Source organism: Rhizobium sp. IY2, from assembly GCF_047532935.1.
GTDB classification, from domain to species: Bacteria; Pseudomonadota; Alphaproteobacteria; order Rhizobiales; family Rhizobiaceae; genus Rhizobium; species Rhizobium anhuiense.
On record NZ_JBLKNU010000018.1, the window covers coordinates 1 to 54,854 of the forward strand.

Below are 54,854 nucleotides of genomic sequence, written 5' to 3' on the forward strand. Positions count from 1 at the left end.
CAAGTGCAAGTGGATCTCCGATCTGCTGCTCGACAATTGCGGCGTCTACGTCCAGCCGATCAACTACCCCACGGTGCCGAAGAAGACCGAGCGGCTGCGCATCACGCCGACCCCGCTGCATTCCGATGCCGATATCGCCCATCTGGTCGAGGCGCTGCATTCGCTCTGGTCGCGCTGTGCACTCGCAAGGCACGTAGCCTGATCTTTCGATGATCGTTCGGCCGTAACGCGGCGCCTCCATTGGAGGCGCTGACAGCGGCCTGTTTCGGCGATCATCAGGCGCAGCAACAAACCTGTCTTCGCAAGGACAGGGCGATCCAGCTCCATCGCATTTCCTCCAACCCTTACATCATCCGGCAATCCGGCCCCGCCGATGCGCGCCCGGTCTTGCTCGCGCCATCCCTATTATTCCGCCACTGCACTTGCTGACTGGACGCTCGGCGGGAAAGAGAAAACCTTTTCTCACTTGACATGCGAGTTGGTAAAAGCTTTTCTCAGCTCACTTCAGAAGGAGGAAGGTCTGAACATATCGGGAGGAAAAAGGGGCAGGATTACCATCCACGAGGTGGCGGCGGCTGCCGCGGTGAGCATCTCGACGGCGTCGAAAGCGCTCAACGATACCGGCCGGATGGGGTCGGAAACGCGTGAACGGGTGAAGCGGATCGCCGCCGAAATCGGCTACCGGCCGAATGCGCTGGCAAGAGGTCTTCTCAGCAAGCGCAGTTTCACCGTCGGGCTGCTGACGAACGATACCTACGGCCGTTTCACGCTGCCTGTCATGGCGGGTATTTCGGACGCGCTCGTCGATCACGGCGTTTCGGTCTTCCTGTGCGCCATCGAAGACGATCCGGCCCTTGCGCAGATCCATGTCGATGCGATGTTGGACAAACAGGTCGACGGCATCATCGCGACGGGGAAGCGCCTGGATCGGCGCCTGCCCGTCGATCTGTCGAATTTGCATGTGCCTGTTGTCTACGCCTTCACGGAGGGGACGCAGAACAGCGTTACCTTCCGGTCGGACGACGAGCAGGGTGCGCGGCTGGCGGTGGAATGGCTCGTGAAGATCGGGCGGCGGCGGATTGCCCATATCACCGGGCCGGAGGACTTCTTCTCGGTGCGGGAACGCGCCGGCGCCTATCACGAGGTGGCCGGTCACCGCGAACCGGTGCTCTACGGCGTCTGGTCGGAAAGCTGGGGCCATGACGCGGTCGAACAGCTGTGGAAGAGGCCGGGAGAAAAACCGGATGCGCTCTTCTGCGGCAATGACCAGATCGCCCGCGGCGCTGTGGATGCGTTGCGCGAGCGCGGCGTCAAGGTGCCGCAGGACGTCTCGGTCATCGGCTTCGACAATTGGGAGATTGTCGCGGCCCAGACGCGGCCGCCGCTGACGACGGTGGACATGGAATTGAAGGAACTCGGACGGCAGGCCGGATTGACGGTGCTGGCGCTCGCGGAAGGACGGCCTGTCGAGCCGGGCGTGAGGAAATTGCCCTGCCGGCTGATCGTCCGGCAGTCATGCGGGAGCAAAGCTTCCACGGAATGAGAACAAGGGAATGAGCAAAGGCGCAGGGAGATGCGCCATATCGGGAGGAGTGTCATGATCAAGCGTTTATTGGTGGCGACCAGCATCGCTACCCTATGTCTGGTATCGGCCGCGTCGGCTGCCGAAAATGTCGAGATGTGGGTTCGCTCGGGGATCGGCGATGCCTTCAAGAAGGTCGTCGAAGCCTATAATTCCGGTCACGAGAACAAGGTCGTGATGACCGAGGTGCCGTTCTCCGAGTTGGTGCAGAAATATGCGACGGCGATCGCCGGCGGACAGGCGCCGGACGCCCTGTCGATGGATCTGATTTATAACCCTGCCTTTGCCGCGGCCGGCCAGCTGGAAGACCTGACGGACTGGGCGAAGTCGCTTCCCTATTTCAATTCGCTTTCGCCGTCGCATGTTCGCCTCGGCACCTATCAGGATCGGATCTACGGCCTGCCGCTTTCGGTCGAAACCTCGGTCTTTGCCTGGAACAAGGACCTCTACAAGAAGGCCGGTCTCGACCCGGAGAAAGCACCGGTGAATTGGGACGAAATCACCGCCAATGCCGAGAAGATCCGGGCGCTGGGTGACGATACCTACGGCTTCTATTTCTCCGGCGGCGGCTGCGGCGGCTGCATGATCTTCACCTTCACGCCGCTGGTCTGGGGCGCCGGCGTCGATATCCTGTCGGCCGACAGCAAGACGGCGACGCTGGATACGCCTCAGATGCGCAAGGCGGTCGATATCTACCGCAACATGGTCAAGAAGGACCTCGTGCCGGCGGGTGCTGCCAGCGACAACGGCGCCAACTTCCTGACCTTCACCAACGGCAAGATCGGACAGCAAAGCCTCGGCGCCTTTGCCATCGGCACGCTGGTGACCGAACATCCCGATATCAACTTCGGCGTGACCCTCATTCCCGGTGTCGACGGCAAGCCTTCGTCCTTTGCCGGCGGCGACAATTTCGTCATCACCAAGGGCACGAAGAAGATCGATGCGGTGAAGGAGTTCCTCGAATACGTCTATTCGATGGACGGCCAGAAGATCATGGCGAAATATGGCAGCCTGCCGACGCGCGGTGATATCGCCGACAAGGTGCTGGAGGGTCTCGACCCGCGCATGCAGGTTGGCTTGAAGGCGATCGCCGTCGCCAAGACGCCCTATACGCTGCAGTTCAACGATCTGATCAACAGCGCCAACGGGCCTTGGGCAAGCTTCACCAACGCCGCGATCTTCGGCGAGGACGTCGACGGCGCGTTTTCGAGCGCCCAGTCGGAAATGCAATCGATCATCGATAGCGGCCAATAACTCTCCCTCGGCCGCGGCCGGGGAGCGGTGGCAGCTTCCCGGCCAATTTCAATTGACAGATGCGGAGCGTTTGATGACCGGTTTCGGTTCGGAGATCCTGTTGCCTCGACGCAGACGACGGCGCAAATCGAACTGGCGCGGCCTCGTCTACATCGCGCCTGCTATGGCGCTGGTCATCGTCTTCTTCATCATGCCGGTTCTCTTCACTGGATGGATGAGCCTTCACAACTGGCCGCTGATGGGGGCGTCGCGCTGGATCGGCTTCAACAATTACGTTCGCATGGCCAACGACAGCCGCTTCATGACGGCGCTGAATTTCACGGCCTATTATACGGTGATCGTCACTGTCGCGATCTTCGCGATCGCCTTTCCGCTGGCGATCTTCGTCGAAAAGGAACGGCAGTTCGTCAGCGCCTACCGCACGATCATCTTCCTGCCCGTCGTGGTCGGCCTTGCCACGGCCTCGCTGCTTTGGGTCTGGCTTGCCAATGTCGATAGCGGCTTCATCGGTCCCGCCTTGAAGGCGCTCGGTCTTCTGGAAAAGAGCCCCAATCTTCTCGCGACCTTCGACACCGCCTTTCTGACTGTTGTGGTGATGGTCGTCTGGAAGATCGCGGGCTTCACCATGATCATTCTTCTAACCGGGCTCCAGGCCATTCCGTCCGAGCTGACGGAGGCCGCCCGCATCGACGGCGCCGGCCGCTGGCAGCGGTTCAGGCATCTGACCTTGCCGCTGATGCGCAAGACGATCGCGCTGGCGCTGATCGTCTCCGTCACCGGTTCGATCCTCGCCTTCGACCAGTTCTACATCATGACCGCAGGCGGACCGCAGAACAAGATGATCTCGGTGGTCTACTACATCTTCAATCAGTCCTTCGTGTCGTTCAATCTCGGTTATGGCGCAGCACTCTCGATCGTGCTTCTCGCCATCCTGGTGGCGATCAGCATCGTGCAGCTCTGGCTGCTTCGCGTCGGGGAGGAGCGTCCATGACCACCTCAAAAGAGCGCCGCACGCGCAAGGCGATCCGGACGAAATCGGTCTATCACCTGACCGGCATCGCCATATCGATCTTCTTTCTCGCCCCTTTCGCGATCACGCTCTTGTCGTCCTTCCGACATGGCACGGAGGCCAGCCTGCCGCCCTTGCCGCCGTGGCCGACCTCCGGCGTCAGCATCGATTCCTATGCGCTGCTCGATACGTTCGGCGCCGGCATATGGCGGCACATGATCAATTCGCTGTTCGTTTCGGTCGCCACCGTGGTGCTCACCGTCGCCGTCAGCCTGCTCGCCGGCTACGGCTTCTCGCGCTACCGGTTCCCGATGAAGAATGCGCTCTTCGTGTTGATCATCGCGACGCTGATGATCCCGTTCCAATCGATCTTGACGCCGCTCTTCATCATCCTGGCAAAGCTCGGCCTCAACAATTCGCTGCTTGGGCTGACGCTCGTCTATGTGACGCTGCAACTGCCCTTCTCGGTCTTCATGATGCGCAACGCCTTCGACGCCGTGCCGAAGGAGATCGAAGAGGCGGCGCGCATCGACGGCGCACGCGACCTCAGGCTCTTGGTCCGGGTTCTTCTGCCGCTGGTGCTTCCCGGTGTGGCGACGGTCGCGATCTTTGCTTTCCTCAACGCCTGGAACGAGTTTCTCGCGGCGCTCGTGCTGCTCTCCAGCAATGAGAAATACACCCTGCCGGTGCTGATGACGGCGGTTCGCGCCGGACGGCTCGGCGCCATCAACTGGGGAGCGGTCCAAGCCGGTGTCGTCGTCATGACGATCCCCTGCCTGATCGTCTTCCTGCTTTTGCAACGCTACTACATGCGCGGGCTGATGGCCGGCGCGGTGAAATGATTTGAGAGAAAGTGGAGCCATGACCAAAGCAAGCAACGATCGCCAGTTTCGTCCCGTCGCCGTTCCCGATGTCGAGCTCGGCGGCTTCTGGGGCAAATGGCAGGACGCCGTCTGCAATTCCACCGCCGAGACCCTGCTCGACCGCTGCGTCGAGGCCGGCATGCTCAAGGCGATCGATGTCAGCCAGCCGAGCCCCGGGGTCGTCATTCCCATTCAGCCTTGGGGCGGGACGACGCAGATGTTCTGGGATTCCGACCTCGGCAAGTCGATCGAGACCATCGCCTATTCGCTTTATCGCCGGCCGAACCCGAAGCTCGAGGCGCGCGCCGACGAAATCATCGACATGTATGAGAAACTGCAGGACGAGGACGGTTATCTGAACGCCTGGTTCCAGCGCGTCGAACCGAACCGCCGCTGGACCAATCTGCGCGACCATCATGAGCTCTATTGCGCCGGCCATCTCATGGAAGCCGCGGTCGCCTATTACCAGGCGACCGGCAAACGCAAGCTGCTCGACATCATGTGCCGCTATGCCGATTACATGATCAAGATTTTTGGCCACGGCGAAGGCCAGATATCAGGCTATTGCGGCCATGAGGAAGTCGAGCTGGCACTGGTCAAGCTCGCCCGCGTGACCGGCGAGAAGAAATATCTCGACCTGTCGAAATATTTCATCGACGAACGCGGCACCGAGCCGCATTTCTTCACCGCCGAGGCAAGCCGCGACGGCCGCAATGTCTCCGAATACCACCAGAAGACCTATGAATATGCGCAGGCGCACCAGCCGGTGCGTGCGCAGACGAAGGTCGTCGGCCATGCGGTGCGCGCCATGTACCTCTATTCGGGCATGGCCGACATCGCCACCGAATACAAGGACGACAGCCTGACGGCGGCGCTGGAAACGCTCTGGGACGATCTGACCACCAAGCAGATGTACATTACCGGCGGCATCGGCCCGGCAGCCTCCAACGAAGGCTTCACCGACTATTACGACCTGCCCAATGCCACCGCCTATGCCGAGACCTGCGCTTCGGTCGGCCTGGTGTTCTGGGCAAGCCGAATGCTCGGCCGCGGTCCGGATCGGCGCTATGCCGATATCATGGAGCAGGCGCTTTACAACGGCGCGCTGCCGGGGCTTTCGACCGACGGCAAGACGTTCTTCTATGACAATCCGCTCGAAAGTGCCGGCAAGCACCACCGCTGGAAGTGGCACCATTGCCCCTGCTGCCCGCCCAACATTGCCCGGCTGGTGACCTCGATCGGCTCCTATATGTACGCCGTTGCCGACAACGAGATCGCCGTGCATCTCTATGGCGAGAGCACCGCGCGGCTGAAGCTTGCCAACGGCGCCAACGTGGAGCTCGAGCAGGTGACCAACTACCCGTGGGAGGGCGCGGTCGCCTTTACCACCCGGCTGGAGAGGCCGGCGCGCTTCGCGCTGTCGCTGCGCATCCCGGACTGGGCGGAGGGCGCCACCCTCAGCATCAACGGAACGATGCTCGATCTCAACGCCAATATGCAGGACGGATATATCAGGATCGATCGTGAATGGGCCGACGGCGATCGTGTCGCCCTCTACCTGCCGCTTTCGCTTCGCCCGCAATATGCCAATCCGAAGGTGCGTCAGGATGCCGGCCGGGTCGCATTGATGCGCGGCCCGCTCGTCTATTGCGTCGAAACCACAGACAATGGCGAAGACCTCAACGCCATCGTTCTGCCCCGCGAGCTTCCGGCCGCCGAAACCGTGGTGCTGAAGGATCTCAACGATGCCGTCGCCCTCGATCTCCAGGTCGAGCGCGAGGAAACATCGAATTGGGGAACGCCGCTCTACCGCAAAGCGCCGGCCGAAAGGCAGGTCGCCACCGCGCGTTTCGTGCCCTATCATCTCTGGGACAACCGCGCGCCCGGAGAGATGCTCGTCTGGGTCCAGTCGGACAAATAGGCCGTTTGGGGATGACGAAGGATATGGGTAACAAGAGCGTCGTGCTCCAGGACGTGCGAAAAAGCTATGGCAGTCTGCAGGTGGTTCACGGCATCGACCTGACGATCGCCGAGGGCGAATTCGTCGTCTTCGTCGGGCCGTCCGGCTGCGGAAAATCGACGCTTCTTCGCATGATCGCCGGCTTGGAAGACGTGACCGACGGGGAGGTCGAAATCAAGGGACGTGTTGTCACCGATCTCGATCCATCCGAGCGCGGCATCGCCATGGTCTTCCAGTCCTACGCGCTCTATCCGCATATGAGCGTGCGGGAGAATCTGGCCTTCGGCTTGAAGATGGCGCGCACGCAAGCCGCCGAGATAGAGACGCGTGTCAAGGCCGCGTCCGCGATCCTGAAGATCGATCATCTTCTCGACCGGCGGCCGGGACAGCTTTCCGGCGGTCAGCGGCAGCGCGTGGCGATCGGCCGTGCGATCGTGCGCAAGCCCGATGTCTTCCTGTTCGACGAACCGCTGTCCAATCTCGATGCGGAACTGCGCGTTTCGATGCGCATCGAGATCGCCCGCCTTCACCGCGAACTCGGCAACACGATGATCTATGTCACGCACGACCAGACCGAGGCGATGACGCTCGCCGACAAGATCGTCGTGCTGCGCGATGGCCGTGTCGAACAGGCCGGGACGCCCCGGGAAATCTACGAAAATCCCTCGAATACCTTCGTCGCGGGCTTCATCGGCTCGCCTCGGATGAACCTTTTGAACGCCCGCTGGGGTGAGGGTGGTCTGGTCGAAGTCGCAGGCCGGCGCATCGGCAGCGGCTTGCCGCCGGCAGACAGGCCGGTTGGCGCCGCGGTGACGCTCGGCCTGCGGCCGGAGCATCTGAAGGTGGCATCCGACCTTTCGGGCAGCCTGACGGCCAGGGTCGATTTTTCGGAGTATCTCGGCGGAACGCAATATCTCTATTGCCAGCTTGCCGATGGCCAGTCGCTCACCGTCGAGCATCGGTCACCGGTCAGCATCGCAGCGGGTGAGCAGGTGAGCCTGCTGTTCGAACCGTCGGATTGCAGATTGTTCGACGAGGGCGGCAACCGGTTGCGGTAATGGCGGCCGCCAGGGATAAGCGGGCGGCCTCTCGGCGAACGGCCCGTGGGCATTTCACACGGCGATCGCCGGTGTCATGAGCTCCGCCGCTCTCTGCCGGGCCTGCCTGTCGGCGGCGAAGACATCGTCCATGCCGGCAGCCGGCGGCAGGCCGGCGAGATCGTCCATGACCCTCTCGGTGATCTCGGCCATGGCAAGGAAGGGCAGCCGCCCCTCGATGAAGGCTTCAAGCGCCACTTCCTTGGCGCCGTTCAGCACCGCACCCTGAACGCCGCCGCGCGTCATCGCCAGGCGCGCCAGCCGCAACGCGGGAAACCGCACCTCATCCGGCGCCTCGAAATCCAGCCTGGCGAGCTTGGCGAAATCCAGCCGCTCGATCGGCAGGTTCGGCCGGCGCGGAAAGGACAGGGCATAACCGATGGCGGTGCGCATATCCGGTGCGCCGAGTTGCGCCAGCACCGACCCATCCGTATAGCCGACCATGGAATGGATGATCGATTGCGGATGGAGGATGACTTCGATCTGTTCGGGCCTGAGACCGAAAAGGTGTCGAGCTTCGATCATCTCCAGCGCCTTGTTGAACATCGAGGCGCTGTCGATCGAGATCTTCAACCCCATCGACCAGTTCGGGTGGGCGCGCGCGCTTTCCACCGTCACATCGGCCATCTGCCGCAGCGAGGCGGTGCGGAAGGGACCACCCGACGCCGTCAGGATGACGCGCTCGACCGCGTGGCGCTGGGTTTCCTCCAACACCTGGAAGATGGCATTGTGCTCGCTGTCGACAGGAAGCAGCCTGCCGCCGCCCTGGCGAACGGCTGCGATAAAGAGATCGCCCGCCGATACCAGGCATTCCTTGTTGGCAAGGGCGATATCGGCGCCGCGGCGCGCAGCTGCAAGCGTCGGCGCCAGGCCTGCGGTGCCGACGATTGCCGCCATCACCCAGTCGGCTTCGCGCTCAGCCGCTTCCATCAGGCCGGATTTTCCCGAGGCGACGGCGATGCCGCTGCCGGAAAGTTCGCTTTTCAGTGATTCGTAGTGCCGGTCGTTTGCCGTTACCGCCAGCCGCGCGCCGGATGATTTCGCCTGTCGGGCCAGCAATTCTATATTGCCGTTGCCGGTCAGCACGGAGATTTCGAAATTCTCCCGTCCGCCCAGGTGCTCGACGACATTGAGTGTATTCTGGCCGATCGAACCCGTCGAACCGAAGATGCTGAGGCGCCGCGGCGCGCTTTTGCCGGTCATCATGTGAAATTTCGCGAAAATTTCTCTCGTAGGCTCAGGCTCTACTAGGGTTTGGAAGGGGCGGCAAGTGTGCGGTGCAGCAGATTTCAGCCCATAAGGGGTTTACAGAGCCGCAGGTAGATGTGATCCTTCTAACATTGCTGGCGGAATCGCGATTCCGCTGCGGCCGGTCACGGTCGCATGGCAATTCGGGGCGCTGCGGCGTCCATCGAAGAACTGGCACGCGTGCCGCCGGCCTTTTCGGCCAACATTAAATCGAGGATGAAACCGGGATGGACGGCTTGCCGTGATCCCCCATCGCGTTCGGCTGCGAGCGCTTCATGTCCGCTGTTGCGTCGGTTTCGGCACGGCGGCCCCGTGTCAGGTCAAAACGTTCTTAACTTCATGACGACATTCAAAATAGCATGCATTCTTTTCGCCATCCTGCTCTCGCTCACCGTTGCAGCGAGAGCTGATGATCTGGTGATCTGGTCGCCGGCCAAGCTTTCGGACCGGTCCTACAAGGCGACCTTGGGTTTTCGCCTGCCGGCGGAATGGGAAACGAGCGCCGGCGCCGACATAGCCCTTGCCTCGACCAAAGGCGGCGCGCCGCTGCCCGATTCCGAACAGGCAATGCTCTGGGGCAGGATCGTAAAGACGGCCGTCACGCCAGCGGGCCAATCGCAGCAGGGCGCGAAGGTCAGCGTCGATACGCTGCGCGGCAGCGGCGCGCTGACGCTGAGCCGCTCGCGCAGCTGGATCCTGTCCGATTCGCTCGATATGCAATCGAGCCGGTCCATCAGCGTTCAATTTGATGCGGTCGATATCAGGCAGGCCTCGGTGACGGCATCGCAGGCGCTGAAACTGATCCATCCCTGGACGGGAACGTCGCTTTCGGCGGGCACAGGCGTCAGCAATGCCAGCGGCGACTTCTCGAGCACGGTGGCGGTCAACCAGGCCATCCTGCCGAACCTCAATCTCGATGCCTCGGTGAACAATCCGTTTTCGGGAGGTGAGACCGGCAGCATCAATCTCCGCTATCGCGTGCAGTGGTAGCGGCGCTGAAACCAACTCCGTCGAACGGCGTTTGCTAAGCAGGTTTCACGGAGGAATGGATCATGGTTTTCAAGGAGCAGACATTTCACGGGCTCGAGCCCGAGATGGAAGCGGAAATCGCCAATCGTGCATCTGTTGAGGCGGATGTCGCCAATGCGCTGGCGATTGCCGGCGGGATCGATGCGTCTGATGTCGAGGTGACGATGGAAAACGACCACATCGTGCTCACCGGCACTGTCGGCACGGTCGGCGAGATCGAACGGGCAACCGTGGTCGCCAAGGCGGTCGAGGGCGTGCATTCGGTGCAGAACCGAATCCTGCTTGGCGGCCCGCTTGGTGGATTGTCACTTGACGGCACGCATTAAACCGAAAGCCCGCTCCGGGGCCAAACATCCCGGACGAGGACTATCACGTCGTCACCGGTAGGGCCGCGCTCAGCTGGTCAACCGGCGAAGCGTTCGACGAGGAAGGACGAGCCGGCCAGACGATCCGTCTTCTGCATGGCGCCCGACCCCTGCGGCTGGTAGGCGATGGCCAGCAGCACGGCGCTGACGGCGACATAGGCGATGGCCAAAAGAATCATCTTGATACGCATGATGAACACTCCCGTTTCGCAATAAACGCGGCTGATATTGCGAAAGTTCCTCATCTGCGAGATCGAGGCGAGATCAGATGAAAAGCCCGGCTGCGAAGATCAGCCGGGCTTTCCCGTAGGGATTTGCCTTATCGGCAGATTCGGGTTTCCTTGACGACCGTGTGGCCGTGACGGCGGATTTTTTCCGTCTTGGTGAAGCAATCCTGGGAGACGTGGCGCGGCCTCATGTGATGGCGGTAATAGGGCCGTTCCGCATGGCGGTAAGTGGGACGCGCGTCGTCCGTGGTGATGGTCACACTTGCCGCCTGGGACGGCATTGCGGAAAAGATAGATGCAGCAGTGAGCGTGCAGGCAAGGATAATCTGTTTCATGACGAGCCTTTCTTTCTGAGTTGGTCATTCTGGGTTGGTCAGGGCATCAACTCGCCGGAAGCGTCGCCGGTTCAATCACATAGCGTTACCGATTGTGTCGAAGGCAGAAACCTTTACGGCCGCGGATCGTTAGCGCAGGGGACAGCCGGAGGCATCGATCATGGGTCCGATTGCAAGAATCTTCGCTATTGTCGCCGGGCTTGCCGGCGGCACGGTGTTTTCGCAGGCGCCGGAATTTGCGCAGCAATACCGCCAGCGGATCGGCGGGGCGATCGACGAATTGCGCGTCATCGTCGAGGATTTCAATGCCCAGGCGGCCGAGCATCACCTCGATCGCCAGCAGGCGCTGAACGCCTATGCACAATCGCCCGACGATTTCCTGCGCGACCGCGGCGTCTCGATGCGCAGCACGATCACGCGCTACGAAACGCTGCTGTCGCAGCAGCTCCACCTCGGCACCGCTCCACCCGTCGCCAAGCCCTTCGTGCTGCTGGGCAATGCCGATGACGTCGTCTTCGCCAATACCTGGCGCGATTTCGTGCCCGGCGTGCCGGTCAGTTTTGCCGGGCTTGTCTGGGGCGCGATCGGTTTTATCGGTGGCTGGATCGTGGCGGCGCTGCTGGGATTAGGCGCGCGGCAGGCGGTGAGGACGCGGCGGGTCCATCGTGAGGTGCGGTAACCAACGACGGCGAAAGCGGCTTGGTGCGAGCTTGTCTCGAGGAGGAAATTAAGAATTTTGCGAGCGGGCTGGGCTTTGCGCTCGAATTCCCCCGCCAAATGTCGGCGGGGGGATCGTTGATATCGATCGAAACAGGCTCGTCCCGTTGCCTGCTTGATGATCGGGCCGGAGAACCTTGTTACGCGGAAGCGGCCGCTTCCTTGGCGACGCCGCCGGACAGCAAGCGCCAGATACCGAACGCTACCGCGCCCATCGCCAGGAAGATCAAAAAGATCAGGAAGTTGTAGTAGATCATCGCCGCCAGCGCGACGAGGGCAAGCCCAAGGGCAATGGCCGGGACAACGGGATAGCCCCATGCCTTGAACGGCCGGGCAAGCTCGGGCTCGGTCCGACGCAGTTTGAACAGCGATGCCATGGAGACGATGTACATGATGATCGCGCCGAACACCGACATCGTGACGATATTGGCAGTCAGCGGCAAGCCGCCGATCTGGATCAGGTTGTCGGAGAAGATCGCGGCAATGCCGACAACGCCGCCTGCGAGGATAGCAAGGTAGGGCGTGCGGAATTTCGGGTGAATCTTCGCGAGAACTTCCGGCAGGTAGCCTGCGCGACCCAGCGCAAAGATCTGCCTGGAATAGCCCATGATGATGCCATGGAACGATGCGATCAGGCCGAACAGGCCGATCCAGACGAGCATGTGCAGCCAGCCGGAGGATTCTCCGACGACAGCCTTCATCGCCTGCGGCAGCGGATCGTTGATGTTGGACAGCGTACGCCAGTCGCCAACACCTCCCGCGAAGATCATCGTGCCGAAAGCCAGGAATACGAGAGTGAGAATCCCTGCGATATAGGCGATCGGCACGGTGCGGGTGGGGTTTTTGGTTTCCTCTGCAGCCATGGCCGCGCCTTCGATCGCCAGGAAGAACCAGATGGCGAACGGAATGGCGGCAAAGATGCCTCCAATGGCACCGACCGAGAATTCAGGGGCGCCAGCCCAGCCATTGGCCACGAAGTTGGCGACGGAGAAGCCGGGCAGAACGACACCCATAAAGACCAGGAGTTCAATAATGGCGAGGATGGTAATGAAGAGCTCGAATGTCGCGGCGATGGTGACGCCAACGATATTGAGCGCCATGAAGATGAGATAGGCGCCGACGGCCGCCAGTTTCGGATCGAGCCCCGGGAACTGCACATTGAGATAGGCGCCGATCGCAAGCGCGATGGCCGGAGGGGCGAAGACGAATTCCACCAGTGTTGCAAAGCCCGCAACGAAGCCGCCGAGCGGGCCGAAGGCCCTGAGCGCATAGGCAAATGGCCCGCCGGCATGCGGAATAGCCGTCGTCAACTCCGTGAAGGAGAAAATGAAGGTGGTGTACATGACGGCGATCAGAATCGTGGTGACCAAGAAGCCGAGTGTGCCGGCCGCTGCCCAGCCATAGCTCCAGCCGAAATATTCGCCGGAGATGACGAGGCCGACTGCAAGTCCCCATAAGTGCAGCCCGGTCAGGCTCTTGGCGAGCGTCGGTTGAGAATTTGACATGATTGTTCCCCTGTTTTGTAGATTGAACTTTATGCTTCTTGGTGTGGCAGCGCTTCTATGGCGCCTTCGGCATTTTCCTTGAGATCGACACCGGTCAGTTGCAGTCGCAGCGCCTCCCGGACGATCCAAACGATCTTGTCGGCCGCGACCTCGTAGCTGAGCCCGTCGGCATGGATATTGGAAATACAGTTGCGCTCGCTGTCACGCCGTCCCGATTGCGGTCGGAAGGTGATGTAGGCGCCGAGGCTGTCAGGGACGCTTAGTCCCGGCCTCTCGCCGATCAGCACGATGGCAACTTCCGCGCCAAACGCCGCCGCTGCCTCATCGCCAAATGCCACCCGGGCCTGCTCGCCCAATATCACCGGGGCGACGCTGAAGGCCCCGAGACGCTTCATGCATGCGTTAAACAGCGGCACCGCGTGGTGCTCGACCGCCGAGGCCGAAAGTCCGTCGGCAATGATGAAGGCGATCTCATAACGATCGCCTGGGCTCGGGAGATCGGCTGCGTTGGTCTGACGGCCGAGATCCGGGCGCGCCAGATAGATCGTCCGGTCTTTGGCGCGAGACCGAATCCGGATCGTCGGCACGGGAGCAAGCTGCTTGGCAAGGGCGACAAAATCCACTTGCCCATGCACGGCATCCCGTGCCCGGGCATGGGCAAGCTGGAAGTCGAGAATTGCCGATGTCGGCAAGGCGTCGCCTGCTCTGCCAAGCCCAATGCGGGCGCGTGTGGCGTTGCGGAACCGTGCAAACGGATCTCGTTCGAAGGGAGTCATGCCGATGCCCTGTAGCTCAAGAGATTGCGGGAGAAGGCGCCCGAGGCGCTGGCAGGCGCAAGACGACCCGTGTGATCAAGCATGCCCATGCGATGAAGCCAGGCTTCGAACTCCGGAGCCGGCGGACGATTGAACTGGTGCCTGAGGCCGACAATATCGTGGTAGGAAAGGCTCTGATAATTGAGCATGACGTCGTCGGCGCCGGGCACCGCGATCAGAAAGCTGACACCCGCGACAGTCAGCAACACCATCAGATTGTCCATATCGTCCTGGTCGGCTTCCGCATGGTTCGTGTAGCAAACGTCGACCCCCATCGGCACGCCAAGCAGTTTGCCGCAGAAATGGTCTTCGAGCCCGGCGCGGATAATTTGCTTGGCGTCGAAAAGGTATTCGGGGCCAATGAAGCCGACCACCGTATTGACGAGCAACGGATCGAGCTCACGTGCAACGGCATAGGCCCGCGCCTCCACCGTCTGTTCGTCGACACCATGATGGGCGTCGGCCGAGAGCGCGCTGCCCTGGCCGGTCTCCAGATACATGACATTGCTGCCGACCGTGCCGCGCTTCATGGAAAGTGCCGCCTGCTGGCCTTCCCTCAGGAGGGCGAGGTCGACGCCGAAACCCCTGTTGGCGGCTTCCGAGCCGGCGATTGACTGGAACACCAGATCTAGCGGCGCTCCAGCCTCGATCGCCTTGATTGACGTGGTGACATGGGTCAACACGCAGGATTGGGTCGGGATATCGAACCGTTCGCGCAGCCGGTCGAAAAGAACCATCAATCTTGTGCATGCCTCGAGATTGTCGGTAGCCGGGTTGATGCCGATCACCGCATCGCCGATCCCATAAAGAAGTCCGTCGAGCGTCGAGCCGGCGACACCTTCAGGATCATCGGTGGGATGATTGGGCTGAAGACGGCTCGACAGCCGGCCGGGCAGACCGATCGTGGAACGAAAGGCCGTGACCACCCTGCATTTGCCGGCGACGGTGATCAGATCATGGTTGCGCATGATCTTGGAGACCGCCGCGACCATCTCGGGGGTGAGGCCCGGTGCAATGGCAAGCAGTCTTTCGGCGGTCGCGTCATAGGAGAGAAGCCAATCGCGAAACTCGCCGACCGTCATATGAGATATCGGCGCGAATGCCGTCCAATCATGGCGGTCGACGATCAGTCGGCTGACCTCGTCGATCTCGTATGGGATGACGAGATCCTCCAGGAAGGTTTTGAGAGGCATATCCGCAAGCAGATAGCGGGCGGCCACCCGCCGCTCGTTGCTTGACGCGGCGATCCCGGCCAGCACGTCACCTGATTTCAATGGCGAAGCGCAAGCCAATACCGATTTCAGATCCTGAAAGACATGGCGTTCGCGTCCTAGAACGATCGAATATGTTGTCATCTGCTCCGGGCCGTCGACCGGCCTATTCCAAATGCCCGAGAACTCATCCACCTTTCGGTTGTGGGAATTCACGGGCTTCCGCCGAGTATGCTCGGCACTACGCCAAACAACGCAAGAAGCGTGCCATTCTTTACGGGCTGGGATGCCGAGGCAGCCGTGCCAAGGACTTCGCATGGCTGACCATCAGGGCCGACGCTGCGCGCGGTTATCGCGGAGACTGTTTTCAATTTAGGACGGCTAATTCGCTAGCGTGGTTGTATCCACTTTGCGATAGCATGCTCCGATGTGCGCAGATTTGCCACCGGCTCAACACTGATTGCAAATATATTCGTTGATCGTCCTGATCCAGCGGTTCTAGCCGGAGTGTTTTTTCGATGGGGCAGTCTGTGCTGAGACGCGATCGTCCATTTTGAGCTGACTGACCGTAGATCGACGCCGATGTCGAAAAACTAGCCAATTGAACGAATCCAATCGATCGCCAATTTCTGCATCCGAAGAGTTCGGTCGTGCGGTTTCAGCGCGACACTTGGCCTGGCTATTACCGATCAAAGGCCGGTTTCTCATGACATCATTATTGCGTTCTTGCATGTCCGCAGGAACGTGCGTTCTTTCAAGGGAGATAAGCATCTGATTGACTGGTGATCCCGGCGCGATTCGAACGCGCGACCCCCAGATTAGGAATCTGGTGCTCTATCCTGCTGAGCTACGGGACCACTTGCATGCCATGCATACAAAAGGCTTGGCGGGAAGCCAAGCCTTAATTGTTGCTAGGCGCCGAGGCGTTGTTCGGCGAGGCGGACCCAATAGGAGATGCCGTGGGCGATGGCTTCGTCGTTGAAGTCGTAGGCCGGGTTGTGGAGGCCGGCGCTGTCGCCATTGCCGATGAAGATGAAGGCGCCGGGGCGGGCGTTCAGCATATAGGAGAAATCCTCGCCGCCCATCATCGGATCGATCTCGGCGTTGACATTGCCTTCACCGGCGATGGCACTGGCGGTGGCGACCGCATGCTCGGTCTCGTCGGGATGATTGACAGTAACCGGATAATTGCGGTGGAAGCTGATGTCGGCCTCGGCGCCGTGGGCTGCGACCAGGCCCTCGACGATCTGCCGGAACCGTGTCTCTGCGAGTGTGCGCACCTCGGGGTCGAGGGTGCGGACCGTCCCGGCGAAGGTGGCATCGTTCGGAATGACGTTATGGGCAAAACCGGCGTTGAACTTGGTCACCGAGACGACCACCGAGCGCAGTGGATCGGCGCTGCGTGAGGCGATCATCTGCAGGTTGGCGACGATCTGGGCGCCGATGGCGATCGGGTCGATCGTCCGGTGCGGCTGGGCGGCGTGGCCGCCGCGGCCTTTGATGGTGACGGTGAATTCGTCGGTCGCCGCCATGATCGCGCCCTTGCGGATGGCGAACTGGCCGACGGGCAGGCCCGGCAGATTGTGCATGCCATAGACCTCTTCGATCGCGAAGCGCTCCATCATGCCGTCCTTGACCATCAGATTGCCGCCGCCGCCGCCTTCTTCGGCGGGCTGGAAGATGACGGCGACATTGCCGTTGAAGTTGCGCGTCTCGGCCAGGTATTTCGCAGCGCCGAGCAGCATGGCGGTGTGGCCGTCATGGCCGCAGGCATGCATCTTGCCCGGCGTCTTCGAGGCCCAGGGTTTTCCGGTGATCTCGGTCAGCGGCAAGGCGTCCATGTCGGCGCGCAGGCCGACCGTGCGGCGGCCTTCACCCTTGCCCTTGATCAGGCCGACGACGCCGGTGCGGCCGATGCCGGTGACGATCTCGTCGACGCCGAATTCCTTGAGCTTTTCGGCGACGAAGGCGGCCGTGTTTTCCACCGCGAAGAGGAGTTCGGGCCGGGCGTGGATGTGGCGGCGCCATTCGGCGACTTCGTCCTGCAACTCCGCGGCTCTGTTCAAAATCGGCATATTCGCGTTCCTGTTATGAATTCCCGACAATCATTCATCGCATCACAAGGGTGTGAAGCTGGGGTGTGAGGCTTTTGGAAATTACTTAGTCAATGACCTTTGCCATGTCATAGCCATATAGGCTAAATAGGGGAAGGTTTCGAGATTTTCCTGATATCCGAAGGACGAACTGTGTCGACGAGCCACTTCCGTTTGTTTGCAGCGCTGCGACCGTTGAGCTTCATCGTCGCTGCGACAACTAGTTTTCTTGCCTTCGTTCCGCTTGCCCAGGCCAATCCGCATATTCTCGTCGACGTGCAGACCGGCCGCGTGCTCGAGCATGAAGAAGCCTTCCGCAAGTGGTATCCGGCCTCGCTGACCAAGCTGATGACCGTCTATACCGTGTTCGACGCGATCCGCGCCGGTCAGATCAGCCTCGATACGCCGATCGTCATGAGCAAGCGCGCCGCCGCGCAGCCGGCTGCCAAGATGTATTTCAAGCCGGGCCAGAAGCTGACGCTCGATAGCGCGCTGAAGATCCTGATGGTGAAATCGGCCAACGACATCGCCGTGGCGGTCGCGGAAGCCATCGGCGGTACGCAGGAAGGCTTCGTGACGCGGATGAACGGCGAGGCGCTGAAGCTCGGCATGACGGATTCGCATTTCGTCAATCCGAACGGCCTGCCCGGCAAGGGGCAATATACGACGGCGCGCGACCTCGCGGTGCTGACGGTGGCGTTGCGCCGCGATTTTCCGCAATATGCCGGTTATTTCTCGCTGGAGGGCTTCACCACCGGCCAGCAGAATGTACCGAGCCTCAACATGCTGATTGGCCGCTTCGCCGGCGCCGATGGCATGAAGACCGGCTTCATCTGCGCCTCGGGCTTCAACCAGATCGGTTCGGCGACGCGTAACGGCCGCACTCTCGTCTCCGTCGTGCTCGGCACCGACAGTCTTGCGGCGCGCGCCGATGCGACGGCGAACCTTTTGCAGAAGGGATTCACCGCGCAGTTTCCCGGCAATGACACGCTGGGTTCGCTGCGGCCCTACGGCCCGGGACAGGACCAGGTGACCGACATCACAGCCGATATCTGCAGCGCCAAGGGCGCCAAGGTGCGCAGCGAAACGCGCGACGAGGTCGGCCGGATGAGGGTGCAGTCGCCCTATATCCTGGAAATGGACCACGATCCGCGATTCGTCTTCGCCGGCCTCATTCCGGGCCAGGCCCCTCAGCCGGCCGCGCAGCCGGAAAAGATGGCGCGGGGCGATACCGCAAGCGCGATCGCCAACGTGCCGGTGCCGATGCCGCGCCCGACATCCTTTTAAGCTTCAAGGTAAAATGACATGAGCGCGCTCAACGACAGGATTCCGGTCACCATCCTGACCGGCTTTCTCGGCGCCGGCAAATCGACGCTGCTCAACCGTATCCTCAAAGACCCGGTGATGAAGGATGCGGCCGTCATCATCAACGAATTCGGCGATGTCGGTATCGACCATCTCCTGGTCGAAAGCTCCGGCGATTCGATCATCGAACTGTCCGATGGCTGCCTGTGCTGCACCGTGCGCGGCGAGCTGGTGGATACGCTGGCGAACCTGATGGACGCCGTGCAGACGGGCCGCGTCAAGCCGGTGAAACGCGTCGTCATCGAGACGACGGGCCTTGCCGATCCCGCACCCGTCATGCAGGCGATCATGGGAAATCCGGTCATCGCTACAAATTTCGAACTCGATGGCGTCGTGACCGTCGTGGATGCCGTGAATGGCCTGCAGACGCTCGACAATCATGAGGAAGCGCGCAAGCAGGCAGCGGTCGCCGACCGGCTGATCGTCTCGAAAAAGGCGATGGCCGAGGCAACCGCCGGGCTGGAAAAGCGCCTGCGGGCGCTCAATCCTCGGGCGGCGATGATGGATGCCGACAGTACCGAGGCGGGCAGTGCCGCAGTGCTGGTGAACGGGCTTTACGATCCGGCGACGAAGATCGCCGATGTCGGCCGCTGGCTGCAGGACGAGGATGCGCATGAGGCGCATCATCATCACAATCACGATGACAATCGTGATGGCGATCAGGATCATGATGGCGATCACCATGGGCACCACCACCATCATCATCACGGGCATGCGGATCAGGACCCGCACGACGTCAATCGTCACGATGCCTCGATCCGCTCTTTCTCGATCATCGAGGAGAAGCCGATCGATCCGATGGCGCTCGACATGTTCATCGATCTCCTGCGTTCGGCCCATGGCGAGAAGCTTCTGAGGATGAAGGCGATCGTGTCGGTCTCCGACCGGCCGGATCGGCCGCTGGTGCTGCATGGGGTGCAGAGCATCTTCCATCCGCCGGTGCGGCTGCCTGCCTGGCCGGGAGAAGACCGGCGCACGCGCATGGTGCTGATCACCCGGGATCTGCCGGAAGCCTTCGTGAAGGACCTCTTCGACGCCTTCCTCGGCAAGCCGCGCATCGACATGCCCGACCGCGTGGCGCTGTCCGACAATCCGCTCGCTATCCCCGGCATGCGAATTTAGAGCATGTCGCGCAAAACTGGGCAGCGGTGTTGCGATAACGACGCGCTTTAGCGCTTGCGGATCAGGAAGCGGTGGCCGCTTTCGGTCTTTTCCGTCTCGACCAGCTCGTGGCCTTCCTCATTGCAGAAATGCGGCATGTCGATCACGGCAAGCGGATCTGTCGTGTCGACGCGAATGAGTGCACCACTTGCCATGGCGGCAAGCTTCTTGCGTGTCTTGATCACGGGGAATGGGCATTTCAGGCCGCGAAGATCGTAGAGAACGGGGTTCAAGCCGTTCAGTTCCTCGCCCAGAATTTCCAGAACGGCTTCTTTGCCGCGGCGTCTGCCGTTTCTTGCGGTTCGGGCGCGGTAAAGGCCAACGGATTCTGCATCGGCACCGGCACGACCGCCGGTGTGGCGGCAGCGACGGCCGTTTCCTGCGGCTGGGCGGAGATTGCCTGCGGCCCGGCAGGCGCTGCCGGCGTGGCGCCCGGCGCGCTCTTGGCGGCAAGGCCCTGCGCGGTGCGCTTGGCCATCAGGTCTTCGAGTTCGGCGACCTTGACCATGCGGCCGGCTTCCAGCGAGGTGCCGGTCGGGGCGTAAGCGAGTTCGCGGCCCTTACGCAGCTTGGCGACCACGGCCTTGCGCTCGGCTTCCGTGGGATCGTACCAGGCCATGCCGTCATATTTGCTCATCGCCTTGGCATAGTCGGCATCATAGGTCTTGCCGTAGGAGGCAAGGGCCGCCGTCAGCGCCGGCGGTGTCGACATAGCAGGGCACTTGCCGGCGGCATTGAAGGCGCTGCCGTCGGTTGCCTGCTGATTGAAGACGTATTTCTTCTCGCAGACGTTCACCTCAGGCGGGCGCTTGGTGACTTCGAAATTGTCGTAGCCGACCTTCAGCATCTTCCAGAAGTCGTAATTGCTGTCGAGGCGATGCTTGACCATGTTTTCCGCGGTCATGCGGAAGGGGAAGGCCTGCAGTTGCACCGTTGCCTGGCCGCCCTTGAAGGCGTCGCGGGCGAAGGCGTAGATCTCCAGCACCTGCTGGTCGGTCATCGAATAGCAGCCGGAGGACGAGCAGGCGCCGTGGATCATCAGATCGGAGCCGCTGCGGCCGTTCGCCGCGTCGTAGCGGTTCGGGAAGCCGGTGTTGATAGCCAGATAATATTTCGAATTGGGGTTCAGGTTGGCGCGCGTCAGCTCGTAGAAACCTTCCGGCGCCTGCCGGTCGCCGGTCTTTACCTTCGGGCCGAGACGGCCGGACCAGGCGCAGATCTTGTAATCGGCGACCTTGTCGAAACGGTTGTCGGTCTTCGCCTTCCAGATCTCCATGGCACCTTCTTCCTTGAAGATGCGGATCATGATCGGCGAATTGCGGTCCATGCCCTTGGCGGCCATGGCGGTGAGGATATGTGGGGGAAGCGGCTGCTCCACCTTGTTCTTGACCTTGGAAAGATCGACCTGCGCGGTTTCCAACGCGTCATTGCAGCCGGACAGAGCCAGCGCCATGAGGGAAATATAGGCAAAATGACGTATGCGCATCCAAACTAGCCCATAAAGATAGTGCGATCCGGTCCCGCCTATGGAGTCCGGGCATTGGAAGGAATCATAGGCGGCTTATACTTTATAAATCCCTACCAGCCTATGACTTGCCACGAACATCCCCGCAAGCGCGAAAGTTACAGATAACATCAATGTGGCCAAGATTTGGCCCCAATCGGTGAAGAGCCGAAGTTGAGTTAGAGATTGCGGCCCATGGCGAGGAATTTCTGGCGACGATCGTTGCGCAACTGCTCGCCGGAGCGCGACGCCATTTCGGCCAGAGCATTGGCGATCACATCGCCGGTCGCGGCAATGACGCTGTCGGGATCACGATGCGCGCCGCCGAGCGGCTCGGAAATGATGCCGTCGATGACGCCGAGCGATTTCAGGTCCTCGGCGGTGATCTTCATGTTGGTCGCCGCTTCCCGGGCGCGGGTGGAATCGCGCCAGAGGATGGAGGCGGCGCCTTCCGGCGAGATGACGCTGTAGATCGAATGCTCGAGCATATAGACGCGGTTGCCGGTGGCGATGGCAATCGCGCCGCCCGAGCCGCCTTCGCCGATGACGACGGAAACGAGCGGAACCTTGACGCCGAGGCACATTTCCGTCGAGCGGGCGATCGCCTCGGCCTGGCCGCGTTCTTCGGCGCCGACGCCGGGATAGGCGCCTGCCGTATCCACCAGCGAAATCACCGGCAGGCCGAAACGATCGGCCATTTCAAGGATGCGGATCGCCTTGCGGTAGCCTTCCGGACGGGGGCTGCCGAAATTGTGCTTGATGCGGCTCTTGGTGTCGTTGCCCTTTTCCTGGCCGATGACGGCGACCGGCTGGCCGCGGAAACGGGCAAGGCCCGCCTGGATCGCGGCATCTTCGGAAAACTTGCGGTCGCCGGCAAGCGGTGTGAATTCCTGGAACAGCGTCTTGGCATAATCGACGAAATGCGGGCGCTGCGGATGGCGGGCAACCTGGGTCTTCTGCCAGGCGTTGAGCTTGGAGTAGATTTCGACGATCGCCTCACGGACGCGAACCTCCAGCCTGCCGATTTCATCGGTGGTGTCGATGCTCTCGTCTTCCGTTGCGAGCTTCTTCAGCTCGATGATCTTGCCTTCGAGGTCGGAGATCGGCTTTTCGAAGTCGAGATAATTGTGCATGAGGTGCGTTTCCGTTCCTTGTGCCCGGGGCGTTTTCCTGGCTCCGCCCCATGTCGCCGGTCCTATTCGTGCTTTTTCGCCTGTTTGGCAAGGGGGTGATGCGTCTGGACGAGCTGCTGCAGCCTCTCTTCCAGGACATGTGTGTAGATCTGCGTGGTCGAAATGTCCGAATGGCCGAGCAGTTCCTGCACGACGCGCAGATCGGCGCCGTTGGCCAGCAGGTGGCTGGCAAAGGCGTGGCGCATGACATGCGGCGAGATCAGTGACGGCGTCAGGCCGGCGCGGATCGCCAGGTTCTTGAGGTCGCGGGCGAAAACCTGGCGCGGCAGGTATCCCTCCTTCGAGGCGGCGGGAAACAGCCAGGCGCTTTCCTGCGGCTCCTTTGCCGCGGCGTTTTCGGTCGCCAACAGGCGCCCATAGGATTTCAAGGCTGTGATTGCCGATTGCGACAGCGGCACCAGCCGCTCCTTGTTGCCCTTGCCGCGGATCATCAGGAACCGGCCTTCCTGATCGAGCACGCGGGCAGGAAGCGAAACGAGTTCGCTGACGCGCATGCCGGTGGCATAGAGAAGCTCCAGCAGCGCCAGCATGCGCAGGCGCTGCAGCTGGCCCGGAGCCGGATCTTGCGCCTCGGTCTCGGCCTGGGAAAGCAGCCTGCCGACCTCCTCGACGCCCATCGTCTTCGGCAGCGGACGGCCTTTCTTCGGCGCGTCGAGAATGCCGGTAGGGTCGTCGGTCCTCAGGCCCTCGGCATAGAGAAACTTGTAGAATTGCCGCATGGCGGCAAGCCGGCGCGCCTGGGAAGAGGGCTTGAAGCCCTTTTGGGCGAGCGAGGAGAGATAGGCGGCGAGATCGGCGGAGGCGGCTTCGGTCAGCCGCACGCTGCGGCCGTTCAGGAAGGAGCTGACGTCATCGAGGTCGCGCTCATAGGATTGCAGCGTATTGGCGGCGGCACCCCGCTCGGCGCTCATCATCTCCAGGAAGGATTCCACGTGGACGCGGCCGAGATCCACCATGCCGGTCACTTCCTGGGCGTGTCGATGGCGCCCGTGGCGGGCGGATTGACCCGCTCGGACGGTATGCGGATCGTCACGTCGCGCTGCTGCGGCTCCACGAAGGTCACAAGCGCCAGCATCGCTCCGTAGACCGTCCCGGCGAGGATCGCGCAGACGAACAGGAAACGGAACAGGGTCGGCATCCGGCAACTCCTTCATGCTCTGCTTCTGTTATAGGAAGCCTGTCTGCAAGTGCAAGAAGCGGTATTCAAGCCATGATTCCCTTGTCCGCGACTTGACGCTCCATCTGCATTTGTCGATACCGTTTGCAAACAAAGTGTGAATGGACCGATGAGTGAACCACTGCTGACCGTTGCTGACAGCCTGAAAGACAGAGCTCGCGCCGCGCTCGGTTCACGTAATCTGATCCTTGTCGGGCTGATGGGCGCCGGCAAATCCGCCGTCGGGCGCATCGTCGCCAGCCAGCTGGCCATTCCCTTCGTCGACAGCGACCTCGAGATCGAGCGTGTGTCGCGGATGACGATCCCCGAACTTTTCGCGGCCTATGGCGAGGAAGAGTTCCGGGCGCTGGAAACGCGGGTGATGAAGCGGCTGCTGAAAAGCGGGCCGCGTGTCGTCTCTACCGGCGGCGGCGCCTTCATTAACGAGCGGACGCGCAAACATATCAAGAAGGGCGGCCTATCGGTCTGGCTGAAGGCGGATCTCGACGTGTTGTGGGAGCGGGTCAACAAACGCGACACGCGGCCGCTGCTGAAGACCGAAAATCCCAAGCAGACGCTCGAAAACCTGATGAATGCGCGTTATCCGATCTACGCGCAGGCAGATATCACCGTGCTTTCGCGCGACGTGCGCAAGGAAATCATGGCCGACGAGGTGCTGAAGGCCATGATCGAAGCTCAGAAGGAAAGTGCAGCGTCATGAATGCGATACCCTCCGCCTCCACGATCCGAACGGTGCATGTGCCGCTCGGCGAGCGCGCCTACGACATCCTGATCGGGCCGGGGCTGATTGCACGGGCAGGCGCCGAGATCGCCTCTCGCCTCAAGGGCCGCAAGGCGGCTGTCGTCACTGACGAAAATGTCGCTCCGCTCTATCTCGAGGCTCTCGTCGCAAGCCTGAATCAAGCGGGCATCGTGTCGGCTGAGGTCGTCCTGCCAGCCGGCGAGAAGACCAAGAGCTTCGAACATCTCATCACGGCCTGCGACAAGGTGCTGGAGGCTCGCGTCGAACGTAACGATTGCGTCATCGCGCTCGGCGGCGGCGTCATCGGCGATCTCTCGGGATTTGCCGCCGGCATCGTCCGGCGCGGCGTGCGCTTCGTCCAGGTGCCGACCTCGCTGCTGTCGCAGGTCGATTCCTCGGTCGGCGGCAAGACCGGCATCAATTCCCGCCATGGCAAGAATCTGATCGGGGTCTTCCACCAGCCGGATCTGGTGCTGGCCGATACCGATGTGCTGAATACGCTGAGCGAGCGCGAATTCCGCGCAGGTTACGCCGAAGTGGCGAAATACGGGCTGATCGACAAGCCGGATTTCTTCGCCTGGCTGGAAGCGAACTGGACGTCGGTTTTTACAGGCGGCCCCGCGCGTATCGAGGCGATTGCCAAGAGCTGCCAGGCGAAGGCCGATGTCGTCGTTGCCGACGAGCGCGAGAACGGTCAGCGGGCGCTGCTCAATCTCGGCCATACTTTCGGCCATGCGCTCGAAGCGGCGACCGCCTATGACAGCTCGCGCCTCGTGCACGGCGAGGGTGTTTCGATCGGCATGGTGCTGGCGCACGAATTCTCCGCACGCATGAACCTTGCAAGCCCGGACGACGCCCGGCGCGTCGAACGGCATCTGAAGGAGGTCGGCTTGCCGACCCGCATGTCCGATATTCCGGGCGACCTGCCGCCGGCGGAATCGCTGATGGATGCGATTGCGCAGGACAAGAAAGTCAAAAGCGGCAAGCTCACCTTCATCCTGACACGGGGCATCGGCCAGTCCTTCGTCGCCGACGATGTTCCGGCGTCCGAAGTGATCAGCTTTCTCCGGGAAAAGCATCCCTGATGTCGGTCGAAGGCGCTCTGGCATTTCTCGCGACATATTGGCCGGAGATCCTTTCGATCACGGCGCTCGTGCTCATGTCCGCCTTCTTTTCCGGCTCGGAGACCGCGCTGACCGCCGTTTCGCGCAGCCGTATCCATACGCTTGAAGTCAATGGCGACGAACGCGCCGGCCTTGTCCGGCAGCTGATCGAGCGGCGCGACCGGCTGATCGGGGCGCTGCTCATCGGCAACAATCTCGCCAACATCCTGTCATCCTCGATCGCCACCAGCCTCTTTCTCGGGCTGTTCGGCAGTTCCGGCGTGGCGCTGGCGACGCTGGCGATGACCGTTATCCTGGTCATCTTCGCCGAAGTGCTACCGAAGAGCTGGGCGATTTCGACGCCCGACCGCTTCGCACTCGCCATCGCTATCCCGGCCAGGCTCTTCGTCATCGTCGTCGGCCCGGCTTCCTCCTTCGTCAATGCGATCGTTCGCCGGATTCTTTCGCTGTTCGGTATCAATCTGTCACGAGAGACCTCGATGCTGACGGCGCATGAGGAACTGCGCGGCGCCGTCGACCTGCTGCACCGCGAGGGATCGGTGGTGAAGGCCGACCGTGACCGCCTCGGTGGCGTGCTCGATCTCAGCGAGCTCGAACTGTCCGACATCATGGTCCACCGCACGGCGATGCGGGCGATCAATGCCGACGATCCGCCGGAAGCGGTGGTGCGCGCCATTCTCGAAAGCCCCTATACGCGCATGCCGTTGTGGCGCGGCACGATCGACAACATCATCGGCGTCGTGCACGCCAAGGATCTGCTGCGGGCGCTTGCCGAGCCGAACATGGAGCCGCAGAACCTCGATATCGTGAAAATCGCGCAGAAGCCGTGGTTCGTGCCCGACAGCACCAACCTTGAGGATCAGCTCAACGCTTTCCTGCGCCGCAAGCAGCATTTCGCCGTCGTCGTCGACGAATATGGCGAGGTGCAGGGCATCGTCACGCTGGAGGACATTCTCGAGGAAATCGTCGGCGACATTTCCGATGAGCACGATATCGAAATACAGGGCGTGCGTCAGGAGGCCGACGGTTCCGTCGTCGTCGACGGCGGCGTACCGATTCGCGACTTGAACCGCGCGCTCGACTGGAACCTGCCCGACGAGGAGGCAACGACGATCGCCGGCCTCGTCATCCACGAATCGATGACCATCCCGGAAGAGCGCCAGGCCTTCACCTTTCATGGCAAGCGTTTCATCGTCATGAAGCGGGAGAAGAACCGCATCACCAAGCTGCGTATCCGCCCGGCCGGGGAAGACGGCGCAAAGCCAGCCTGATCCATTCAAATTGCTACAGTATCCCTTGCGCATCTGAAAAGATGCGCGGCGCTGTAGGATTGCCGGCCGCCAATGCCTATATAAGCTTTGCTGCCGCTACCAGCGGGTCGGTTCGTCAGGTGCTGCCGGTTCTACGGCCAGCGCGTGCAGTCCGGCATCCAGCTCCGGTTTCAACAGGTCGGTGATTGCCCGGTGGCGCGCCAGCCGCGACATGCCGGTAAATTTGGCCGAAACGATTCTCACCCGCATATGGGTTTCGCCGGTGCCCGTGATATCAGGCTGATGGCCGGCATGCAGATGGCTTTCGTCGATGACGCTCAGGCGTTCGGGCGCGAAGGCTTCGACTAGTTTTTCTTCAATGCGGGTTCGCAGGGTCATCATCCGGTCTTGCAGCTTCGCGAAAAGGGTTCCCACCAAGCCAGTAACATTCCCATTTGTCAATTCTTGTTGTCGCTTCGCGGCAGGACCATAATTAGCGCCGTCATGAGACTTGATTCCAAATATTTCGATCGCATCCGAACACGCCGCAAACGGGAGCCGGAGCCAGAGCAGGCACCGCCTACCTGTCAGTGGGACGGCTGCGACAAGAAAGGCACGCATCGCGCTCCTGTCGGACGCAATGCGGAAGGCCAGTTCTTTTTGTTCTGCTTCGAGCACGTCAAGGACTACAACAAAGGCTACAATTATTTCTCCGGTCTTTCCGACGGTGAGATCGCGCGATATCAGAAAGAGGCAATCACCGGCCACCGGCCGACATGGACCGTCGGCGTCAACAAGGCGGCGAAGGACAGTCCGCTGCATTCGGAGGTCCGCTCCGGCGCCTATACCCGCGTTCGCGATCCCTTTGGCTTCGTCAAGGAAGGCGGCGGCAAGGGCAGCGGACCGCGTTTTCCCCAGGCCCGCAAACTGAAATCGCTGGAAAGCAAAGCCTTCGAAACGATGGGCCTCGACGCCAATGCGACGTCGGCGGAGATCAAGAGCCGCTACAAGGAACTGGTCAAGAAACACCATCCGGATGCCAATGGCGGCGACCGCGGCTCGGAGGAGCGTTTCCGCGCCGTCATCCAGGCCTATCAATTGTTGAAGCAGAACGGTTTTTGTTAATTCCCATCCTTGCTCTTGGGCTTCAATCGGGTATGGTCCAAATCGGCTGAGGCCGCAGGCAAACGCGGCTCATATTTGTGCGTTTTCCCGACATCGCCTCCGCCGACCTTCCGGACGCGGCGTTTCTTGTCCGGGACTCTTTCAAGAATGCTCGCACGCGGTCATCATCCCGCCGAGGTTTCGTTTCAGTCCCGGAGAAGTATCGCCGACGTTCCGACCTGGACGGGCGTGGAATAAAATCGCGGCGTCCGGGTTGCGACATGGCCTGAGACAGTATGGCCGGGTGGCATCACCCGCCTTGGAGACATGATGAGCAAGATCGACCTGGATATATCAGAACTGCCCGATACCACCGTTTCGGTCCGCGAGGCCTACGGTATCGATTCCGACATCCGCGTTCCCGCCTACAGCAAGGGCGACGCCTATGTGCCGGACCTCGACCCCGACTACCTGTTCGACCGCGACACGACGCTCGCCATTCTCGCAGGCTTCGCGCATAACCGCCGCGTGATGATCTCCGGCTATCACGGCACGGGCAAGTCCTCGCATATCGAGCAGGTGGCGGCGCGCCTCAACTGGCCCTGCGTGCGCATCAATCTCGACAGCCATGTCAGCCGTATCGATCTCGTCGGCAAGGATGCGATCGTCGTCAAGGACGGGCTGCAGGTCACCGAATTCAAGGACGGCATCCTGCCCTGGGCCTATCAGCACAATGTCGCACTGGTCTTCGACGAATATGATGCCGGCCGTCCCGACGTGATGTTCGTCATCCAGCGCGTGCTCGAATCCTCCGGCCGCCTGACGCTGCTCGACCAGAGCCGCGTCATTCGGCCGCACCCTGCCTTCCGCCTGTTTGCGACGGCGAACACGATCGGCCTTGGCGACACGACCGGCCTCTATCACGGCACGCAGCAGATCAACCAGGCGCAGATGGACCGCTGGTCGATCGTGACGACGCTGAACTACCTGCCGCATGATCACGAAGTGAATATCGTCGCGGCCAAGGTGAAGAGCTTCGGCAAGGACAAGAACGGCCGCGAGACGGTTTCGAAGATGGTTCGGGTTGCCGATCTGACGCGCGCCGCCTTCATGAACGGCGATCTCTCCACCGTCATGAGCCCGCGCACGGTCATCACCTGGGCTGAAAACGCCGAGATCTTCGGCGATCTCGCCTTCGCCTTCCGCGTCACCTTCCTCAACAAGTGCGACGAGCTGGAGCGGCCGCTGGTCGCCGAGCACTATCAGCGCGCCTTCGGCGTCGAGCTGAAGGAAAGTGCCGCCAATATCGTTCTCGGAGCTTGAGATCGACCGATCATGGCAGCTCGCGGTGACAATTCGAAAGCAAAACCCGGCGCGCCTGTCGACGTCGAGCCATTGCGCCGGGCGATAACCGGCTGCGTGCGCTCGATCGCCGGCGACGGCGATGTCGAGGTGACCTTCGCCAACGAACGGCCGGGGATGACCGGCGAGCGCATCCGGCTGCCGGAGCTTTCCAAGCGGCCGACGGCGCATGAGCTGGCGGTCACCCGCGGGCTCGGCGATTCCATGGCGCTGCGTCTCGCCTGCCATGACGAGAAGGTGCATGCGACGATGGCGCCGCAGGGCTCGGACGCCCGGGCGATCTTCGATGCGGTCGAGCAGGCGCGCGTCGAATCGATCGGCGCGCTGCGCATGGAGGGCGTGGCGTCGAACCTGCGCTCGATGACCGAGGAGAAATATTCCAAGGCGAATTTTACCGGCATCGAGCGTCAGGAAGACGCACCGGTCGGCGAAGCCGTGGCGATGATGGTGCGCGAGAAGCTGACCGGCCAGCGCCCGCCGGCCTCTGCCGGCAAGGTGCTCGATCTCTGGCGCGGCTTCATCGAGGACAAGGCAGGAACCGAGCTCGACAACCTGTCGAACTCGATCAACGACCAGCAGGCCTTCGCCAAGGTCATCCGCAACATGCTGTCGGCCATGGAAATGGCCGAGGAGTATGGCGACGACGACAGCGAAGCCGATAATGACGACCAGTCGGAGCAGGAAGACCAGCCGAACGGCGACGAGCAGGATCAGGACGAGGTCGACGAGGATGCCGGCACCGATGCCGCCCCCGTCGAGGACAGCGAAGTCGCCGACGAGCAGATGGAGGACGGCGAGACCGAAGGCGCCGAGATTTCCGACGACGACATGATGGAAGAGGGCGAGGACGATTCGGAAACGCCGGGCGAAACCCGCCGTCCGAACACGCCTTTTGCCGATTTCAACGAGAAGGTCGATTATCACGTCTATACCGAAGAGTTCGACGAGATCATCACCGCCGAGGAGCTCTGCGATGCCGCCGAGCTGGAGCGCCTGCGCGCTTTCCTCGACAAGCAGCTGGCGCATCTGCAGGGCGCGGTCGGCCGTCTTGCCAACCGGCTGCAGCGCCGCCTGATGGCGCAGCAGAACCGTTCCTGGGATTTCGATCTGGAAGAGGGCTATCTCGATCCGGCCCGGCTGCAGCGCATCATCATCGATCCGATGCAGGCGCTGTCCTTCAAGATGGAGCGCGACACGCAGTTCCGCGACACTGTCGTCACCCTGCTCATCGACAATTCGGGCTCGATGCGCGGCCGGCCGATCACGGTTGCCGCCACCTGCGCCGATATTCTCGCCCGCACGCTGGAGCGCTGCGGCGTCAAGGTCGAGATCCTGGGCTTTACGACGAAGGCCTGGAAGGGCGGGCAGGCGCGTGAAAGCTGGCTTGCCGGCGGCAAGCCGCAGACGCCGGGCCGCCTCAACGACCTGCGCCACATCATCTACAAGTCGGCCGACGCGCCGTGGCGGCGCGCCCGCGCCAATCTCGGGCTGATGATGCGCGAGGGTCTGCTCAAGGAAAATATCGACGGCGAGGCGCTGATCTGGGCACACAATCGCCTGCTCGCACGCCGCGAGCAGCGCCGCATCCTGATGATGATCTCGGACGGGGCGCCGGTGGACGATTCGACGCTGTCGGTCAATCCGGGCAATTATCTGGAGCGGCACCTGCGCGCCGTCATCGAACGGATCGAGACGCGCTCGCCTGTGGAATTGCTGGCGATCGGCATCGGTCACGACGTGACGCGCTACTATCGCCGCGCCGTGACGATCGTCGATGCGGACGAGCTTGCCGGTGCAATGACCGAGCAGCTTGCCTCGCTATTCGAAGATCAATCCGTCCAGCCGCGTGGCGGCCGGCTGCGCCGTGCCGGCTGATGTCGCTCAAAGGAAATACCCGGCATGACGATCAAGCGTCTCTGCGGTGCGGCGTCGATTGCCCTCTGTATCGCCACAGGCGCCTTTCCGTCCTGGGCTGCTGACGAGGTGCCGGTCATTAGCCGGCAAATATCGGACTTCAGGATCGGCTCTTCAGAGACGAAATTCGGATCGATGGAATTTCTCGGCGGGCTGGAGATGGTGTCCAGCCGCGCGCTGTTCGGTTCGCTCTCCTCCATCCGTTTCCGGCCGGACCAAAAACATTTCGTCGTCGTGCTCGATACCGGCCAATGGCTGACCGGCAGCATCGAGCGCGACGTCAAGGGCAGGCTTTCCGGCCTTTTGGATGTCGAGATCACGCCGATGAAGAACAGCGCCGGGCTGAGCTTCGAGGGCAAGGGATATATGGATGCCGAGGGCCTGGCGCTGGACGGTGACCGGATTCTGGTCTCCTTCGAGCAGCGCCATCGCGTCGATGTCTATCCCGACCCCGGCTTCGCCGATTCGAGCGCGATCGCCACTTTGCCGATCCTTATCCCGCGGAAGATGTTGAGCGACAATCGCGGCATCGAGACCATCACGGTGGCGCCGGCATCGAGCCCGCTGAAGGGCGGCGTGGTCATCGTCTCCGAGCGCGGTCTCGACAGCGACGGCAACCGGCTGGCGGCCATTCTCAGCGGGCCGCTGAAAGGGCGTTTCTCGGTCGAGCGGGATGGCAGCTTCGACGTCACCGACGGCGCCTTCCTGCCGAACGGCGACCTGCTGCTGCTGGAACGCCGCTTCAACATGGCCGAAGGCATCGGCATGCGCCTTCGGCGCATCAAGGGCGCCGATATCAAGCCCGGCGCCGTCGTCAGCGGCGACTTACTGCTGGAAGGTAATTTCAACTCGCAGATCGACAATATGGAAGGGCTCGATGCCTTTCAGGCGGCCGACGGCACGAGCCATATCATCCTGGTGTCGGACGACAATCATTCGATCCTGCAGCGCAACCTGATGCTGGAATTCCGGCTTTCGGAAGAAGCCGCGTGGGTAGCGCCGAGTTCCCAGAAGCGGAATTGATCCTAGCCACCGGCCCGAAATCGGAATCGATTTTCGGAAAGCGCGATGCGAGGATTGAAAATGCTAGAGCGTCAGACTGATGTCATATGCCTCGGCTATCCCGCGCAATCGGGGATTGCCCGGTATGGAAACAGGATCGGGCCCGGTGGCGACATGGAAGTTAAAAGCGGGGAATTCCTGCAGTGGGCGGCGAGTTACGACACAGCCGGTCCGGAACGCCGCAGTCTTGCGGCGCATGAGCAATGGCTGGAAACGCAGACAGCGCCGGTGTTGCGGCTCGATTCGTCACGAGATATCGACGATCTGGTTGCAGAGGCTCTGCTGCATCCGGCGATCGCCGCCTGTGCGGTCCGGCGGCGTCGGTGATTAGCTGGCGCGGGCGGCCTGCATCGGCCGCAGTACGTTCATCAGCGCGCCATAGGGCAGCAGCATGACGAGGCCGACGATCATCTTCACGGCGAAATCGCCGATCGCCCAGGAAATCCAGCGTGGAGCCTCCGTGGCGAAGACGCCCAGGACGGGAGCTGCTTCCAGCGCGAAAGGATCGTTCGGGCCGAGGAAGACGAAGAACGCGGCGAAGGACAGCGAGAAGAACATCACCGTATCGAGCGCCGAGCCGATCAGCGAGCCGACCAGCGGCGCGCGCCACCAGGCCTGGCGGCGAAGGCGGTTGAAGACGGCGATATCGAGCAACTGGCCGGCGAGATAGGCCGAGCCGGAGGCGATGGCGATGCGCGGAACCGAGGTGAAGAAGGAGAGCGTCACGCCAACGACGAAGCCGGCAAAGACGACCTTACGGGCCGCCTGCGGGCCGAACTGGCGGTTGGTCAGATCGGTGATCAGGAAGGCGATCGGATAGGAGAAGGCGCCCCAGGTCAGGATGTCGGCAAGGTTGATGCCGGCGACTTCGGCGTTCAGCGGAAACTGGACGAGGAAGTTGGAGGCGACGACGACGAGCGTCATCAGCGCGACATAGGCGATGGTATAGCGGGTCTTCAGCATTTTTTTATCCTGGGTGATGCCACCAGTTGGAGGAGTAAACCGACAAAGCAAAAGGCTTGTCCGGTATTATCCGTTCAAGCCTTTTGAAGCCGTATGAAAGAAAGGCAGAAGCTTACGCAGCAGCGGCTTCGGCGGTCTTCTTCACGATCTGACGGCGCAGCAGGCGCGCGCGCATCGAGAGTTCGTTTTCACCAGCCTTCAGCAGGAAGGCATCGAGGCCGCCACGATGCTCGACGGAGCGAAGAGCAGCAGCCGAAACGCGAAGACGATAACGCTGGTTGAGAGCGTCGGAAATCAGCGTGACCTGGCACAGGTTCGGCAGGAACCGGCGCTTGGTCTTGTTGTTGGCATGGCTGACATTGTTACCAGTCAGGACGGCCTTGCCGGTCAATTCGCACACGCGGGACATGGAACACCTATTCTTGTTTTTGTCGGGCCATCGAATTGACATTCCCGGCAAAACCAGGCGCGCAATCCAACAGGCATGATTGGAAAGTTGCGGTTCTATAGTCAGACAGGCTGCTTGCGTCAAGCCAAACCTTGGCCTTTCCCGCAATTCTGTCAAAAAGCTGCTGTTTTCTTCCCTTCACGGCAGGAGTATAGAGCGCTTAACAAGGGCTGCCAGCGCGCGCCAAGACAAGGCTTGATTCATGGCTCATTCGGGCAGACGGATTTTCATTTCGGCCATCGCCGCGCTGCTTGCCATACCGGCATCGGCGGCCGAAATCCAACATCGGACGGAATACCGGGTGACGCTCGCCGGCTTGCCGATTGCGCGCGCGGCCTTCCTGACGCAGATCGAGGACGATCACAGCTACAAGATCGCCGGCAGTATCAATTCCGCCGGCCTTGCCGATCTCGTCACGACGATTTCGGCCAAGACCAGCGTGAGCGGTGTCGTGCGCAATGACAGATTGCAGGCGCAGAAATATTCGCTCTACTACAAGAGCGGCAAGAAGGCCCGCGTCTACGAGGTCAGTTACCGCGACGGCAACATCGTTTCGGCGACGACGACACCGGCGCCGAAGCGTCCGAAGAACTGGATCGACGTCACGCCGCGCGACATGCGATCGGTGCTCGATCCGATCTCCGGCCTGGTCTTCACCGGCGATACCAAGGTCTGCTCGCAGACGCTGCCGATCTTCGACGGCGAGACGCGCATGGATCTGGTGCTTTCGCCGAAGGGCGACGAGGATTTTTCGACCAACGGCTTCAAAGGCAAGGCGGTTGTCTGCGGCGTGCGCTTCGTGCCGCGCTCCGGCTACAAGAAGGGCCGCAAGGACATCGACTATCTCAGCAAAAGCAACCGCATGGAAATCTGGTTTGCCAAGTCGGACACGGCAAATGTATACGCTCCCGTCTATGTGCGTATTCCAACCGAATATGGAATGGTGACGATCACTGCCGTCAAATACGGCAGCGACAGCTGACGGAGCTTCTGTCTCCGTGAAGGGGGATGGGTGAGGCTTCGCGCGACATTGATCGGTTTTACGGCCATCCTGATGTGGTCGTTCCTGGCGCTATTCACGGCCGCCTCCGGCAAGATGCCGCCGTTCCAGCTTGCGGCCATCTGCTTTGCGATCGGCAGCATCCCCGGCCTCGCGGTGCTTGTCCTCAACCCCGCGCGGCTGGCGCTGTTGAAGCAGCCGGCCAAGGTCTGGATAACGGGTATTGCAGGGCTGTTCGGTTATCACTTCCTCTATTTCACCGCGCTCCGCAACGCACCGGCGGTGGAGGCGGGGCTGGTCGCCTATCTCTGGCCGCTGTTGATCGTCGTCGGTTCGGCGCTGCTGCCGGGCGAACGGCTGCGCTGGTATCATCTGGCGGGTGCGCTTGCCGGGCTTTGCGGCACCTTCCTGATCGTTGGCCGCAACGGCATCGATTTCGACGGCGCCTATGCCGTCGGCTACGGGGCCGCCTTTCTCTGCGCCTTCACATGGTCCGGCTATTCGCTGCTGACGCGGCGTTTTGATGCCGTCTCCACGGATGTCGTCACCGGCTTTTGCCTTGCGACATCCATCCTGTCGTTCTTCTGCCATCTCGGCCTGGAGACGACCGTCTGGCCGGCCACGGGTTTCGAATGGGTTGCCGTCGCCGGGCTCGGGCTTTTTCCGGTCGGTGCTGCCTTCTATGCATGGGATCACGGCGTCAAGAACGGCGACATTCAGATCCTCGGCGCGGCAAGTTATGCCGCGCCTCTGCTTTCGACGCTGATCCTGCTGCTGTTCGGATTTGCCGAGCCGAGCTGGCGCGTTGCTCTTGCCTGCCTGCTCGTTACCGGCGGGGCGGTGCTGGCCGCCCAGGACATGTTCCGCCGCAAGGTTCCGGCGCAGTCTGCGGCAGAGTAGGCCTTAAAACAGGATTCAGATTTTACGCCCGGTTGGCCTAAATTCTGAATCCTGTTCTAAATTATATAGTTAGAGCATGATGTCGTCCGAAAGCCGCTCACACTTTTCGGCATCATGCTCTAGCGCCGGGCTTCCAATCGGGTGGCGCCATCTCGAAGCTCGAAAATTCGAAGCCGGGCGAGACGGTGCAGCCGACCAGGGTGAAATCGCCGAGGGTTTCGGCCGATTGCCAGCAATTGGCGGGAACGATCGCCTGCGGCCGCTCGCCGGCGGACAGGTTCGTCCCGAGCGTCAGGGTCTCGCTTGCGGTTCCGTCTTCCGAACGATGCAGGAAGAGCGGCGCGCCGGCGTAATAATGCCAGACCTCAACCGCGTCATGGACGCGATGCCAGTGCGAGCGCTGTCCCCTGGTCAGCAGATAATAGATCGCCGTCGAGTGGCCGCGTTCTCCGCCCGCCGTATCGCGGAACGTCTGCGCATACCAGCCACCCTCGGGATGCGGCTGCATGCCGAGTTCGCGGATGATGTCCTGAGGCGACATCAGAAATTGTCCTTGCGCTTGCGGATCTCGGCAAAGACCTCCTCGTTGGTCTTGCCTTCCATGATCAGATTGCGGCGGATCGCCGGATCGGCGGCGCGCAGGAACGGGTTGGTCTCCTTTTCCAGCCCCAGCGTCGTCGGAATGGTGAATTTGCCGTCGGCACGAAGGGCCTCGACCTCGGCGGCGCGGCTCTTCAGGCGCTCGTTGTCCGGATCGATCGTCAGCGCGAAGCGGGCATTGGACAAGGTGTATTCATGGCCGAAATAGACGGCAGTCTCATCGGGCAGCACGGCGAGCTTCTGCAGGGAATGCCACATGTCGGCGGCCGGGCGTTCGAACAGCCGGCCGCAGCCGAGCGCAAACAACGTGTCGGCGGCAAAGAGCAGCTTGTCGTCGACGAAGTGATAGCAGATATGGCCGGCGGTGTGGCCGGGAGTCTCGATGACCTTGACCGTGTGATCGCCGAAAAGGAAGCTGTCGCCATCGGCCATCGTCCGGTCGAGGCCGGGAATGGCGACGGCCTCGTTGATCGGGCCGATGATCTCGCAGCCGAACTGCTCCTTCAGCGCCAGGTTGGCACTAACATGGTCGGTGTGGTGGTGGGTGGTGAAGATATGGCTGATTTTCCAGCCGCGGCGAGTCGCCGCTTCCAGGATCGGCGCCTCCTCCGGCGCATCGATCGCCGCGGTCAAGCCTGTCTCCGGATCGTGCACGAGAACGCCGAAATTGTCGGTGCGGCAGAGAAAAACGTCTAATTCCAAAGGTTTCATCGTTCAATAATCCCTTGTCTCAGGAGTCTCGCGGGAATGTAGAGGTTCCGGCCTTGAAGTCCAACCGCCCGCTGATAACATTTGTCGCAATGCACGCCGATATCGTCGACCTACGCCAGTTCTATCATTCCGAGCTCGGACGTCTTGCCGAGCAGTCGATCGCCATGGCGCTATCCTCGCTCTGGGTGCGGCTGCCGCAGGAGCGTCTGGTCGGTCTCGGCTATGCCGTGCCCTTCCTCGACCGTTTCCAGGCCGATACCGAGCGCACCTTCGCCTTCATGCCGGCCGGGCAGGGCGCGGTGAACTGGCCGATGGGCTCGCTCTCGTCGACGACGCTTGTCTTCGACGAGGAGTTGCCGCTGCCGGATTCCTCGATCGACCGGGTGCTGATGGTGCATTCGCTGGAATTCGCCGAAAGTCCGCGCGAGACGCTGAAGGAGCTCTGGCGGGTGCTGGCGCCGGGCGGACGGCTTGTTATCGTCGTGCCGAACCGGCGCGGCGTCTGGGCGCGCATGGAGCATACACCCTTCGGTTCGGGCCGGCCCTATTCGCGCGGCCAGCTGACGCATCTGCTGCGCGAGACGAATTTCACGCCGGGCGCGACGGCTGAAGCGCTGTTCTTCCCACCTTCGAAGCTCAGGACCATTCTGCGCCTTCGCCGTGCCTTCGAGCGGATCGGCCGAACGCTGTGGCCGGCCTTCTCGGGCGTCATCATCGTCGAGGCGCAGAAGCGGCTTTATCAGGGGCTGCCGGTTGCAGCGCGGGCTTCCCGCCGCGTCTTCGTGCCGGTTCTCGCACCGCATGGCGTGCCGACCACACGCAACCGCTGACGCCGCTCTCAGCCTTCTCAGGCTGCTTGCGTCACGCCCATACCTCTCGACAACAATCGCATTCCGCTTTAATGCCACTTGGTGTTTTTCAGCCCGGATTTCCGGCAATTCCAAGGTCGACCCATGAGCGTTGAGATGAGCAAGCCCGTTCCGCGTCCCGGTATTCTCGATATCGCAGCCTATGTGCCGGGTAAGGAACATGCGCCGGGCGTTGCCCGCGTCTACAAGCTTTCGTCCAACGAAACGCCGCTCGGCGCCAGCCCGAAGGCAATCGAGGCGTTCAAGGCGGCTGCCGACACTCTGGCGCGTTATCCCGACGGGCAGGCGGTCGAGCTGCGCGAGGCGATCGCCGCCGTGCATGGTCTCAATCCGGCAAACATCCTTTGCGGCAACGGTTCGGACGAATTGCTCGGCCTGCTCTGCCATGTCTATCTCGGCGCCGGCGACGAGGGCATCATCACCGAGCACGGGTTCCTCGTCTACAAGATCCAGATCCTGGGCGCGGGTGCCGTGCCTGTCGTCGTCAGGGAAAAGGACTGTACCGTCGATGTCGATGCGATCCTTGCCGCGGTGACGGAGAAGACGAAGATCGTCTTCATCGCCAATCCCGGCAATCCCACAGGCACCTATGTTCCCGTCAGCGAGATCCGCCGCCTGCAGGCCGGGCTGCCGAAACATGTCGTCCTCGTGCTCGATGCTGCCTATGCCGAATATGTGCGCCGCAACGATTATGAAGCCGGCATCGAGGTCGTGTCCTCCAATGCCAACGTGGTGATGACCCGCACCTTCTCGAAGGCCTATGGTCTTGCGGCGCTGCGTGTCGGCTGGATGTATGCGCCCGCCGAGATCGTCGACGCGCTGAACCGCGTGCGCGCGCCGTTCAATTTGAACGCGCCGGCAATCGCCGCCGGCGCCGCGGCCATCCGCGACCAAGCCTTCGTCCAGCAGGCCGTCTCCTTCAATCAGATGTGGGTGGAGACGCTCACCCGGGCGCTCGAAGCGATCGGGCTGAAGGTGACGCCGTCGGTCGCCAATTTCGTCCTCATCCATTTCCCCGAGATCGACGGCAAGCGCGCCGCCGATGCCGACGAGTTCCTGACGAGCCGCGGCTACATCCTGCGTGCCGTCCGCGGCTATGGCTTCGCCAATGCGTTGCGCATGAGCATCGGTCCCGAAGAGGCCAACCGCGGCGTCATTGCCGCGCTCAGCGAATTTATGGGACATCAGTCATGAGCGTGCAGTTCGATCGGATCGCGCTGATCGGCATCGGCCTGATCGGCTCTTCGCTTGCCTACGATATCAGACGGCTCGGCCTTGCAAGGGAGATCGTCGTCGCCACCCGCAGCGCCGATACGCTGAAGCGTGCGGAAGAACTCGGCCTTGGCGACCGCTACACGACGTCGTCGCAGGATGCCGTCAAGGATGCCGATCTGGTGATCGTCTCGGTGCCGGTCGGCGCTTCGGAAAGCGTGGCGAAGGAGATCGCGGGAAGCCTGAAGCCCGGGGCCGTCGTCACCGATGTCGGCTCCACCAAGGCCTCGGTCATCGCACAGATGCTGCCGCATATGCCTGATAATGTGCATTTCATCCCCGGCCATCCGCTGGCCGGTACCGAAAAATCCGGCCCGGATGCCGGCTTTCCCGGCCTCTTCGAAGGCCGCTGGTGCATCTTCACGCCGGTCGCCGGTACCGACGAGGTGGCGCTGAAGCGGCTGCGCAGCTTCTGGGAAGCGCTGGGCTCGAAGGTCGATGAGATGGATGCCGAGCATCACGACAAGGTGCTCGCCATCGTTTCGCACCTGCCGCATATCATCGCCTATAATATCGTCGGCACTGCCGACGATCTGGAGACGGTGACGGAGTCCGAGGTCATCAAATATTCCGCCTCGGGTTTTCGTGATTTCACCCGCCTTGCCGCCTCCGATCCGACCATGTGGCGCGACGTCTGCCTGCACAATCGCGATGCGATCCTCGAAATGCTGGCGCGTTTCTCGGAGGATCTCGCCTATTTGCAGCGCGCCATCCGCTGGGGCGAGGGCGACAAGATTTTCGAACTCTTCACCCGCACGCGCGCCATCCGCCGCTCGATCGTCCAGGCCGGCCAGGATGTCGACGCGCCTGATTTCGGCCGCCCCCACGCGCTTGATAAGAAGTAGCCCCGCGATGGTGGAAGTGGCGAACGCGAGCCACGCGGATACCGATTGGCTGGTTCGCGAAGATGCCAGTTCCGGTGAAGCATGGGTATCGCGCTGCGTGACGCTCGGCGAATACCTCGTTGCCAAGGAGGGCAGCGAGATCGTCGGCTTTCTGCGCTTCTCCCGCTTCTGGGGCAGGGTTCCCTATATGGAAATGATCCGCGTCCTGCCCGGCCATCGCCGGTCGGGCGTCGGCACCGCGCTGTTTCTCGCCTGGGAAGAGGCGATGCGTGGCGAAGGCGCCCGTCTGCTGATGACGTCGAGCGAATGCGATGAAAGCAGGCCCCAGGACTGGCATCGCCGCAACGGATTTACTGAAACCGGTGCGATCGAGATGCCAGGCCTGCAATCGGTGCCGGAGGTCTTCTTCATCAAGCCGATAGCCTGAAAGGCGAGATAGGTCAGATCGGCGGAATCCGGCCGAGCGGGATGAAGCCGCTGACGGTGGCGTTGCCACGATCGACGACGAGATCGACCGAGACCTTGTCGCTGCCGGCGGCAAGCGCCTTCAAGAGCTTCGTCGCCGTGTTGACGGTCGAGGCGAGGTCGGGAAAGGCCTGCTTCAGGCTGTCGCTCCAGGGACCGAGCTGTTCGATCTCCAGCTTGAATTTTCCCGAAAGGAAGCCCTGCTCGTCGAAGGAGAAGGGGCCGGTGAGCGTCATCACCTTGCCGTCGCCGATGTCGGCGACGATGCGGCGCAGTTCACCGGTGGCGCCATTGAGGCCATTCGGGTCGCTGCCGTCGATCAGTCCGGCCTTGCCGGCGACGGTCAGGTCAATGCTGGCCGACAGTTTCGGGAAGATCTGCGGCCAATCCTTGATCGCCGTGTTCGCATCCTGCATGGAGATCGCGCCGTCGAGATCGGCGCCGTTCTGACGCAGATGGATTTCGGTGCGGGCCGCATCGAAGCTGATGGTCTGGCCGGTGAAAGAGGAGACCGCCATCGCCTTCAGCCCCTCGATGACGGTCGAGCTGCGGTCGATGCCCCTGAGCCTGGTCGCAAGGCTCGATTGCAGGTTCGTCCATTGGGCCGAGATCGAAAGGCCGTTGCCGGTGCGGATCTCGGCCGGCGAATCGAGCTCCCACACGATATTGCCGGGCGCATAGACCTGGGCTGCCGAGCGCAGCGCGCCGAAGGTGGCGGAGACACCGTTGACGTTGTCGTCGACGTCGATCCTGGAGCAGAACAGGCCGATGCGGAAGGGATAGCCGCGGAATTCGATATCGGAGCATTCGCCGCTGACGCCAGCCTCTCCGCCCGGCGCGATCGCCTTCAACACCGTGGTCTTCAGCGCCGACGCTGCATAGAACCAGCCGCCGGTATAAAGCGCGATCGCCAGGAGGACGCCTCCACCCAGCAACCAGAATTTCTTGCCGCTGCCGGATTGGCTGCTGCCGGATCGGCTTGACGCTGCCATGATGTTCTCCAATGGTGAATCGCGAATGTGATTCCCGGTCTTGGCGTGCGATATGGACGAATTTTGGGTATTTGGCTACGGTTCACTGATGTGGAATCCGGGCTTCGAGTTCATGGAGCGGGCAGAGGCTCTGGTCTATGGCTACAGGCGTTCACTCTGTGTCCGTTCCTTTGTCCATCGCGGCACACGCGACAATCCTGGCCTGGTTCTCGGCCTCGACAGGGGTGGCGCCTGCCGCGGCATGGCTTTCCGCATTTCCGCGGAAAAATGGGATGAGGTGATCGATTATCTCCGCGCCCGCGAGCTGGTCACCAATGTCTACCTGGAGCGCCGGGTGCGGCTGCAGCTTGCCGGCCGGCGCCGGGTGGAAGCGGTCGCCTACATCATCGACCGCGACCATGAGCAATATGCCGGCGCCCTCGATGCGCGTGCCGCGGCACGGGTGGTGAACGAAGCAAAAGGCCAGTCCGGTCCGAATGATGCCTATGTCTTCAACACGCTGACGCATCTGAAGCAGATGGGCATTCGCGACCATTGGCTGGAGCAGGTCGTCCACGAGGTGGAACGGCTGCGCGCCGCCTGATCTTAATCTAGACGGTCGCGGCGTTCAGTTTGCGCAGCTCCGCCAGCCTTTCGATCGCCGTCGGCGGCAGCGGCAGATGCGGATTTCGTTCGACGGTTTCGAGCAGAAGCTCATCGCTTGCCCGCTCCGATACCTCGATCAGCTGGGCGAAAAAGGCGTCCGGATCCATTCCCGGCATGATCGGCGGCAGGATCCTCACCTTGAAATGGCCGGGATAACGACGAATGCTACGCCGCGGCCAGAAGAGACCGGGATGCATGGCGACCGGAACGACCGGGATGCCGAGATCGCGGTACATGCGGGCGATGCCGTATTTGTAGACCGGTTCGGCGCCTGGCGGGCGGCGAGTGCCCTCGGGATAGATGATCAGCTGCCGGCCGGTGGAAAGCTCGTCCTTGGTGCGTTTCAGCACTTCCACCATCACCTTGCCGCGGGCGCCGCGGTCGACCGGGATCATGCGCTGTTTCTTCGCATACCAGCCGAAGAGCGGAATCCACATCAGTTCGCGCTTCAGGATATAGACCGGGTCCTTCAGCCAGGGCAGCAGCGCGTAGGTATCCCAGAAGGACTGGTGCTTCGGCGCCAGGATGTAACTGTCACCCGGCAGGTTCTCCAGCCCCTCGATCTCGAAGGTCGTACCGACGATCACCCGCATCAGCCAGTGGTTGGAGCGGGCCCAGTTCTTCGGGATCGCATAGGCGATCTTGCGCGGCACCACGAAATAATATGGCGAGAGCACGATCATCCGGATGATGAGGTTGGCGTAGAAGATCGTATTGAAGAGAACGGAACGCAGGGCGATCATGAAACTTTCCCGAGGCATGCTCACGCGACCGGCCTACACGATATTGTCTGTCATAAAAAGCGTTTGATGACGCCCTCATGCAAAAGGCTCGTGCATGTCGCCCAAAACTGCGCAGCGGTTTTGGGACAACGACTTGCATAAAACAAGGCTTAAAGCGCGTCGCGCGAATTCGGCTCGACGCGCGGCGCGTCTATTGCGGGCCGGACGCATTTGCCGAGCGCAGCCCGGTGTGACGGCCGAAGCCGGTGATGTTGCGGGCGCCGGTCAGCAGCACTTTCACATATTCGGCAAGCATGACGCGCATCGCATTCGGGTCGGTGAACCAGTTGCGGCTCTTCAAATCCGAATTGACCACGGGATAAGCGATGAAGTCGATGTCGGGATCGACATAGGAGAGCTCCGCGAGGCTTCGCGGCATGTGGTAGTTGTTGGTGACGATCAAAACGCTCCGGTATCCCTTGGCATGGATCCAGTTCGAAGCTTCCTCGGCATTGCCGATCGTGTCGATCGCATCATAGCCGATATCGACGCAGCAGGAGAAGAGATCGGCCGAGCCCTGGGTCATCCTGCGGATCTGCGCCGGCGTCGTCGTCGGGTGAACGCCGGAAATGAGCAAGCGCTTGCCGGCACCCTTCTGCAGCAGTTCCACGGCCTGGTCGATACGCTGGTAGCCACCGGTCAGGACGACGATCGCATCCGCCTTCGGCTCGGCCGGCGGCTTCAGCGTCGTCACGGAATCGGCAAAACGCAGGAAACCGCCGAACACCAGGGCCATTGCCAGCACGCAGGCAAAGCCGCCCCAGCGCAGCAGGCGGCGGATCGGCCCGCGCCGCGGCGGCACACCCGCCGGGCGGTCAAGCTCCGGGTCCTGCTGAGTCGGGTTGGGTGTCGTATGTCCCATGGTCATGAATCGTGATTATACGCTGATTGCGGCGCAGAACAGACGCTTTCGTGGTAAAACGGCATGGTCACGATCAACTTGCGATGCCGTCGGTGCGTGTCGGGTCCGAGCGCAGTGTATCGATTTCGTAGATCGTCCGCATGACGGTCAGGCGAGCGGTGAAGGTGGTCAGGAGCGCGATGACGATCATCGTCGCGAAGATGCCGGCATAACCAAGCACACCGACCGAGAAGGTGCCGAAGAGCGCGGTCGCCTGGTCGGTTTCGGGGGTGGCGAGGGTGCGGCTCTGCCAGAACCCGGCGCTGGCAAAGAACAGCGCGGCAAGCGCGCTGCCGATTGCCGAGCCCTTGAGGCTGATCTTCAGGAAATGCTTCTGGAATTCAGTGGCGACGAAGGAGCTTTCGGCGCCGACGAAATGCAGCACTTCGACGACGTGACGGTTACCCGACAGCGCGCCACGCGTGGCGAAGACGACGGTGAGCACCATCGCCGTGAAGACCAGGAGCAGGATACCGGTGCCGATCATGACAGTTGTGTGGGCCATGGACACCAGCCGATCGACCCAGGTGCGGTGGTCGTCGAGGGTGGCCTGCGGGATACTGTCCTTCAGCAGCGACCGCATCGAATCGAAATCCGGTGGATTGCTCTCGTCGATGGTGATGATGACGAGGCGAGGGACGGGCAGATCCTTGAGATCGAGGCCGGGGCCGAGCCAGGGCTCGAGCAGGCGGGCGGTCGCCGCCTCGTCGACGATCTGGCCGCTCTTGGTGCCGACGAAAGTCAGCGCCAGGTCGCGCGCCTGGGTCAGCGCCTTTTCCATGTCGAGATTGTCGTCCGGCTTGATCTGGATGGTGATCTCGCGGGAGATCTGGCTCTCCCAGCTTGCCGCCGTCGAGCGCACCATGCTGACGCCGCCGAGCGTCAGGCAGGCGAGAAAGGCCATGATCGATATCACCACCATCAACGCGCTGCCCTGGATGTTGGATGGCGGCAGGATCGGCGCGGTCGGGCGCACGCGCATTTCCGGTCGCTTCTGCTCCGCCTTACCAGGCGCCTTGTCTCGGTTTCCGGATGGGGGCTCAGTCATAGATATCGAGATGCCCCCCCGAGAGGATCATGCGGCGGGCCTCCACCTGCTCCATCAGCGCCAGGTCATGGGTGGCTATAACGACCGCGGTGCCGAGGCGGTTCAGCTCGAGGAAAAGATTGAGCAGGCGCTTGGCCATGGGCGGGTCGACATTGCCGGTGGGTTCGTCGGCAAGCAGCACCTCCGGCCGGTCCATCAGCGCCCGGGCGATGGCGGCGCGCTGCTTCTCGCCGCCGGAGAGCACGGGCGGCAGCACGTTGATGCGTTCGCCAAGACCGACCCATTTCAACAGTTCCAGGACGTCGGTCTTGTAGGAGCTCTCATCCTTGCCGCGCACCCGTAAGGGCAAAGCGACATTCTCATAGGTGGTGAGATGATCGAGGAGGCGGAAATCCTGGAAGACGATGCCGACGCGACGGCGCAACAACGGCAGCTCGGGCCGGGGGATTTCGGAAATGTCGCGCCCGAACATGCGGATCAGGCCGCGTGTCGGCTGCAGCGACATGAAGAGCAGCCGCAGCAGCGAGGTCTTGCCGGCGCCCGATGGCCCCGTCAGAAACTGGAAGGATTTCTTCGGAATGTCGAAGGTCAGGTCCCGGAGGATTTCCGGGCCCATGCCATAGCGCAAACCGACATTCTCGAAGTGGATCAACGGGCAGCTCAGTCTGTTGTGGGTTTCACCGCGTGACTTGTTAACCAACACCGTTAACAGCCGGTAAATTTTGCCGGAAAGACGCCCGTTTGATGGCAATCTTTGCGAAGCATTAACCATTAAAATTTACGACTGAGCGGGATTCGTTTCAATGCCAAGATTTCCCCTGGCATCGAAACCATGTGGACATCTGCGAGGCAGCCACCATGGAAGCATCCTCCTTCAGCCGCCGGACACCGAGCCAGGCCTATGATTTCCTGCCGCCCGAACCCGCCAGCCGCCAGTACCGCTCGGCGCGTGCTGCCGATATCTCCGACGCCGAATTCGTCACCCTCGGCAAAGTGCGGCCTCGGGAATACACTGCCAGGACCCCTAACGACAACCGCAAACGCATGGCTGCGGCACAGGCCGCACAGCCGCCGCTCCTGCCGGCGATGGCCGCTTCCATTCTGCAGACAGTGGAATCCTGGCTGCAGCGCGCGTCGATGCGCAGCTTCGCAGCACTGGTGCTGGGGCTCATCGTGCTCGTCTTCGGGCTCGCGGGCGGTTTTTCCGGCCTTTCCGGCGAGCGAGCCTATTCCGGCGTGCCGCTGCATTTCAGCCATGTCACGGTGACGCCGCGTGATGCGAACGGCATGCGGGTGCTCGTCATCAACGGCATCATCGAAAACGACAGCGGCACGACGCAGACGGTGCAGCCGATCCGTGCCGACCTCGTGACCGACGAGCGGCTGACCGCAAGCGTTGTCATCAACCCGCCGGCCGATGTCATCTATAGCGGCCAAAGCCGGGGCTTCTCGGCGCGCGTCCAGCATGCCGGCGGAAAGATGCCGGAGGTCCGGCTGTCCTTCCTGCCATAGAGCGCGCCGGGCATGGAATGGCCGGTTTTCTTGCCACGGGTCGCGCCAATCCCGTTAATTTCATGGCTGGCGAGGCTGTTTCAGGCTCGCATATGTGCTAACGGCTTACCCTTCTTTTCATGGAGCAAGCCCTTATGCCTGTCGTGCGCGGAAAAAACATCGAGCCGCTTTTCACCGCCGAGCAGATCGCCGAGCGCAATCATTCGATGGCGCGCGAGATCGCCGACGGCCCGACCAAGGACCTGCTGGTCATCGCCGTGCTCAAGGGGTCCTTCATCTTTGCCGCCGACCTGATCCGCGCCCTGCATGACACCGGGCTTGCCCCGGAGGTCGAGTTCATCACGCTGTCGAGTTACGGCATCGGTACGGTTTCGCAGGGCGTGCGCATCGTCAAGGATATCGACAGCGACGTGCATGGCCGCGATGTCCTGCTGATCGACGATATCCTCGAATCCGGCCGGACGTTGCTCTTTGCCAAGGAATTGCTCTTCGAGCGCGGGGCGCGCAACGTCACCATCGCCGTGCTGCTCGACAAGCGCGTGAAGCGCAAGGAAAAGCTGGAGGCCGATTATGTCGGCTTCGAATGCCCTGACTATTTTGTCGTCGGCTATGGCATGGATGTCGCCTATGCCTTTCGCGAACTGCCCTTCGTCGGCGTGGTCACCGGGGACGCCTGAGCGACAGCTAGAGCCTTTCCGAGTTAGATTGCAGCATTCTGTTGGCTCAAGCGGAGTCGGATGGCCGGTCGATCAGCCGGCCCGCTTCAGCCAACCCGAAGGGCCGGGCATCTTTGCGCCAGGATCAGAGGCGATCGGCTCGGACGTACCTTGGGGTATGCCCGTCGCCAATCGCCTCTGCCCTGACAAAAACCTGCTCCGGCAGAATGCTGCAAGCTAACCCGGAAAGGCTCTAAATGTTGCAGCGCTTTTGCGCGCCCCGTGGTGCTATCTTACTGTTCGAGACGGGTTGTTAACCATCTCGTCCATCGCTTCGTCATCTTTACCGATCGAAAAGGAAAGTCTGGTGATTTCCGTCGCGGGGCTGACACGGAGCGATGCACATATGGCAAGAATTCTGATCACGGAAGACGAGGATTCCCTGCGGTCTTTCGTAGCCCGGGCCCTGCGGCTTGATGGCCACGAGACCGATGAGGCGGCCGACGGGGCCGAGGGCCTGGAAAAGCTCAAGGATGGGGTCTACGATCTGCTGCTTTCAGATATCCGCATGCCTGTGATGGACGGTATTGAACTCGCCCATCAGGCGAAAGACGCTTTTCCCAGCCTGAAGATCCTGCTGATGACCGGTTATGCCGAACAGCGCGAACGGGCCGACGATCTTGCCGAAAAGATCATCGATGTCGTCGCCAAACCGTTCGCGCTTCCCGATATCCGCAAGGCGGTCGCCCGGGCGCTCGTCGCGTAGAGGACGATGCTGGAAGGCGTGAGCGGTTTTCGAACGGTATCCCGCTCTATTTGTTGATAGATCCGGATTCAGATTTTAGGCCGGTCCGGCCTAAAATCATCCTATCCAAGATCCGGTGGCGTCAGGCCTACTGGATATCCAGCAGCCGTTCGAGGTACCGCCGTTCCATTTCCTGCGGCGGATTGTTGCCAAGCTTTTCGCGAATTGCGTCGAGGATTTCTCGCGCCCGCTGAACGTCGATTTCGTCGGGCACCTTCACGCTGTTATCGCCGAATTCCGGTCCCTGGGGCCGGCGCGGCCGGCCGAGCGGGTCGCGGCCATTCTGGTCGCCCTGGCCCACCTGGCCGTTCGGACCCTGACCCTGCTGGCCCTGCTGCGCCTGCATCATCTGGTTCATCATGTCGCGGGCGCCCTGGCGAAGCGCTTCCAGCGCGCGGCCCTGGCCCTCGATGGCCGGCTGGCCGCGGCCCTGGCCGAGTTCACGGCCGGCGCCTTCCATTTCGCGCTGCGCCTGGCCGAAGCCGGGGCCGGGCTTCATGCCCATCTCGCCGAGTCTTTTCTGCAATTCGCCGAGCTGCCTGCCCAGTGCATCCTGGTGGGCGCGCAGCTGCTTCAGCGCCTCGCGTAGCTGTTCGGCCGTCATCTGGTCGGAGGGCTGCTGGCCTTCCTTACCTTGCTGGCCCTGCTGCTGATCCTGCGGCTCGCCGTTGTCTCCGGGGTTCATCTCGTCGAGCAGCGGATCGCTCTCGCCCATGTCAGGCTCGCCGCGCTGCATGCGGTCCCTGAGCTGCTGGTCGAGCCGGAAGGTCTGTTCCATCAGCTTCTGCTGGTCGCGCAGGATCTCGCCGAGCTTGTCGATCTGCTTGCGGGCTTCGCTGTTTTCCTGGCTCTGCTGGCCGCGCTGCGGTCGGCCCGCCTGCAGGTTGTTCATCATCCGCTGCAATTCCGACAGCATCTGCTGGGCAGCGTCACGATTGCCGGAGCGGGCGAGATTCTCGATCTGATCCATCATCCGTTCCAGATCCTGCTGGCGCAGGATGTTCTGCGCATTCTGGTTCGGCTGCATCGGCGCGTTCTGCATGCGTTGGGCGAGCTCACTCATATAGTCCTGCATCGCCTTGCGCAGCTCGTCCATCAGCTTCTTGATCTCGGCATCCGGGGCGTTGCGGTCCAACGCGTCGGCGAGGTTCTGCTGGGCTTCGCGCAGCTTGCGCTCGGCAAGCGAAAGATCGCCGTCCTCCATGCCCAGCGCAATCTCCCAGAGATATTGGGCGGTATCCTTCAGCGCATCCTCGCCCTTTGCGAGCTTCATGCGCGTCAAGGCGGATTCGAGCAGCAGGTAGTTGGTAAGCTTGGGGATGGTCTCCTCGGGACGGATGGTCAGCGCCTCGTTCAGCGCGATCGCCTGCGGCATCTTGCGGGTGTCGAGGGCGAAAACCTGCCGTTCTTCGGCGACGGCGGCGGCGAGCGGCTCGTTAAAGCGCCGCGACGGCATTATCATCTCATGCGGCGGGCTGCGGCCGGTCTGGCCGGCGGCATCCTTGGCGACGAGCGTGATGCGCACGCGTTTGCCGGCAAGCGGATGTTCGCTCAGGTTCCGGCTGGTCACGCCCTTGGCGTCGCGGGCGTTGCGGCGGGGGATATCCAGCCGGTATTCCGGCAGCGGATAGAGCGGCGTCGCCGTCGGATCGGTGTCGACGGGAACGATTTCCGCATGCGCTTCCTGGACGCCGTAATCGTCCTTGACGGTGAAACCGATTTCAAGCGCGCCATTGACGCTGGGCTTCGGCAAGCCGTCGAAGGCGATTTCCGGGGCCTTGTCGGGAAGCACGTCGAAGCTCCAGCGGCGGCCGTTGACTTCGAGTGCGCCATTCTCCTCGAGCTTCATCACATGCGTCTGCGCGACGAGTGCCTGGCTGGCTGGGGCCTGGCTGGCGGGTGCGGCATTCGGCTGCTCGCCGCCTGCTGCCGCCGCTTGCTGCGGCTTGCTATCCGCCTGCACTGATATATCCCGCGCCTCGCCGTTCGCCTTGCGGAACACCACTTTTTCGGCCGTCTTTCCGCCGCTGACGCGGACGGTGAGGCCTGAAAACTGCGGAATGCCGATCGGCGCCTGCTCGCTGCCATCGGCCGTCAGATAGATCGGCGCACGGCCGGTATAAGACGGCGGCGTCACCCAGGCGTCGATGCGCACCGCCGGATCGCTGACCACCTGCTCGGGTGCCGCCTGCAATGCGTCGCTGATCGAGCCGCCGTTGATCGACAGCGAATAACCGAAGGCAGTGACCAGCAGCAGCGCCGGGATGGCGCGCAGGGCGAAACGGTCATGCGCGGCGATATCAGGTCGCGGCAGGCCGGCATCGAGCGCTGCGATCTTTTCGGCCATGCGCGTCTGGTGCTCGCGCCAGAGCGCCCGGGCGAAGGGCGTATCGAAGGCGGGCTCGTCTTCCTGGACGGTGACCGGCTGGTGCGGCAGGCCGTTGCGTTCCTCCAGCAGGCGATCGGCTTCGGCGACCTTCGGCCAGCGCAGGCTGCGGAAGGGGATGAGCGAGGCGAGAAAGGCGGCGGCAAAGGCAATCAGCAGCAGGATGCGCAGCCAGTCCGGCACGCTGCGGAAAACGCCGAACCAGGAGGCGCAGAGATAAAAGGCAACGACCGCCAGGACCGGCATCAAAGGCGGCAGCAACTGCTCGAAAAACAGCACCACGCGCGCCAGCAGACGTTTGGTCGTCACCAGTCGGGCAAGCGAAGGACGGAGCGCAAACGCACCTTTCTTCTGCCTTGAGGGGCTTGTCATCGGTCCGGTCTCCGCGATCTGGCGTTCTGAAACAGAGGGCGCTTCCGGCGATTGCGGGGCAATACGCTCATGAACGAAAGGATAACACTCTTTGTGGCGAAGGCGAGGGCGAGCGGCCGGTAATACCGGCTTTTCACGTTTATTCGCCAAAAAGTGATGGCTGCTTAAAGCGCGTCGCGATCTTTCAGATCGCTCCTGGCGCTTTAAGTCTTTGTTTCACGCATGTCGTGATCGCAAACCGCTGCGCACTTTTGCGCGACATGCTTTAGAGCGCCGTGCGTCCTTTCGGACGCACAAAGGACGCTCTAGCATTTTGAATCTACGCTTCGTGCTTTCCGAAAATCGATTCCGATTTTCGGGCCGATGCGTTAATCCAGCCAGGCCGGGACGGAGTCGAGGCCGATCAGCTCGGCGTAGGTTCGGCGCGGGCGAATCGTATGGAAATCGCTGCCCTTGACCAGAACTTCGGGCACCAGCAGGCGGCTGTTATAGGTGCCGGCCTGGACTGCGCCATAGGCGCCGGCAGTGCTGACGGCCATCAGGTCGCCGGGCTTCGGCATCGCCATTTCGCGGTCGAGCGCCAGATAGTCGCCGGTCTCGCAGACCGGACCGACGACGTCGGCGCGAATGCGCGGAGCGTTGGCTGCCGAAATCGTCACCGGGCGGATCTCGTGATAGGCTTCGTAGAGTGTCGGGCGGATGAGATCGTTCATGGCGCCGTCGACGATGACGAAGGTCTTCTCGCCGCCATCCTTCACATAGAGGACTTCGGTCACCAGGATACCGGCATTGCCGACGATCAGCCGGCCGGGTTCGGTGATGATCTTGCAGTCCAGGCCGCGCAGCTGGTTCTTGACGATTGCCGCATAGGCATCCGGCAGCGGCGGCGGATTGTTGTCGTCCTTATACGGGATGCCGAGACCGCCGCCGATATCGACGTGGTGGATCGTGTGGCCGTCGGCGCGCAGCGTCGCGACAAGGTCGTGCAGCAGCTTGAAGGCGTCGTCGAAGGGCTGGAGCTCGGTGATCTGGCTGCCGATATGCATGTCGATGCCGGTGACCTCGATGCCCGGCAGCCTGGCGGCATGGGCATAGATGGCGCGGGCGCGCTCCCAGGAGATGCCGAACTTGTTTTCCTTCTTGCCGGTCGAGATCTTGGAATGCGTCTTCGCATCGACATCCGGGTTGATGCGGAAGGAAACCGGCGCTTTCTTGCCTGCGCTGACGGCGCGCTGGTTGAGGATTTCGAGCTCAGGCTCGGATTCGACGTTGAAGCAGTAGATGCCGGCCTCAAGCGCGAAATCCATCTCGGACGGAGTCTTGCCGACCCCTGAGAACATGATGCGGTTTGCCGGAATGTCGGCGGCAAGCGCGCGGCGCAGCTCGCCCTCGGAGACGACGTCGATGCCGGCGCCGAGACGGCCCAGCGTCTTCAGCACCGCCTGGTTCGAATTCGCCTTCATCGCATAACAGACCATGGAGTCCATGTCGGCGAAGGCTTCCGAAAAGACGCGGTAATGGCGCTCGAGCGTCGCGGTGGAATAGATGTAAAACGGCGTGCCGACCGCCTTGGCGATCTCGGGAACGGAGACATTCTCGGCATGAAGGACGCCGTCACGGTATTCGAAATGGTTCACGAGCTTATGCCTTAAAGAAGGGGGTCGAGAAGGAAGGGCTTATCAACGGTTCCCGGCTTTTTCGTCGGCTTGGAAACGTCGCCTTCCTTGGTTGCCGCAGCGCTCGGCGGATCGAGGTCGCCCTTGCGCCCGCATCCGGCAACGGCAAGGCCGATGACGGCGAGAACCACCGTCAGGCGGACGAGGTGCGGCAAGCTCTTCTGCATGGATATCCTCTTCTGCGGCATGTGCTGGCGTCATTCATCTCGAATGATGGACATCTTCATAGCGAAGTTTATCCGCCTTGTGCACCCTGATTGTTGGAGGTCTTTCCGCGCCTGAAGGAGGGGCGTGGCGGCTTTTCGGCCCGCCCTTTGCTCTTCAGTTGCGGGCGCGCCAGAAGGCGATCTGCCTGCGCACTTCAGACGGCGCAGTGCCGCCGAAGCTCTTGCGGCTGGCGACCGAGGCCTCGACGGTCAGCACATCATAGACCTTGTCGGTGATCGCGGAATGGATCGCCTGCAGATCGGCGAGCGGCAGTTCGGCAAGATCGCAGCCCTTGCTTTCGGCAAGCGCCACGGCGCGGCCGGTGACATGATGGGCGTCGCGGAAGGGCAGGCCCGCTTCTCGCACCAGCCAGTCGGCAAGATCGGTCGCCGTCGAATAGCCGGAGCCGGCCGCCGCCTTCATGCGCGCAGTGTTGACGGTCAGGTCGCGCACCATGCCGGTCATGGCGGCGATTGCCAGTTCCAGGCTCTCGGCTGCGTCGAAGACCTGTTCCTTGTCTTCCTGCATGTCCTTGGAATAGGCGAGCGGCAGGCCCTTCATGATCGTCAGCAGCGCCACCAGCGAGCCGTTGATGCGGCCGGTCTTGGCGCGCACCAGTTCGGCTGCATCGGGGTTCTTTTTCTGCGGCATGATCGACGAGCCGGTCGAAAACGCGTCGGAGAGACGGACAAAACCGAATTGCGGGGTCGACCAGATGACGATCTCCTCCGCCAGACGCGACAGGTGCATGCCTGTTATCGCTGCGATCGACAGGAATTCGATGGCGAAATCGCGGTCGGAGACCGTATCGATGGAGTTGCGGGTCGGCTCGCGGAAACCGAGCGCCCGGGCCGTCATGTGGCGGTCGATCGGATAGCCGGTGCCGGCAAGGGCGGCAGCACCGATCGGGCTTTCGTCCAGATGCTCGATGGCGTGGCGCACGCGGGAGCGATCGCGGCCGAACATTTCGACATAGGCCATGCAGTGATGGCCGAAGGTAACGGGCTGGGCGGTCTGCAAGTGGGTGAAGCCGGGCATGACGCTTTCGGCATGCTCTTCGGCGCGGTCGAGGAAGGCGGCGATCAGGCCGGTCAACATCTTCTCGGTCTTCTCAAGCTCTTCCTTCACCCAGAGACGGAAGTCGAGCGCCACCTGATCGTTGCGCGAGCGGGCGGTGTGCAGCCGGCCGGCCGCCGGTCCGATCAGCGTCGCCAGGCGTGCCTCGACATTCATATGGATGTCTTCGAGCTGGCGCGAGAATTCGAAATTGCCGCTTTCGATTTCTGACAGGATCGTGTTTAGCCCGTGAACGATCTTGTCCTTATCGTCTGATGAAATAATCCCCTGATGGGCGAGCATCGTCGCGTGGGCGATCGAACCGCGGATATCCTGCGCGAATAGCTTCTTGTCGAAACCGATCGAGGCATTTATCTCCTCCATGATCGCGTCCGGGCCGGAGGCGAAGCGACCGCCCCACATCTGGTTGGAGGATTTGGTGTCCGTGGTGTCGTCGGCCATGAGGTGTCCGCCTTGAGGATGCATGTCCAGGAGAATGAAATGACGACAAGAAAACCCCTCGGGCTGCCATCCCTGAAATGGATCGCGATGGCCGCCGTTGCGGGTGTCGTTGCCGGTGCGGCAGCGGTATACGTGAAGGAGACGGGGATTGGCAATGGCGGTGGTGAAACCGCTTCTGCGGAATGCAAGTCTGCCAGGGACCGCGCAGCCAGCCTCACACCGCTGATGAAGGGGCAGGTGGCCGCCATGGTTGCCGCCACCGAGCCGCGCAAGCTGACGGCGGTTTCCTTCAACGGGCCGGATGGCAAGCCGCTGACGCTCGATCATTTCGCCGGCAAGACCGTGCTTCTCAATCTCTGGGCCACCTGGTGCGTGCCCTGCCGCGAGGAAATGCCGGCGCTGAACGCACTCGAAAAGGAGATGGGCAGCGACAAATTCCAAGTCGTGCCGGTCAATATCGACACCGGCGACGATGAGAAGCCGAAGACCTTCCTGACTGAAACCGGCGTCGATGCGCTGCAGTTCTACCGCGACAATACGATCGGCGTCTTCAACAGCCTGAAGAAGGAAGGGCTTGCCTTCGGCCTTCCGGTGACGCTGCTGCTCAACGACAAGGGCTGCCTGATCTCCGCCATGAACGGCCCGGCCGCGTGGGATAGCGAAGACGCGAAGGCGCTAATCAAGGGTGCGATCGGGTCGTAACGACGTTGATCAGGAGTCCCCATCTCCTCTCATGAGAAAGACGCCGGCGATTCCGATAAGGACGCAGCATTGCAGCAGGAACATGGGTGTTTCGGTCGACATGGCGTTTCCTCCCGTTCCCGGCAAGGAAAGCATTTAGCGGGCGCTCGGTCTATTCGCCCTTTCTGGTGATGGCCGCTTAACGCGTCGGGACCGGTACTTCGCCACGATAGTCATAGAAGCCGCGGCCGGATTTGCGTCCGAGCCAGCCGGCCTCGACATATTTCACCAGCAACGGGCAGGGACGATATTTCGAGTCCGCCAGACCGTCA

General features: G+C 61.9%; 57 protein-coding genes, 1 tRNA gene and 1 pseudogene (1 of these 59 running past the window's edge). 31 read left to right on the forward strand and 28 right to left on the reverse strand.

Annotated elements, in window-relative coordinates:
- The 7 genes from ACMUVN_RS31420 to ACMUVN_RS31450 form a co-directional block, all read left to right on the forward strand.
- Positions 1-202: aminotransferase class I/II-fold pyridoxal phosphate-dependent enzyme (locus ACMUVN_RS31420; protein WP_414815965.1), on the forward strand; the 202-nt coding region annotated here is incomplete at its 5' end.
- A gap of 363 nt (positions 203-565) precedes the next feature.
- Positions 566-1,543 (forward strand): LacI family DNA-binding transcriptional regulator, encoded by a 978-nt coding sequence (locus ACMUVN_RS31425; RefSeq protein WP_063476270.1) that lies wholly within the window; start codon positions 566-568, stop codon positions 1,541-1,543.
- 54 nt (positions 1,544-1,597) lie between these two features.
- Positions 1,598-2,836, forward strand: coding sequence for an ABC transporter substrate-binding protein (locus ACMUVN_RS31430; RefSeq protein WP_063476271.1), 1,239 nt, complete (start codon positions 1,598-1,600; stop codon positions 2,834-2,836).
- 73 nt (positions 2,837-2,909) lie between these two features.
- Positions 2,910-3,827: a carbohydrate ABC transporter permease gene (locus ACMUVN_RS31435; protein ID WP_028756465.1), complete on the forward strand. Its 918-nt coding sequence runs from the start codon at positions 2,910-2,912 to the stop codon at positions 3,825-3,827.
- Positions 3,824-4,687: a carbohydrate ABC transporter permease gene (locus ACMUVN_RS31440; RefSeq protein WP_063476273.1), complete on the forward strand. Its 864-nt coding sequence runs from the start codon at positions 3,824-3,826 to the stop codon at positions 4,685-4,687. The genes ACMUVN_RS31435 and ACMUVN_RS31440 overlap by 4 nt, the downstream gene beginning before the upstream one ends.
- 19 nt (positions 4,688-4,706) lie before the next feature.
- A complete protein-coding gene (locus ACMUVN_RS31445) occupies positions 4,707-6,629 on the forward strand; it encodes a glycoside hydrolase family 127 protein (protein ID WP_047615509.1) in 1,923 nt (640 codons plus the stop codon).
- Between the two features lie 23 nt (positions 6,630-6,652).
- Positions 6,653-7,726, forward strand: a complete 1,074-nt coding sequence (locus ACMUVN_RS31450; protein WP_174824527.1) for an ABC transporter ATP-binding protein — start codon at positions 6,653-6,655, stop codon at positions 7,724-7,726.
- A gap of 54 nt (positions 7,727-7,780) precedes the next feature.
- Here the strand turns inward: ACMUVN_RS31450 and dxr are convergent, their stop codons facing one another.
- Positions 7,781-8,971, reverse strand: a complete 1,191-nt coding sequence (gene dxr / locus ACMUVN_RS31455) for a 1-deoxy-D-xylulose-5-phosphate reductoisomerase (protein ID WP_028756461.1) — start codon at positions 8,969-8,971, stop codon at positions 7,781-7,783.
- A gap of 381 nt (positions 8,972-9,352) precedes the next feature.
- Between dxr and ACMUVN_RS31460 the strand changes: the two genes are divergently transcribed.
- Together ACMUVN_RS31460 and ACMUVN_RS31465 are read left to right on the forward strand one after the other, a co-directional pair.
- Positions 9,353-10,003, forward strand: a complete 651-nt coding sequence (locus ACMUVN_RS31460) for a hypothetical protein (protein ID WP_047615501.1) — start codon at positions 9,353-9,355, stop codon at positions 10,001-10,003.
- Between the two features lie 62 nt (positions 10,004-10,065).
- Complete coding sequence (locus tag ACMUVN_RS31465; protein WP_028756459.1) at positions 10,066-10,368, forward strand: BON domain-containing protein; 303 nt, start codon at positions 10,066-10,068, stop codon at positions 10,366-10,368.
- Between the two features lie 77 nt (positions 10,369-10,445).
- Here the strand turns inward: ACMUVN_RS31465 and ACMUVN_RS31470 are convergent, their stop codons facing one another.
- Together ACMUVN_RS31470 and ACMUVN_RS31475 are read right to left on the reverse strand one after the other, a co-directional pair.
- Positions 10,446-10,598: a hypothetical protein gene (locus ACMUVN_RS31470; RefSeq protein WP_164736003.1), complete on the reverse strand. Its 153-nt coding sequence runs from the start codon at positions 10,596-10,598 to the stop codon at positions 10,446-10,448.
- A 128-nt stretch (positions 10,599-10,726) separates the two neighbouring features.
- Entirely contained in the window at positions 10,727-10,969 is a 243-nt protein-coding gene (locus ACMUVN_RS31475) for a hypothetical protein (RefSeq protein ID WP_018482748.1), read from the reverse strand.
- Between the two features lie 160 nt (positions 10,970-11,129).
- Between ACMUVN_RS31475 and ACMUVN_RS31480 the strand changes: the two genes are divergently transcribed.
- Positions 11,130-11,648, forward strand: a complete 519-nt coding sequence (locus ACMUVN_RS31480; RefSeq protein WP_097596285.1) for a DUF2937 family protein — start codon at positions 11,130-11,132, stop codon at positions 11,646-11,648.
- Positions 11,649-11,826: 178 nt separating this feature from the next.
- On the opposite strand, the gene eat is transcribed toward ACMUVN_RS31480, so the two are convergent.
- The 5 genes from eat to ACMUVN_RS31505 all read right to left on the reverse strand — a co-directional run bounded on the left by eat (position 11,827) and on the right by ACMUVN_RS31505 (position 17,292).
- Positions 11,827-13,191: an ethanolamine permease gene (gene eat / locus ACMUVN_RS31485; protein ID WP_179874717.1), complete on the reverse strand. Its 1,365-nt coding sequence runs from the start codon at positions 13,189-13,191 to the stop codon at positions 11,827-11,829.
- A gap of 29 nt (positions 13,192-13,220) precedes the next feature.
- Complete coding sequence (eutC, locus tag ACMUVN_RS31490; protein WP_063476279.1) at positions 13,221-13,967, reverse strand: ethanolamine ammonia-lyase subunit EutC; 747 nt, start codon at positions 13,965-13,967, stop codon at positions 13,221-13,223.
- Positions 13,964-15,412 (reverse strand): ethanolamine ammonia-lyase subunit EutB, encoded by a 1,449-nt coding sequence (locus ACMUVN_RS31495; protein ID WP_097596298.1) that lies wholly within the window; start codon positions 15,410-15,412, stop codon positions 13,964-13,966. The genes eutC and ACMUVN_RS31495 overlap by 4 nt, the downstream gene beginning before the upstream one ends.
- A gap of 585 nt (positions 15,413-15,997) precedes the next feature.
- Positions 15,998-16,074 (reverse strand) — tRNA-Arg (locus tag ACMUVN_RS31500).
- 54 nt (positions 16,075-16,128) lie between these two features.
- Positions 16,129-17,292, reverse strand: coding sequence for a M20 aminoacylase family protein (locus ACMUVN_RS31505; protein WP_028756454.1), 1,164 nt, complete (start codon positions 17,290-17,292; stop codon positions 16,129-16,131).
- A gap of 171 nt (positions 17,293-17,463) precedes the next feature.
- Between ACMUVN_RS31505 and ACMUVN_RS31510 the strand changes: the two genes are divergently transcribed.
- Both ACMUVN_RS31510 and ACMUVN_RS31515 read left to right on the forward strand, forming a co-directional pair.
- On the forward strand, positions 17,464-18,597 hold the full coding sequence (locus tag ACMUVN_RS31510) for a D-alanyl-D-alanine carboxypeptidase family protein (protein WP_097623538.1): 1,134 nt from the start codon (positions 17,464-17,466) through the stop codon (positions 18,595-18,597).
- Positions 18,598-18,615: 18 nt separating this feature from the next.
- Positions 18,616-19,797, forward strand: coding sequence for a CobW family GTP-binding protein (locus ACMUVN_RS31515; RefSeq protein ID WP_097596287.1), 1,182 nt, complete (start codon positions 18,616-18,618; stop codon positions 19,795-19,797).
- Between the two features lie 47 nt (positions 19,798-19,844).
- Here the strand turns inward: ACMUVN_RS31515 and ACMUVN_RS31520 are convergent, their stop codons facing one another.
- From ACMUVN_RS31520 to ACMUVN_RS31540, 5 genes are all read right to left on the reverse strand, one after another.
- Positions 19,845-20,069, reverse strand: coding sequence for a sulfurtransferase TusA family protein (locus ACMUVN_RS31520; RefSeq protein ID WP_028756451.1), 225 nt, complete (start codon positions 20,067-20,069; stop codon positions 19,845-19,847).
- A gap of 5 nt (positions 20,070-20,074) precedes the next feature.
- Positions 20,075-21,322: a L,D-transpeptidase family protein gene (locus ACMUVN_RS31525; protein WP_097596288.1), complete on the reverse strand. Its 1,248-nt coding sequence runs from the start codon at positions 21,320-21,322 to the stop codon at positions 20,075-20,077.
- 197 nt (positions 21,323-21,519) lie between these two features.
- Complete coding sequence (locus ACMUVN_RS31530; RefSeq protein ID WP_028756449.1) at positions 21,520-22,473, reverse strand: acetyl-CoA carboxylase carboxyltransferase subunit alpha; 954 nt, start codon at positions 22,471-22,473, stop codon at positions 21,520-21,522.
- Positions 22,474-22,535: 62 nt separating this feature from the next.
- Entirely contained in the window at positions 22,536-23,489 is a 954-nt protein-coding gene (gene xerD, locus ACMUVN_RS31535) for a site-specific tyrosine recombinase XerD (protein ID WP_063476282.1), read from the reverse strand.
- Between the two features lie 5 nt (positions 23,490-23,494).
- Complete coding sequence (locus tag ACMUVN_RS31540) at positions 23,495-23,671, reverse strand: hypothetical protein (protein ID WP_028756447.1); 177 nt, start codon at positions 23,669-23,671, stop codon at positions 23,495-23,497.
- Positions 23,672-23,819: 148 nt separating this feature from the next.
- On the opposite strand from ACMUVN_RS31540, the gene ACMUVN_RS31545 reads away from it, so the two are divergent.
- From ACMUVN_RS31545 to ACMUVN_RS31555, 3 genes are read left to right on the forward strand one after another with little or no spacing between them, the layout of a single operon-like run.
- Entirely contained in the window at positions 23,820-24,410 is a 591-nt protein-coding gene (locus ACMUVN_RS31545) for a shikimate kinase (RefSeq protein ID WP_028756446.1), read from the forward strand.
- The gene (aroB, locus tag ACMUVN_RS31550; RefSeq protein WP_132574241.1) at positions 24,407-25,537 is read left to right on the forward strand and encodes a 3-dehydroquinate synthase; all 1,131 of its coding nucleotides are present in this window, start codon (positions 24,407-24,409) and stop codon (positions 25,535-25,537) included. Before ACMUVN_RS31545 ends, aroB begins: the two co-directional genes overlap by 4 nt.
- Complete coding sequence (locus ACMUVN_RS31555) at positions 25,537-26,847, forward strand: HlyC/CorC family transporter (RefSeq protein ID WP_028756444.1); 1,311 nt, start codon at positions 25,537-25,539, stop codon at positions 26,845-26,847. The genes aroB and ACMUVN_RS31555 overlap by 1 nt, the downstream gene beginning before the upstream one ends.
- 96 nt (positions 26,848-26,943) lie before the next feature.
- On the opposite strand, the gene ACMUVN_RS31560 is transcribed toward ACMUVN_RS31555, so the two are convergent.
- Complete coding sequence (locus ACMUVN_RS31560; RefSeq protein ID WP_028756443.1) at positions 26,944-27,228, reverse strand: BolA family protein; 285 nt, start codon at positions 27,226-27,228, stop codon at positions 26,944-26,946.
- Positions 27,229-27,330: 102 nt separating this feature from the next.
- On the opposite strand from ACMUVN_RS31560, the gene ACMUVN_RS31565 reads away from it, so the two are divergent.
- The 5 genes and pseudogenes from ACMUVN_RS31565 to ACMUVN_RS31585 all read left to right on the forward strand — a co-directional run.
- Positions 27,331-27,951 carry a J domain-containing protein gene (locus tag ACMUVN_RS31565; protein WP_028756442.1) on the forward strand — a complete coding sequence of 207 codons (621 nt, stop codon included), beginning with the start codon at positions 27,331-27,333 and terminating at the stop codon, positions 27,949-27,951.
- 309 nt (positions 27,952-28,260) lie between these two features.
- Complete coding sequence (gene cobS, locus ACMUVN_RS31570; RefSeq protein WP_047615895.1) at positions 28,261-29,253, forward strand: cobaltochelatase subunit CobS; 993 nt, start codon at positions 28,261-28,263, stop codon at positions 29,251-29,253.
- A gap of 12 nt (positions 29,254-29,265) precedes the next feature.
- Positions 29,266-31,167, forward strand: a complete 1,902-nt coding sequence (cobT, locus tag ACMUVN_RS31575; RefSeq protein WP_047615893.1) for a cobaltochelatase subunit CobT — start codon at positions 29,266-29,268, stop codon at positions 31,165-31,167.
- A 24-nt stretch (positions 31,168-31,191) separates the two neighbouring features.
- Positions 31,192-32,229 (forward strand): esterase-like activity of phytase family protein, encoded by a 1,038-nt coding sequence (locus ACMUVN_RS31580; RefSeq protein WP_097596291.1) that lies wholly within the window; start codon positions 31,192-31,194, stop codon positions 32,227-32,229.
- Between the two features lie 114 nt (positions 32,230-32,343).
- Positions 32,344-32,595 (forward strand): annotated as a pseudogene (locus tag ACMUVN_RS31585) (adenylate kinase); the annotation flags it as partial.
- Here the strand turns inward: ACMUVN_RS31585 and ACMUVN_RS31590 are convergent.
- On the reverse strand, positions 32,596-33,231 hold the full coding sequence (locus ACMUVN_RS31590) for a VUT family protein (protein WP_017962311.1): 636 nt from the start codon (positions 33,229-33,231) through the stop codon (positions 32,596-32,598). It abuts the pseudogene before it with no gap.
- Between the two features lie 112 nt (positions 33,232-33,343).
- Positions 33,344-33,640: a 50S ribosomal protein L28 gene (gene rpmB, locus ACMUVN_RS31595; protein WP_028756436.1), complete on the reverse strand. Its 297-nt coding sequence runs from the start codon at positions 33,638-33,640 to the stop codon at positions 33,344-33,346.
- A 241-nt stretch (positions 33,641-33,881) separates the two neighbouring features.
- Between rpmB and ACMUVN_RS31600 the strand changes: the two genes are divergently transcribed.
- Both ACMUVN_RS31600 and ACMUVN_RS31605 read left to right on the forward strand, forming a co-directional pair.
- Positions 33,882-34,661 carry a DUF3108 domain-containing protein gene (locus ACMUVN_RS31600; protein ID WP_063476287.1) on the forward strand — a complete coding sequence of 260 codons (780 nt, stop codon included), beginning with the start codon at positions 33,882-33,884 and terminating at the stop codon, positions 34,659-34,661.
- A gap of 30 nt (positions 34,662-34,691) precedes the next feature.
- Complete coding sequence (locus tag ACMUVN_RS31605; protein WP_063476288.1) at positions 34,692-35,579, forward strand: DMT family transporter; 888 nt, start codon at positions 34,692-34,694, stop codon at positions 35,577-35,579.
- A gap of 112 nt (positions 35,580-35,691) precedes the next feature.
- Here the strand turns inward: ACMUVN_RS31605 and ACMUVN_RS31610 are convergent, their stop codons facing one another.
- A complete protein-coding gene (locus tag ACMUVN_RS31610; protein ID WP_063476289.1) occupies positions 35,692-36,120 on the reverse strand; it encodes a cupin domain-containing protein in 429 nt (142 codons plus the stop codon).
- Complete coding sequence (gene gloB / locus ACMUVN_RS31615; RefSeq protein WP_063476290.1) at positions 36,120-36,890, reverse strand: hydroxyacylglutathione hydrolase; 771 nt, start codon at positions 36,888-36,890, stop codon at positions 36,120-36,122. The genes ACMUVN_RS31610 and gloB overlap by 1 nt, the downstream gene beginning before the upstream one ends.
- Positions 36,891-36,943: 53 nt before the next feature.
- Here gloB and ACMUVN_RS31620 point away from each other — a divergent pair, with 53 nt between their 5' ends.
- The 4 genes from ACMUVN_RS31620 to ACMUVN_RS31635 all read left to right on the forward strand — a co-directional run bounded on the left by ACMUVN_RS31620 (position 36,944) and on the right by ACMUVN_RS31635 (position 40,303).
- The gene (locus ACMUVN_RS31620) at positions 36,944-37,720 is read left to right on the forward strand and encodes a class I SAM-dependent methyltransferase (RefSeq protein ID WP_028756431.1); all 777 of its coding nucleotides are present in this window, start codon (positions 36,944-36,946) and stop codon (positions 37,718-37,720) included.
- Between the two features lie 135 nt (positions 37,721-37,855).
- Complete coding sequence (hisC, locus tag ACMUVN_RS31625; RefSeq protein ID WP_179874719.1) at positions 37,856-38,953, forward strand: histidinol-phosphate transaminase; 1,098 nt, start codon at positions 37,856-37,858, stop codon at positions 38,951-38,953.
- Complete coding sequence (locus tag ACMUVN_RS31630) at positions 38,950-39,876, forward strand: prephenate/arogenate dehydrogenase family protein (RefSeq protein ID WP_028756429.1); 927 nt, start codon at positions 38,950-38,952, stop codon at positions 39,874-39,876. Before hisC ends, ACMUVN_RS31630 begins: the two co-directional genes overlap by 4 nt.
- A gap of 7 nt (positions 39,877-39,883) precedes the next feature.
- Positions 39,884-40,303 carry a GNAT family N-acetyltransferase gene (locus tag ACMUVN_RS31635; protein WP_132574239.1) on the forward strand — a complete coding sequence of 140 codons (420 nt, stop codon included), beginning with the start codon at positions 39,884-39,886 and terminating at the stop codon, positions 40,301-40,303.
- Between the two features lie 13 nt (positions 40,304-40,316).
- On the opposite strand, the gene ACMUVN_RS31640 is transcribed toward ACMUVN_RS31635, so the two are convergent.
- Positions 40,317-41,333 carry a DUF2125 domain-containing protein gene (locus ACMUVN_RS31640; protein ID WP_097596294.1) on the reverse strand — a complete coding sequence of 339 codons (1,017 nt, stop codon included), beginning with the start codon at positions 41,331-41,333 and terminating at the stop codon, positions 40,317-40,319.
- A gap of 52 nt (positions 41,334-41,385) precedes the next feature.
- Between ACMUVN_RS31640 and ACMUVN_RS31645 the strand changes: the two genes are divergently transcribed.
- The gene (locus tag ACMUVN_RS31645) at positions 41,386-41,916 is read left to right on the forward strand and encodes a gamma-glutamylcyclotransferase (protein ID WP_047615472.1); all 531 of its coding nucleotides are present in this window, start codon (positions 41,386-41,388) and stop codon (positions 41,914-41,916) included.
- A 7-nt stretch (positions 41,917-41,923) separates the two neighbouring features.
- Here the strand turns inward: ACMUVN_RS31645 and ACMUVN_RS31650 are convergent, their stop codons facing one another.
- The 4 genes from ACMUVN_RS31650 to ftsE all read right to left on the reverse strand — a co-directional run bounded on the left by ACMUVN_RS31650 (position 41,924) and on the right by ftsE (position 45,361).
- Positions 41,924-42,721 carry a lysophospholipid acyltransferase family protein gene (locus ACMUVN_RS31650; RefSeq protein ID WP_047615877.1) on the reverse strand — a complete coding sequence of 266 codons (798 nt, stop codon included), beginning with the start codon at positions 42,719-42,721 and terminating at the stop codon, positions 41,924-41,926.
- Positions 42,722-42,911: 190 nt separating this feature from the next.
- The gene (locus tag ACMUVN_RS31655; RefSeq protein WP_028756424.1) at positions 42,912-43,628 is read right to left on the reverse strand and encodes a YdcF family protein; all 717 of its coding nucleotides are present in this window, start codon (positions 43,626-43,628) and stop codon (positions 42,912-42,914) included.
- Positions 43,629-43,695: 67 nt separating this feature from the next.
- On the reverse strand, positions 43,696-44,709 hold the full coding sequence (locus ACMUVN_RS31660) for a cell division protein FtsX (protein ID WP_028756423.1): 1,014 nt from the start codon (positions 44,707-44,709) through the stop codon (positions 43,696-43,698).
- The gene (gene ftsE, locus ACMUVN_RS31665; RefSeq protein WP_003567051.1) at positions 44,702-45,361 is read right to left on the reverse strand and encodes a cell division ATP-binding protein FtsE; all 660 of its coding nucleotides are present in this window, start codon (positions 45,359-45,361) and stop codon (positions 44,702-44,704) included. The genes ACMUVN_RS31660 and ftsE overlap by 8 nt, the downstream gene beginning before the upstream one ends.
- 206 nt (positions 45,362-45,567) lie before the next feature.
- Here ftsE and ACMUVN_RS31670 point away from each other — a divergent pair, with 206 nt between their 5' ends.
- The 3 genes from ACMUVN_RS31670 to ACMUVN_RS31680 all read left to right on the forward strand — a co-directional run bounded on the left by ACMUVN_RS31670 (position 45,568) and on the right by ACMUVN_RS31680 (position 47,643).
- Positions 45,568-46,221: a membrane protein gene (locus tag ACMUVN_RS31670; RefSeq protein WP_047616119.1), complete on the forward strand. Its 654-nt coding sequence runs from the start codon at positions 45,568-45,570 to the stop codon at positions 46,219-46,221.
- A gap of 134 nt (positions 46,222-46,355) precedes the next feature.
- Positions 46,356-46,898 (forward strand): hypoxanthine phosphoribosyltransferase, encoded by a 543-nt coding sequence (gene hpt, locus ACMUVN_RS31675; RefSeq protein WP_028756421.1) that lies wholly within the window; start codon positions 46,356-46,358, stop codon positions 46,896-46,898.
- Between the two features lie 385 nt (positions 46,899-47,283).
- Complete coding sequence (locus tag ACMUVN_RS31680) at positions 47,284-47,643, forward strand: response regulator (protein ID WP_018495840.1); 360 nt, start codon at positions 47,284-47,286, stop codon at positions 47,641-47,643.
- 127 nt (positions 47,644-47,770) lie between these two features.
- On the opposite strand, the gene ACMUVN_RS31685 is transcribed toward ACMUVN_RS31680, so the two are convergent.
- From ACMUVN_RS31685 to argH, 4 genes are all read right to left on the reverse strand, one after another.
- The gene (locus ACMUVN_RS31685; protein WP_028756420.1) at positions 47,771-50,440 is read right to left on the reverse strand and encodes a TIGR02302 family protein; all 2,670 of its coding nucleotides are present in this window, start codon (positions 50,438-50,440) and stop codon (positions 47,771-47,773) included.
- Between the two features lie 368 nt (positions 50,441-50,808).
- On the reverse strand, positions 50,809-52,077 hold the full coding sequence (gene lysA, locus ACMUVN_RS31690; RefSeq protein WP_028756419.1) for a diaminopimelate decarboxylase: 1,269 nt from the start codon (positions 52,075-52,077) through the stop codon (positions 50,809-50,811).
- An 11-nt stretch (positions 52,078-52,088) separates the two neighbouring features.
- On the reverse strand, positions 52,089-52,283 hold the full coding sequence (gene lptM / locus ACMUVN_RS31695) for an LPS translocon maturation chaperone LptM (protein ID WP_028756418.1): 195 nt from the start codon (positions 52,281-52,283) through the stop codon (positions 52,089-52,091).
- Positions 52,284-52,437: 154 nt separating this feature from the next.
- Positions 52,438-53,841, reverse strand: coding sequence for an argininosuccinate lyase (gene argH / locus ACMUVN_RS31700; protein ID WP_028756417.1), 1,404 nt, complete (start codon positions 53,839-53,841; stop codon positions 52,438-52,440).
- Between the two features lie 39 nt (positions 53,842-53,880).
- Here argH and tlpA point away from each other — a divergent pair, with 39 nt between their 5' ends.
- On the forward strand, positions 53,881-54,543 hold the full coding sequence (tlpA, locus tag ACMUVN_RS31705; RefSeq protein ID WP_097596296.1) for a thiol:disulfide interchange protein TlpA: 663 nt from the start codon (positions 53,881-53,883) through the stop codon (positions 54,541-54,543).
- Between the two features lie 178 nt (positions 54,544-54,721).
- Here tlpA and ACMUVN_RS31710 read toward each other — a convergent pair whose 3' ends face one another.
- Positions 54,722-54,854, reverse strand: the final stretch of a protein-coding gene (locus ACMUVN_RS31710) for a 3-hydroxybutyryl-CoA dehydrogenase (RefSeq protein ID WP_028756415.1). It continues 749 nt past the right edge of the window; only the last 133 of its 882 coding nucleotides appear in the window; its start codon lies off the right edge, out of view; it ends in the stop codon at positions 54,722-54,724.

What these genes read in the sequence shown, in the direction of transcription:
- ACMUVN_RS31525 (WP_097596288.1), bottom strand. Translation starts at nt 21,322, where the DNA reads ATGCGCATACGTCATTTTGCCTATATTTCCCTCATGGCGCTGGCTCTG.
- ACMUVN_RS31530 (WP_028756449.1), bottom strand. Translation starts at nt 22,473, where the DNA reads ATGCACAATTATCTCGACTTCGAAAAGCCGATCTCCGACCTCGAAGGC.
- ACMUVN_RS31560 (WP_028756443.1), bottom strand. Translation starts at nt 27,228, where the DNA reads ATGATGACCCTGCGAACCCGCATTGAAGAAAAACTAGTCGAAGCCTTC.
- ACMUVN_RS31580 (WP_097596291.1), top strand. Translation starts at nt 31,192, where the DNA reads ATGACGATCAAGCGTCTCTGCGGTGCGGCGTCGATTGCCCTCTGTATC.
- ACMUVN_RS31465 (WP_028756459.1), top strand. Translation starts at nt 10,066, where the DNA reads ATGGTTTTCAAGGAGCAGACATTTCACGGGCTCGAGCCCGAGATGGAA.
- ACMUVN_RS31430 (WP_063476271.1), top strand. Translation starts at nt 1,598, where the DNA reads ATGATCAAGCGTTTATTGGTGGCGACCAGCATCGCTACCCTATGTCTG.
- hisC (WP_179874719.1), top strand. Translation starts at nt 37,856, where the DNA reads ATGAGCAAGCCCGTTCCGCGTCCCGGTATTCTCGATATCGCAGCCTAT.
- ACMUVN_RS31475 (WP_018482748.1), bottom strand. Translation starts at nt 10,969, where the DNA reads ATGAAACAGATTATCCTTGCCTGCACGCTCACTGCTGCATCTATCTTT.
- ACMUVN_RS31630 (WP_028756429.1), top strand. Translation starts at nt 38,950, where the DNA reads ATGAGCGTGCAGTTCGATCGGATCGCGCTGATCGGCATCGGCCTGATC.
- ACMUVN_RS31450 (WP_174824527.1), top strand. Translation starts at nt 6,653, where the DNA reads ATGGGTAACAAGAGCGTCGTGCTCCAGGACGTGCGAAAAAGCTATGGC.
- ACMUVN_RS31460 (WP_047615501.1), top strand. Translation starts at nt 9,353, where the DNA reads ATGACGACATTCAAAATAGCATGCATTCTTTTCGCCATCCTGCTCTCG.
- hpt (WP_028756421.1), top strand. Translation starts at nt 46,356, where the DNA reads ATGCCTGTCGTGCGCGGAAAAAACATCGAGCCGCTTTTCACCGCCGAG.
- eat (WP_179874717.1), bottom strand. Translation starts at nt 13,191, where the DNA reads ATGTCAAATTCTCAACCGACGCTCGCCAAGAGCCTGACCGGGCTGCAC.
- ACMUVN_RS31610 (WP_063476289.1), bottom strand. Translation starts at nt 36,120, where the DNA reads ATGTCGCCTCAGGACATCATCCGCGAACTCGGCATGCAGCCGCATCCC.
- eutC (WP_063476279.1), bottom strand. Translation starts at nt 13,967, where the DNA reads ATGACTCCCTTCGAACGAGATCCGTTTGCACGGTTCCGCAACGCCACA.
- ACMUVN_RS31640 (WP_097596294.1), bottom strand. Translation starts at nt 41,333, where the DNA reads ATGGCAGCGTCAAGCCGATCCGGCAGCAGCCAATCCGGCAGCGGCAAG.
- ACMUVN_RS31540 (WP_028756447.1), bottom strand. Translation starts at nt 23,671, where the DNA reads ATGCCGACCCTGTTCCGTTTCCTGTTCGTCTGCGCGATCCTCGCCGGG.
- ACMUVN_RS31635 (WP_132574239.1), top strand. Translation starts at nt 39,884, where the DNA reads ATGGTGGAAGTGGCGAACGCGAGCCACGCGGATACCGATTGGCTGGTT.
- argH (WP_028756417.1), bottom strand. Translation starts at nt 53,841, where the DNA reads ATGGCCGACGACACCACGGACACCAAATCCTCCAACCAGATGTGGGGC.
- aroB (WP_132574241.1), top strand. Translation starts at nt 24,407, where the DNA reads ATGAATGCGATACCCTCCGCCTCCACGATCCGAACGGTGCATGTGCCG.
- cobT (WP_047615893.1), top strand. Translation starts at nt 29,266, where the DNA reads ATGGCAGCTCGCGGTGACAATTCGAAAGCAAAACCCGGCGCGCCTGTC.
- ACMUVN_RS31445 (WP_047615509.1), top strand. Translation starts at nt 4,707, where the DNA reads ATGACCAAAGCAAGCAACGATCGCCAGTTTCGTCCCGTCGCCGTTCCC.
- ACMUVN_RS31600 (WP_063476287.1), top strand. Translation starts at nt 33,882, where the DNA reads ATGGCTCATTCGGGCAGACGGATTTTCATTTCGGCCATCGCCGCGCTG.
- ACMUVN_RS31480 (WP_097596285.1), top strand. Translation starts at nt 11,130, where the DNA reads ATGGGTCCGATTGCAAGAATCTTCGCTATTGTCGCCGGGCTTGCCGGC.
- ACMUVN_RS31435 (WP_028756465.1), top strand. Translation starts at nt 2,910, where the DNA reads ATGACCGGTTTCGGTTCGGAGATCCTGTTGCCTCGACGCAGACGACGG.
- ACMUVN_RS31545 (WP_028756446.1), top strand. Translation starts at nt 23,820, where the DNA reads ATGAGTGAACCACTGCTGACCGTTGCTGACAGCCTGAAAGACAGAGCT.
- lptM (WP_028756418.1), bottom strand. Translation starts at nt 52,283, where the DNA reads ATGCAGAAGAGCTTGCCGCACCTCGTCCGCCTGACGGTGGTTCTCGCC.
- ACMUVN_RS31470 (WP_164736003.1), bottom strand. Translation starts at nt 10,598, where the DNA reads ATGCGTATCAAGATGATTCTTTTGGCCATCGCCTATGTCGCCGTCAGC.
- ACMUVN_RS31645 (WP_047615472.1), top strand. Translation starts at nt 41,386, where the DNA reads ATGGACGAATTTTGGGTATTTGGCTACGGTTCACTGATGTGGAATCCG.
- ACMUVN_RS31565 (WP_028756442.1), top strand. Translation starts at nt 27,331, where the DNA reads ATGAGACTTGATTCCAAATATTTCGATCGCATCCGAACACGCCGCAAA.
- ACMUVN_RS31555 (WP_028756444.1), top strand. Translation starts at nt 25,537, where the DNA reads ATGTCGGTCGAAGGCGCTCTGGCATTTCTCGCGACATATTGGCCGGAG.
- ACMUVN_RS31590 (WP_017962311.1), bottom strand. Translation starts at nt 33,231, where the DNA reads ATGCTGAAGACCCGCTATACCATCGCCTATGTCGCGCTGATGACGCTC.
- ACMUVN_RS31660 (WP_028756423.1), bottom strand. Translation starts at nt 44,709, where the DNA reads ATGACTGAGCCCCCATCCGGAAACCGAGACAAGGCGCCTGGTAAGGCG.
- gloB (WP_063476290.1), bottom strand. Translation starts at nt 36,890, where the DNA reads ATGAAACCTTTGGAATTAGACGTTTTTCTCTGCCGCACCGACAATTTC.
- ACMUVN_RS31440 (WP_063476273.1), top strand. Translation starts at nt 3,824, where the DNA reads ATGACCACCTCAAAAGAGCGCCGCACGCGCAAGGCGATCCGGACGAAA.
- xerD (WP_063476282.1), bottom strand. Translation starts at nt 23,489, where the DNA reads ATGGTGGATCTCGGCCGCGTCCACGTGGAATCCTTCCTGGAGATGATG.
- ACMUVN_RS31670 (WP_047616119.1), top strand. Translation starts at nt 45,568, where the DNA reads ATGGAAGCATCCTCCTTCAGCCGCCGGACACCGAGCCAGGCCTATGAT.
- ACMUVN_RS31655 (WP_028756424.1), bottom strand. Translation starts at nt 43,628, where the DNA reads ATGACCATGGGACATACGACACCCAACCCGACTCAGCAGGACCCGGAG.
- ACMUVN_RS31515 (WP_097596287.1), top strand. Translation starts at nt 18,616, where the DNA reads ATGAGCGCGCTCAACGACAGGATTCCGGTCACCATCCTGACCGGCTTT.
- ACMUVN_RS31680 (WP_018495840.1), top strand. Translation starts at nt 47,284, where the DNA reads ATGGCAAGAATTCTGATCACGGAAGACGAGGATTCCCTGCGGTCTTTC.
- tlpA (WP_097596296.1), top strand. Translation starts at nt 53,881, where the DNA reads ATGACGACAAGAAAACCCCTCGGGCTGCCATCCCTGAAATGGATCGCG.
- rpmB (WP_028756436.1), bottom strand. Translation starts at nt 33,640, where the DNA reads ATGTCCCGCGTGTGCGAATTGACCGGCAAGGCCGTCCTGACTGGTAAC.
- dxr (WP_028756461.1), bottom strand. Translation starts at nt 8,971, where the DNA reads ATGATGACCGGCAAAAGCGCGCCGCGGCGCCTCAGCATCTTCGGTTCG.
- ACMUVN_RS31650 (WP_047615877.1), bottom strand. Translation starts at nt 42,721, where the DNA reads ATGATCGCCCTGCGTTCCGTTCTCTTCAATACGATCTTCTACGCCAAC.
- ACMUVN_RS31505 (WP_028756454.1), bottom strand. Translation starts at nt 17,292, where the DNA reads ATGCCGATTTTGAACAGAGCCGCGGAGTTGCAGGACGAAGTCGCCGAA.
- ACMUVN_RS31685 (WP_028756420.1), bottom strand. Translation starts at nt 50,440, where the DNA reads ATGACAAGCCCCTCAAGGCAGAAGAAAGGTGCGTTTGCGCTCCGTCCT.
- cobS (WP_047615895.1), top strand. Translation starts at nt 28,261, where the DNA reads ATGAGCAAGATCGACCTGGATATATCAGAACTGCCCGATACCACCGTT.